This window comes from Sedimenticola hydrogenitrophicus, from assembly GCF_025175675.1.
GTDB lineage: Bacteria > Pseudomonadota > Gammaproteobacteria > Chromatiales > Chromatiaceae > Sedimenticola > Sedimenticola hydrogenitrophicus.
Genome location: NZ_JANIOA010000039.1, coordinates 1 through 42397 on the forward strand (window position 1 = coordinate 1; position 42397 = coordinate 42397).

Below are 42397 nucleotides of genomic sequence, written 5' to 3' on the forward strand. Positions count from 1 at the left end.
GGTACGGGTTCATTGTTGCTGCATCACCGTTGCGCGTTGCAGGTACTGCTGGTAGGCGGGTATGGCGATTGCCGCCAGGATGCCGACCACCATGACAACGGGGATCATCAGTCCGAGGATCTTTACCCCGATGGAATTGCCGCACGGCGCCGGACCATAACGGTTGGCGCCCCTGGTGCCCCTGCCGAACAGCAGGTAGAGGGCCAGCAGAATGTTTCCCACCGGCACGATAAGCAGCAGGCTGAGCAGGCCGGTGTGGTTCAGGTCATTGAGCCGTCGCTTGGCGTAGATGATGGCGATGGCGAACAGGAACAGATAGAGCAGGATCAGCAGCAGGCCGTAGCCCCCGGTGACGGACGCTATACCCACCGAGCCGCTGATACCGGACAGGGTGCCGAGAAAAACGAAGAGCAGGTTGGACAGCAGCATGAGGCCGGTGCCGTAGGCGATGTAGCGCAGGCGCCCGATACGCCCGCTGACGGCGATAATACGCGGTTGGTAAGTCTGGATATCGGCCGGCTCGACCGTCGCCGCCGGGGTCTGGTAGGGATTGGTAGTGTCCATGTATCGGGCTCCGTGAATCAAATCCTGGGATATTAAGTCGCTTCACCCTGGAACGCAACGGCCGATTCCCCGGCTCACAGACTCTTGCCGTCAAACACCTTGCTCGCCATGTTGAGTGGATCGAGCCCTTCGATACAGCCCAGGTTGAGCCGGAAGTGGCCGGGCATGCGCAGGGTTTCGTGGAACGGGTAGATGCCGCACTGTTTGCAGAAGTAGTGTTTGGCCACGCCGTTGCCGAACCGGTAGAGGGCCAGGGCGCCCGGCTTGGCGTCGATATGCAGCTGGTCGGCCGGGAGTATGAAGTCGGACATCAGGGCGCCCTTGCGGATACAGATGGAGCAGTTACAGTGCAGGCCGCTGCTGATTGCGTCGTGCTCAAAGGTGAAGCGGACGTCGCCGCAGTGGCAGCTGCCGTGATAGGTGGTCATGGGCGAACCCCTCTCCTGTGGTCTGTTGCCGATCGATTGGCGAAGCGGATGCATAGGGGAAACCCCTATGCTCCGGTACCTGTGCTAGGATTCACTTCGGGAGTGCCGGTTTCCGGCACAGTCGGAAGTATAGTCGGCAAGTCGAACAGGTTCAGCGGGCGATGGGTCCGGTCCTGGCTGGGCAGGGGTCGACAGATGGGTTTTGGAGAGTGGTACCATGTCAGAGATTGTCCAGGAGAGGCGTGAGCAGATTATCGCGGCGCTCGGTTTTCCCCGCCTGCTGATGGAGCAGGAGATCAAACGGCAAGTCTGTCCCGAACACTACCGGTTCAACGATCAGGCGCAGGAGTGTAACGAGTGCCTCTATATCCTCGAGTGCCGGTGCTACGGCGAGTACCTGGCCGGTTCGGCGCTCAAGCAGGCCTCCACCACTGAACTGGTGCGGTTGCTGCAGTTTGGTTACGAGTACGTCACCCAGCAATTGAAACGGCAGGACCACGAGACCGCCAGTTGCTCTTGCGAACTGTGCGGCTGGATCCGTTCCGTCACCCCGCTGCTCGCCACCGCCTGAATTCCCCGGGCTGCGAACCCGATGCCCGGGAATGATGCTGTAGTGTGGGTTTGACTCCGCCCCTGCGGACTTAGGGCTCGCGCAAGAGTAATTTCGCAGTACCGAGGGCGTAACGCCGCCAGCGGGGTCCAGTTGCGACCGAATACCGAAACTTATTTTTGCGCGAGCCCTTACTCGCGATTGAACAGCCGCCTGCCCCAGCGCTCCGGCTGACCGCTCTCCAGGCGGTCGGCGGCGTGGCGTTTCCATCCCAGCGACAGTGTCTTGTGTTCCGCCAGCATTTCCAGGTCTTCACGGCAGAATGGCCGGTTGTAGAGGATGTCCAGGCAGGTGCGTACCGACAGATTCGAGTTGGAGAGTTCGTGCATTTTCAGGATGTCATCCGCGCCGACCGTGCCCTCCTGCAGCACCCGGTACAGCCAGCCGGTGCGGCCCGAGGTCTGCATCATGAGAGACATCTGGGGATAGCCAAAGCGGAGATTCAGCTTGTAGCAGGGCGAGCGGGGCTGACTGACCTGCAGCACCGCCTCGCCCAGGGTGAAGATGTCACCGATATTGATCTGCTCCTCGGTAAACCCGGTGTCGGACAGATTCTCGCCGAAGGCGCCGGGAAGCAGGCGGCTGGCCGGCGGCGGTAGCGCCATAGCCTGCCAGAACTCCTCCCAGTAGACGTAATGTTCCCGGGGATAATAGTGCAGGGCGCGCTCCACGCCACCGTGATGGCGCCGGTCCTGCTGCTGGTCCCCCTCCAGGCCCTCCCGGCCGCAGTGCCGTGGGCCGGTGATCGGCTGCTTGTCGATGGCACTGCTGGTGTCGCTGTCCAGCGGGGCCGTGGTGCCGATGAATATCAATGTGCTCATATTACGTGTAAACCGTGAATCTGTGGTTGGGCGAGATGCCGCGCCGGTCGCATTGGCCGGAGCAGCGTTCGCGGCGGCGGTTGGGTTACAGGACCCGTCTGGATGTCCAGTACACCGATTGCCAGTAGGGGCTGTCCAGCGCGGAGATCATCACGCCTCGGCTTTTCGAGGCGTGTAGAAAGCGGTTCTGTTCCAGGTAGATGCCGACATGCTGCGTGTTGCCGTCGATCCTGAAAAACACCAGGTCACCGGTACTCAACTCGGACAGGCGCACCGGCTGGCCGCTGCCCGCCTGCTGCCCGGTGGTGCGTGGCAGTGCCACCCCCAGTCGGGAGCGGTAGGTCAGCTGCACGAAGCCGGAACAGTCGATACCGTCGCGGTCCTGGCCGCCGATGCGGTACGGCGTCCCCCGCCACGCCTCATGTTGCCGGTAGAGACTGGCCAGCAGCGCCTGCTCCAGTTCCCCCGACCGGACGGTCGCCGGTGCCGGCACGGCGGCTCCTTGTTGCGGCGCTGGTGCCATGCCGCCGCAGGCGGTGAGCAGCATCAGCAGGGGGATTAAAAGCAATCTGTGCATGGGCCTCCGTCGTTGTCCTTTCCGCCAGCCAGGTCGCCTGCTGCCGGAATGGTCGCCGTATGGTGAAATAATAGCAGTGAAACGCCCCGGCCAGCAGTTCCCGGTACAGCCGCTGATCAATCGGTCGTGGCATCGTCCGGGGTGGCGAGCGACTTCTCGACCCGTCCCTTGATCGCCCAGGCGCGCGCGCGCAGGCGGATGGAGCCGTCGCTGGCGGTGGGCAGGTGCTCCCGCAGCAGCTCGCGCAGGGCCGCCTGGTCGCTCTCCGGTTGTTGCAGCAGATAGGTCGGCGCGGTGCCCTGGCCGGCCTGAAACGGTCCCCAGAACTGCTCGAAGTCGGGGAACTCCTGGGTGATCTCGAACGAGGTGAGGGTGATATCGGCAAGGCCGGCGTCACTGAACAGCTGGCGCAGCGCCGGTTTGTTGCAGTCGGCAAAGCGCTTGCCCTCGTGCATCACCTCGGCCATCAGGTTGAGCTCCACCGCCGCATCCCAGAAGTAATTCAGCATCTCCATGCTGCCGGCGTAGTCCCAGACATAGGCGGCGACACTGCCGCTATCCGCGGTAACCCGCACCATCTCCCGCAGCACCCGGTCGGGGTCCGGCGGGATGTTGAGCAGCAGGCCGGAGACGGTGATGTCGACGGCAGCGTCCTCCACCGGCAGGGCCGTGGCCTCGCCGACCCGCAGCTGGATGCCCTGGCGCAGGCGCAGCTGCGCGGACTTGATGAAGCTCTCGGATTGGTCCACGGCATACAGCTCGGCCGGCTTGTAATGGTTGAGGATGATATCGCTCAGCGGGCCGGTTCCACAGCCGACATCCAGCCAGCGCAGCCCCGGCTCCGGGTCCAGCCAGTCGAGGAAGGGCTTGGCGACCAGCCGGCTCCAGCGGCCCATGTAGAGCTCATAGGCATCGCCCGATTCCCAGGTTACTTTCATATCCGTCCGCTCCGGAGTGATTTGGCTATTGGACTGAAGTGTGTACCAATCCGCCGGTTAATAAAAGGCATGAAATGATTACCGGGAGCTCCCCGGGTTGTCGGGGGGGTCCTCAGGGGTCGGAGTCAAGCCGCACAGGGGTTTCGGGAAATCATCTCTTGTTCGGGCGGCTTGACTCCGACCCCTTCCCAAGCAGTCTGGATTCCATCCTTAGGTCCGTAAACGGTACATCCCTGTACCACTCCTCCTGCACCACTCCTCCGGCCTGCGCCGGGATGACGATCTACTTACTTTCACGGGAATAGACTGCCTAATTGAGTGCCATTCGACTCCGACCCCTAAATACGGCTCAGGTGGTTTCGCTCTCCATCGCAGCCAGCTCCTTGGCGGTGGTGGCGATGCCCAGGTCGTGCAGGATGCTGAACAGGGCGGGCACCACCAGCAGTACCAGCAGGGTGGTGGTCAGCAGACCGAAGATGATGCTGGTGGCCAGTGGTACCAGCACCTGGGCCTGCATGCTCTTCTCCAGCAGCAGCGGGGTCAGCCCGGCGATGGTGGTGATGGAGGTGAGCAGCACGGCGCGGAAGCGGTCGCGACTGGCCATCTTGGCCGCCTCGATGATGTGGTGTCCCTCCTTGACCCGCAGCTTGAGAAACTCCACCAGCAGGATCGAGTCGTTGACCACGATGCCGGCCAGGGAGGCGAAGCCGATAATGCCGGGCATGGTGAAGCTGAGCCCCATCAGCAGGTGGCCCCAGATGACGCCGATCAGGGCCAGCGGGATGATCGCCATCACCACCAGCGGCTCCACATAGCTGCGGAACTGGAAGCTGAGCAGGATGAAGATGCCCACCAGGCCGATGGCGAAGCTGCGCAGCATGGAGCCACCGGTCTTGGCGGTGTCCTTGGACTCCCCCTCGATCATCGCCTGCATGCCGGGATAGCGGTTCAGCAGTTCCGGGATGAAGTTGGCAAGGGTGTGATTGATCACCTCCCGCGCGTTGGCCACGCGGGTATCGAGATCGCCGCTGATGGTGACGGTGCGTACCCCGTCGACCCGCAGGATACGCGAGAAACCGCGTGCCTCCTCGATCCGGACCACCGCACTCAGGGGTACCTGATCGCCCGCGGCGGTGGTGATGCGGAAGCCCTCCACGTCGGTCAGGTTGGCACGGTCGTCCGCGGCCAGCCGCACGTCGATCTCGTAGGCCTCGGGGCCGATCTGGATCTCGCTGGCGGTGGTGCCGTAGAAGGCGGCCCGCAGCTGGGTGGCGATGGTGGAGGCGTCCAGGCCCAGGACCAGGGCGCCGTCGCGCAGGCGCAGCCGCAGTTCCGGTTTGCCGGGTCGCAGGTTGTCCGACAGGTCAAAGGTGCCGCGATAGCTGGCGAGCCACCCCTGCAGCTCCAGCGAGGCCTGCTTGAGCTGGTCCAGATCGGGGCCGGTGAGGCGGATTTCCAGCGGGATTCCGCCCGGGCCGATGGTCGGCTCCTTGAAGTTCAGTGCCACCAGGTCGGGGATCTCGCCGGTGGTTTCGCGCCACAGATTGATGTAATCGTCCAGATGGCCGCTGCGCGCCTCGGCGGTGAGCAGATCCACCGTGACCGTGGCCAGGTGGGGCCCGCTTTCATTGGCGTCCAGGTTGTTGTTGAAGCGCACCTGCACGTTGCGCACCAGCCGCTGCCCGTCCGGCTGCAGCGGGGCGAAGTGGTCGTCCACCACGCGGATGGCATCGGTCACCTGTCGGACCACCGCTTTGGTGCGCGCCAGCGGCGTGCCCTGGGGCAGCAGGATGCGCGCCTCGATAATGTCCCCCTCGATGTCCGGGAAGGACTGGAATTTCAGTTTACCGCCCACCAGCATGCCGATGCTGAGCAGGAACAGTGCGATGATCATGCCGATGAACCAGTAACGCTGATGGATGGCCCAGTCCACCAGATGGCCCACCGTGTGGTCGCGGAAATGGATCAGGCGGCTGTCGAAGGCCTGGCGGAAGCGACTCGCTTCCTGCTCGTGGTTTTTCAGGGAGTGGGCCAGGTGATGGGGCAGGATCAGGAACGCCTCGATCAGGCTGATCGCCAGCACCAGCAGCAGCACCATGGGGATGAACTGCAGCACCTTGCCCATGTGCCCGGAGAGAAACGCCAGCGGGCCGAACACCGAGACGGTGGTGAGAAACGAGGAGATAACCCCGGGAGAGACCTGGCGGGTGCCGTCGATGGCCGCCCGCATGGCGCCGTTGCCGCGGCGCAGCCGGGTGGCGATGTTCTCGGCGATGACGATGGCGTCATCCATCAGCAGACCGATGGCGATCAGTAGCGCCACCATGGTGATCATGTTGATGGTCAGGCCGAGGATGCTCATGAAAAACAGGGCGCCAAGGAAGGAGACCGGCAGCCCCATCGCAACCCAGAAGGCGAAGCGCCCCTGGAAGAACAGCCACATCACCAGGAACACCAGCACCAGCCCCTGGCCGCCATTCTTCAGCAGCAGGCCGAGACGGTCCTTGACGATGGAGGAGCGGTCCTGGGTGATATGAAATTGCACTCCGCGGGGGGCGCCGGGGCGCAGCTCCCGCTCCAGGAAACGACTCACCGCGTCCATCACCTTGATGGTGTCCTGCTGCTTGGTCTTGATCACCTGCAGCAGGGCGGCGCGCTGGCCGTTGAACAGCACCTGCTCCTCGTCCAGCTCGAAGCGGTCACTGATGCGGGCGATGTCGCCGAGCCGGATCTCGGCGCCGGAGTTGGCACTCACTACGGTCAGGTCCGCCAGCTCATCGGGGCTGCGCCGCAGATCGGTGAAGCGGATCAGCAGGTCGCGGTCGGCCGTCTCCAGGGAGCCGGCGGGCAGGTCGATGCCCTGGCGGCGCACGCTGTCGGCCACGTCCGCCATGCTGATACCATACTGCAGCAGGGCCCGGGCCGGCACCTCGATGCGCAGCTGGTGGTCGGAAAAGCCGTTGATCTCGACCTGCGAGATCTCCGCCAGCCGCTGCATCCGCTCCTTGACCTGCTCGGCGTAGGCCTTCAGGTCGCTCACCGACATGGGGCCGGTGATGGCGATGGCCACCACGTTGTCGGTGCGCCCCAGCTCCTTGATCACCGGCAGCTCGGTCTCCGCGGGGAAGGTGTTGATCGCCTCCACCTCGCTCTTGATATCATCCATGAAGCGGGCCATGTCGCCCCCCTCCACCATCTCCGCCACCGCGATGGCGACCCCCTCGCGCGCCTCGCAGCGCAGCTCTTCCACTTCACTGACGCCATCGATGGCGTCCTCCAGACGCTGGCAGATCGCCTCCTCCACGTCCTCGGCGCTGGCCCCGGGGTAGGCGACGGTGATCTGCAGCTGCTCGGCGGCGAAATCGGGAAAGGTCTCGCGCTGCAGGCCGGGCAGGGTGGAGAGCCCCAGTACCGCCAGAAACAGCATCAGCAGGTTTCCTGCCGTCGGGTGACGGGCAAAGAAGGCGATCATGGCGTCTGCTCCCCGGCCGCCAGGCGTGCCAGGCGCTGTTCAGTCGCCGGGTCCTGGACCGGTTTGAGCAGCATCTCCTGGATGGCCGGCACCAGGTCCGAGATTACCACCTGTTCCCCCGGCTGCAGTCCGGCGGTGATGGTGGCGAAGCCGGGTTGCAGCATCTCCACCTCCACCTCACGGATCTCCAGCCGCTGCTGCCCGTTCACCACGTAGAGGCGCCCGGCATGCAGGGCGGAGCGCGGCACCACCAGGCTGTCGGGGCGGGCCTTGCCGGCCAGGGTGACCTGGACAAACAGCCCCTTCACCAGTGGTGGCCGGCGGCCCGGCATCACGTTGGCATAGGGCTCGTCCACCTCGACAATCACCCCGACGGTGCGCGTTTTCGGGTCCAGGGTATCGCTCAATCGGGCGAAGCGGGCCTCCCAGGAGGCACTCAACCCGTTCTCCCGCAGCGTGGCCGTAGCGCTCAGCCCGATCTGCTGCAGGGCATCGCCCGGGTCCAGGTTGAGCACATCGATGGGGCGGCCGGCGTGCACCAGGTGGCTCATCTGGGTGATGGGGATCTGGATCTCGATCTCGGCCTTGTCCAGGGCGTCGGCGGCCACCAGCAGTTCACCCTCGCGCACATACTGCCCCTGTTCCACGTTCACCTCGGCAATCCGGCTGGTGAAGGGGAGGCGGATCTCGGTATTGGCGAGGCTGCGGCGCGCGCTCGCCAGGGTGGCCATGTGGCGTGCCTGCTGTGCCTCCAGCAGTGCCTTCTGGCTGGGGAACAGGTTAAGGGTGTTGACCTGCGCCTGCACGCTCTGTTGCTGGGCCAGCAGGCTGCGTTCCTGGCTCTCCAGGTCGGAGCGGCTGATGCCCCCCTTGCCCACCAGTTGGCGCTTGCGCTCCAGCTCTTTCCGGTTTAACCCCAGGGCGGACTGCTCGATCTTCAGCGATGCCTCGGTATTGCTGGCCTTGGCGGCCAGTTCGTCGAGCTGCGCCCGGGTGGCCTGGATATCCGCCTCGGCCTGGGCGATGGCCAGCTCGTAATCCGCCGGGTCGATGCGCAGGATCAGGCTCTCCGCCTCCAGGATGGCCCCCTTCTGCAGCGCCGGCAGTTTCTCCACGATCTTGCCCTTGACCTGGGCCACCGCCTCCCAGGTGCGGCTGGGCCTGACGGTGCCGTGTCCCTGGGCGGTCGGTATTACGTCGAGGCTGGGCGCGCGGATCACGCGCACCAGGCGGGCCTGCTCCTGGCGCGCCTCCTGTAGCGGTGGATTACTGCTCTGTTTGAGCGCCATCAGGGCGGCGACACCGGCGACGACCGGGATCAGGATGACCCACTTTTTGCTGATGGGCATGGTTTCAGTACTCCGAGGGTTGGCTGTTTCTTATTCGGCTGGGTATGACGGGCAGGTCACGGCAGGGTGCCGGATAGTCTAGATTGATATTAAGTGTTGTGCCGATTCTACGCGATGCGAAATATCAAGCCAGGTGATTTTTTAGGCATCACGGCGTTAACCAGGATTCCGCTGAGATATGTCAGCACTGGAGGCCGCTAAAAGTCACACCTATTTCCCGCATTCATCGCACAGAACCGACCTGCCCGGAGTCTGGCGTGCGATCTGCTGAATTCTGTTGACCCTGCAGTGGGTTTAGGCTTTAGAGTCGACCTTGTATTCACTTGATATAAAAGTGATTTAAGGAGGTTTATGGATGAAGTGTTGACTATCGGGCAGCTTGCCCAGCGTGCGGGGATCAGTGTATCGGCGATACGTTTTTATGAACAGAAGGGGTTGATCGACGGCCCGCCCCGGAACAAATCCGGTTACCGGACCTACCCCCTGAAGATGATTGAGCGGGTCCGTTTCATCAAGAACTGCCGGGGCCTGGGTTTCCCGCTGCGCAGCGTGACGGAATTGCTGAAGCTCTGTTATCCGGAAAACGACGAAATCGAGTGCTCCCGGGTTCAGGAACGGATCCAGCGGCAGCATGAACTGGTGTTGAATCAGTTTGAGGAGCTGAACCGGCGGCGGGCAAAGCTGGAAAGGCTGCTGGAGGCCTGTCCTTGTGAGGATGGCTGGCAGGAGTGCGACTTTATCCAGGTCATGCTGGATTAGACCGCGTGTTCCGGGCAACTCTTGCAAGAATGCCAGGCGCGCTGGGGAAAGCAGGCGCTCTATTTTAAACTCCGCGCTCTTGGTGCCTTGGCGGGAGCTCATCTGGCATTCAGTGGATGTTTGTGGACGTAGGGTGCGGTGAGCTTGCGAACCGCACCAAGCCTCGCTGGAAACGGCAGCACCCCTTTGATGCGGTTCGCTTCACTCACCGCATCCTACAAGTTTTCCGGGGCTCTGTTCCGATCAATTCAACCCCGACGAGGGGTGGCTTCCCCCCGTTCTTCATGAGCAATTTTTGAAATGAGCGGGCGGGACCGCTGACCGCTCAGGACTCCTCGACCGGCTCTGAAAAGGAGCACTCCTTCTGCGGGCAGACCTTCTCGGTGCCATTGCGCTTGGTGGTCTTGATGGTGAGGATGGGCCAGCCGCAGCTGGGGCAGGGCTCGGCAATCGGCTCGTTCCAGGTGGCGTAATCACAACCCGGGTAGGTGGAGCAGGAGTAAAATATCTTGCCGCGGCGCGATTTGCGCTTCATCAGCGTGCCCTTGGCGCATTTCGGACAGGTGACACCGGTATCTTCAGGTTTCTCCAGCGGCTCGATGTGACGACAGGCGGGATAGTTGCTGCAGCCGATGAACTTGCCGTACTTGCCCCGTTTGATCACCAGGTCGGACTGGCATTCGGGACACTGCCTGCCCTCGACGATGGTCGGCTCTTCCTGCTCCCGCTTGTCGCCGTTCAGATCGCGGGTGTAGTCGCACTCGGGGTAGTTGGTGCAGCCGATGAAGCGGCCGTGCCGTCCCAGGCGGATGGAGAGCGGCTTGCCACAACTGGGGCAGGCCTCATCCAGGGCTTCGTGGGTCACATCGCTACGCTTGACGTTCTCTTCGGTATGGTCGATGCGCTCCTTGAAGGGCGCCCAGAACTGGCGCAGCAGCGGCACCCACTCCTGTTCGCCGCGCGCGATGGCGTCCAGTTCGTCTTCCAGCCGCGCGGTAAAGTCGTAGTCCACGTAGCGGGTGAAGTACTGGGTCAGGAACCTGTTAACCACCCGGCCGACGTCGCTGGGGTGGAAGCGTTTCTTCTCCAACTGCACGTATTCGCGATCCTGCAGGGTGGAGATGATCGCGGCGTAGGTGGAGGGGCGGCCGATGCCGTGCTCCTCCAGGGCCTTGACCAGACTCGCCTCGCTGTAGCGTGGTGGCGGCTCGGTGAAGTGCTGTTCCGGACGGATCCCGTTCAGGGTGATCAGTTCGCCCTCTTGCAGCGGCGGCAGCAGTTTCTCGTCGCCATCGCCCTTCTTGGCGTCATCGACGCTCTCCATGTAGACGGTCATGAAGCCCGCGTTGGCTACGGTGGAGCCGTTGGCGCGGAAGTTGTTGCCCGCTCCGCAGGAGAGATCCGCCGCCACGGTGTCGATGGTGGCGTGGATCATCTGGCAGGCGACGGTGCGCTTCCAGATCAGTTCGTAGAGCCGGTACTGGTCCTTGGTCAGGTGGCTGAGCAGCGACTCCGGGGTGCGCTGCACCGAGGTGATGCGGATCGCCTCGTGCGCCTCCTGGGCGTTTTTTGACTTGGTCTTGAAGCTGCGCGGCTGCGCGGGCAGTTGCTCGGCACCGTACTGGCCGGCGATGAATTCGCGCAGTTCGCCGACGGCGTCGTCGGAGAGATTGACCGAATCGGTACGCATGTAGGTGATCAGGCCGATAGCGCCGCCGCCGGTGTCGATGCCCTCGTACAGCTGTTGCGCGGTGCGCATGGTTCGCTGCGCGGTGAAGCCGAGCTTGCGCGCGGCCTCCTGCTGCAGGGTCGAGGTGGTGAAGGGAGCGGCCGGGTTGCGCTTGCGCTGCTTCTTCTGGACCTGCTCCACCTTCAGCCGGCCGCCGGCGGCCGCCAGCAGCTGCTGTTCGGCGGCCGTGGCCGCCTCGCCGTTGTCGATGTCGAACTGATCGAGCTTGTTACCCTGGTAGTGGGTCAGCTTGGCGCTGAACGGCTGCGCCTGTTTGCTCAGGTCCGCCTCGATGGTCCAGTATTCCCGGCTGACGAAGGCCTCGATCTCCTCCTCGCGCTCGACGATCATGCGCAGGGCCGGGCTCTGCACCCGTCCCGCCGAGAGGCCGCGGCGGATCTTTTTCCACAGCAGCGGCGACAGATTGAAGCCCACCAGATAATCCAGGGCACGCCGTGCCTGCTGGGCGTTGACCAGGTCCATGGAGAGGGTGCGGGGTTTCGCCACCGCCTCCCGGATCGCCTTCTGGGTGATCTCATTGAACACCACGCGCTGTACTTCCTTGTCCTTCAGCAGCTTGCGGTTATTCAGCAGCTCATAGAGATGCCAGGAGATCGCCTCGCCTTCGCGATCCGGGTCAGTTGCCAGCAGCAGGGTGTCCGACTTCTTCAGCGCCTTGGCGATCGCCTGCACATGCCGGTCGTTACGTTCGATGACCTGGTACTTCATGCTGAAATCGTTGTCGGGATCCACCGCCCCCTCTTTCGGCACCAGGTCCCGGACATGGCCGTAGGAGGCCAGCACCTCGTAGTCCGGACCCAGGTATTTCTTGATGGTTTTACATTTGGCGGGTGATTCTACAATTACCAGCTTCATCGGATCGGATCGGTTCGGTTGTTTAAAGTTGTCAGCTAAATTTATCAATGCAGACAGAGGATGGTCTGTCCGCGAGCATTCAGCAGTAAGAAAATTGTCAGTCTGACGGACCCAAACGGGTTATTAGGCGATTGCCGGATATGAACATCCTGGATTGCGTAGGATTTTCGTTTCCCTGCAAGGCGCCCCAGGCGAGCATAGTCGGACTATGTGATGCCTGGGGCAACGCCGCAGGGGGACGAAAAGACCAGCAAGCCGGGATGTTCATTGACAGAAATCGCCTTAGTGCAGATAGGCAGGGATGTCGTTGTACACCAACTCTTCCATCTGTGCAAAAGCGCTCTCCTGGCCCGGTTGGTTGATCAACACCATCAGTACGACCCACTTGATCTCTTCGACCCCGATGGTAGGGGTGCCCAGGGCGATGGCCCGGTCGATCACCAGCTCACGCCCTGCCGGTTCAAGGATGGCGTTCTGTTCCAGGAACATCAGCAGGCCGCGTGAATCGGTATCGATGCGGCGCTGCTCATCCGCGGTGTAGATGCGCATGGCGCCCTGGGGCTGGTGGTGGAAGTTATCCGGCGTCTGCCGTTCGGCCAGTTCGTCCATCCATTGGAAGGCCTTATCGACCTCCTGCTCGGGAAAGCCGGCCTGGATCAGTTCATCATGGATCTGGCCCTGGTCGGAAATAGAGTCCTGATCACTGTCCATGTAGTTCTCATAGAGGTAGATCAGGATATCGACTACGTTTTCGTTCATGCTGCGTCCTTCACTGGGAGCCTGTCGGTCAAGCCGACAGACTCCTGGCAATGCCAATAAATGCCGGTAAAATCTGGGAAAATCTGCAAACTATTGGGGTTCGGTGCCCATCTTTCCGGTTCGACTATAACGTCCGCCGGGCGCAGCTGAGACAAAACCTTCAAGCTCAAGTAGCAGAAGCATGGAGGAAACCGCGTCCGCGGTCAATCCGCTGCGCTGAATCAGCAGATCCACCGGTGCTGGATCAAAATCCAGGGCCGCCATCAGTTGTTGGTACTCCTGGTCCCATTTCCTCGGCTCGGGTTCGACCGGATCCGCCGCTTGCGTGGCTGCCGCGACCAGGCTGCCGAGCAGTGGTCCCAGCTCCTCCAGGATGTCTTCCGCCGTCTCCACCAGTTTGGCCCCCTGGCGGATCAGCGCATGGCAACCGCGGGCCAGCGGGTTGTGGATGGAGCCCGGTATGGCGAATACCTCCCGCCCCTGGTCCGTGGCCAGCCGTGCGGTGATCAGTGAGCCGCTCTTCTGCGCCGCCTCTACCACCAGGGTGCCGATACTGAGGCCACTGATGATGCGGTTGCGGCGCGGGAAATTGGCCGGCAGCGGCGGGGTGCCGGGCGGCAGTTCCGAGATCAGCGCGCCTTGTTCGGCAATTCGGTGGGCGAGGTCGCGGTGGCTGGCGGGATAGACCCGGTCCAGGCCGGTGCCGGTGACCGCCAGGGTGGGCGTGTCGGTCCGCAACGCGCCGCGGTGGGCCGCGCCATCGATACCCGCGGCCAGCCCGCTGGTGATCACCAGGCCGGCTTGGGCCAGAAAGCGGGCGAAATCCATGGCGGTCTGCTGGCCGCTCGGGGTCGGGTTCCTGGAGCCGACGATTGCCAGTTGTGCCATCTCCAGGATTGACGGGTCGCCCTGAACGAACAGCAGGGGAGGCGGGTCTTCGATCTCCTTGAGCAGTGCCGGATAGCGGGCGTCCCGCAGGGTGAGGAGGGTGCGGTCGTCCCCCTCCAGCCAGCGCAGGTCCCGTTCCACCCGATCCCAGTCCGGGGCGCGCAACCAGGCGATGCTCTCCGGCCGAAGTCCGTTGTGGGCGGGATGCTGGGCGCCGAACAGGGGGTAGGGATCCCCGCCGCTGAAGCCCAGCAAGCGGTTGATACCGCGGCTGCCGAGTCCCGGGGTGTGCAGCAGCGCCAGCCAGTAAGCGGGGTCGGCCGCCGGATGTTCGCAGTTCCCTTCCCTGGTCTGCCGAGTGACCGGGTCACTCTTCTCCTGAATGGACATCGGCGCGTGAAAATCCTCGGTAAGTCCTGAGTATGGCTTTCAATAGTCGTTTAGTTATCCAGGCCCGGTCAAGAAGAAACCACGGATGGACACGGATTCACACAGATCAGGAGATGAAGATTCCGAATCCGTGTTATCTGTGTGAATCCGTGGTTCTCCAGGCTCCTGGAGACACTGATGCTGAGCCCCGCCAAATTCAGTATTGCTGAATCATCCCCTTAGGGGTTATGCACCCGGTCCAGCACGTGAATGGCGCGGCTGGCCTTCATGATCAGGGCGAAACTGACCCGGTCGAAGGTGCGGAACACCATCAGGGTGCCGGCCGGCTCGTCCGGCAGGGTCACGGTCTCCCCGGCGGTCTTGGAGACGACGTCCCGAATGGTCTCGCCCCGGTGGTCGATGGTCAGGACGCTGCCGGGCTCAAGGCCGTCACTGGCGCCACGGTCCAGGACCACCACATTGAACTGGCCGATCTGGGTGACCCCGTTGAGCACCGAGATGATGCTGCCGTTGACCTCCTGCTTGGGCGCGGCAGGGAAGAAGGTGTTCAGCGGGGTGTCCGCTACCACCGGCAACAGGCGGTCGCCCTTGACGGTCTCCAGCTCCATGTTGCTGAGCATCAGGGTGGCCGGGTCGCCGGGCTGCAGCAGATCGCTGCTGCTGATGTAGAGCGCCTCGTAACCGAGGATTTCACCGGTCTCGGCGTCCTTGTAGGCGTCGCCTGGCCGAACCACATCAAATTTTCTGTTGTCTGTAGTGTCGATGGCGCGGACATAGGCCTTGACGTCATTGCTGCCGAGAATGTGCTCTTCGGCGAAGGCGACCACGTACGGGGCACTGTCCAGCTGATCCTGATCCATGACATAGGGACGGGTGAGGAACTGGTGGATGGCATCGATCGGGATGGCCGGGATGGCGCCATCCAGCGGCGTGGAACGGATCTGGGGCGAGAGCTGCACCAGCGAACCACGTTCCAGACCCAGACGCAGCTGCCCGTTTACATAGGTCATTGTGATAATATCACCGGGGTAGATCAGGTGCGGGTTGGCGATCTGCGGATTGACATACCAGACATCGGGCCAGAGCCAGGGATCCCGCAGGAAGCGTCCGGCGATATCCCACAGGGTGTCCCCCTTGACCACCACGTACCGGTCGGGGTGGTCGGGATTGACGGCGACCGGTTCGGCAGCCAGTGCGCCCCAGGAGATGAGCAGGCCAAATACCAGGCAGGCGAGCTTGTTGCTAGACGTAGACATGGCGATCCCTTTGCGTTGACTGTTGGTTCCGGATGACCAGTAAATCCGGCCGGATGGGTGGCCCAGAATCCTGTATCATCATAATGTTAGCGAATTATTCTAGCTTTGTACTATAGATTGACGGAAAACCCAATGGCAATTCTGAACATACTCCATTTTCCCGACCCCAGATTGCGTAATAAAGCACAGGTTGTGAAAACTTTTGACGCTGATTTGCGCAAACTGGCCGCCGATATGCTGGAAACCATGTACCAGGCCCCCGGTATCGGCCTGGCGTCGATTCAGGTGAACGACCCGCGCCGGCTGGTGGTGATCGATGTCTCGGAAAATCATGATGACCCGCTCTGCCTGGTCAATCCGGTGATCCTGGAGAAGCACGGCGAACACAAGATGGACGAGGGCTGTCTGTCGGTGCCCGGGGTGTTTGAACCGGTCGTCAGGGCGACCGATATCAAGGTGCGGGCGCAGAATCTGGACGGCGAGGCCATCGAATTTGAGGCGGACGACCTGCTGGCGGTCTGTATCCAGCATGAACTGGACCACCTGGAGGGTAAGCTGTTCATCGACAACCTGTCCAATCTGAAGAGGCAGCGGATCCGCAAGAAGCTGGAAAAAGAGAGCCGGCAGGAGCATCCGGATGCGGTCGGCCAAGCGCTTTGAGCCGCTTTGAATGGAGCCGCCACGGTTTCCGTACGCTCCGTGATTCCCGTCGTGACGGCCTGAGCGGCCACGAGAATCGAGAATAATAATGAGTGACGCGCTGAAGATCATATTTGCCGGAACCCCCGAGTTCTCGGTCCCCCCGCTACATGCACTGATCCGCTCTCCCCACCAGGTGGTGGCGGTCTACAGCCAGCCCGACCGGCCGGCCGGGCGCGGCCGCAAACTGACTGCCAGTCCGGTCAAGCGGCTGGCACTGGAACATGCCATCCCGGTGTATCAGCCGAATAACTTCCGTGCGGCGGAGGACCTGGCCGCCCTGGAGGCGCTGCAGGCCGATCTGATGGTAGTGGTGGCCTACGGCCTGATCCTGCCGCAGCGGGTGCTGGATGCACCACGGCTGGGCTGCATCAACATCCACGCCTCGCTGCTGCCGCGCTGGCGCGGCGCGGCACCGATCCAGCGCGCGGTGCTGGCCGGCGACGAACGCACCGGGATCACCATCATGGAGATGGAGGCCGGGCTGGATACCGGGCCGATGCTGCTGAAGCGGGAACTGGCGATCGGCGTGGACGAGACCGGCGGCGCCCTGCACGACCGGCTCTCCGAGCTGGGGGCCGAGGCGCTGATGGCGGCGCTGCCGGGTATTGCCGAGGGCACCCTGGAGGCGGAGCCCCAGGACGAGGCGCTGGCCAACTACGCCGGCAAGCTGGAGAAGGCGGAGTCCACCCTGGAGTGGAGCCGGGATGCGCGGGCGCTGGACCGTCAGGTGCGCGCCTTCAACCCCTGGCCGGTGGCGCAGACCCGGATGGCGGGCGAGGTGCTGCGTATCTGGGAGAGTACGCCGCTGCCCGGCCCGGTGGCGGCCGCGCCGGGGACCGTGGTGGCCTGTGGCCGCGACGGCATCGATGTAGCTACCGGGGAGGGGCTGTTGCGCATCCGTTCGCTGCAGTTGCCGGGCAAGCGGGCCATGAGTGCCGCCGACTTCCTCAATGCCCATGATCCGCAAGGGGTGATACTTGGTTAATCCGCCACCAGTACAGTCAAGCTTATGAAAGCCGCCGCCCTAGGCAACCCGCGCGTGGTGGCGGCGCAGCTGTTGCGCCAACTGGCCGCCGGCCGCTCGATCTCCGATCTGCTCGAACCGGGACTGGATGCGGTCGCGCCGCGCGACCGCGGGCTGGTGCAGGAGTTCTGCTTCGGAGTGGCGCGCTGGCGCCCGCGGCTGGAGCGGATCGCCGGGCAACTGCTGAGCAAACCGATCAAGCCCAGGGAGGGGGAGGTGCAGGCGCTGATCCTGCTCGGTCTCTACCAACTGATCTATATGCGGGTGGCGCCCCACGCCGCGGTGGCGGAGACGGTGGAGGCGGCCCGGCTGCTGGGCAAAACCTGGGCGGTGGGGCTGATCAACGCCCTGCTGCGCCGCTTCCAGCGCGAGCGCGAGGCGCTGCTGGCGGCCGCGGATGCCGACCCCCTCAGCCGCTACGCCGTGCCCGGCTGGCTGTACCAGCGTATCCGCCGCGATTGGCCCGACCACTGGGAGGCGATCCTGCAGGCGACCAACGAACATCCGCCCATGAGCCTGCGGGTCAATCTGGCGGCCAACAGCCGGGAACAGTACCTGGCGCTGCTGGCGGCGTCGAATATCGAGGCGACCCCCATTCCCCGGGTGCCCTCCGGCCTGATCCTGGGGAAACCGATGGATGCGACGGAACTGCCCGGGTTTGCCGAGGGCCGGGTCTCGGTGCAGGACGGCGGGGCGCAACTGGCGGCGCCGCTGCTGGATCTGCGGCCCGGCCAGCTGGTGCTGGACGCCTGCGCCGCGCCGGGCGGCAAGTCGGGGCATATCCTGGAATCGGCGCCGGTCCGGCTCACCGCCATGGACCTGGAGCCGCGCCGCCTGGAGCGGGTGCGCCAGAACCTGGCGCGGCTGGGGGTGACGGCCGAGATCGTGCCGGGGGATGCGGCCGATCCGCGGGGTGACTGGGGCGCCCGGCAATACGACCGCATCCTGCTGGACGTACCCTGTTCGGCCACCGGGGTGATGCGTCGCCATCCCGATATCAAGCTGTTACGCCGGGAAGGGGACATTGCCGCCCTGGTGCGGACCCAGGGGCATATCCTGCAGGCCGTCTGGCCGCTGCTGAAGCCGGGTGGCCGGCTGCTGTATGCCACCTGTTCGCTGTTGGCGGAAGAGAATGAGGGTCAGGTGGCGCGTTTCCTCGCCCAGACCGCGGACGCCCGTGAACGGCCGATCGAGGCGGAGTTGGGGCACCCCCGTGCGCCGGGCCGGCAGACCCTGCCTGGTGAAGCGACCATGGATGGTTTCTACTATGCCTGTCTGGAGAAAATCTAGGAGCGTATGCATTACTCTCAATCACATGTCGGGTCACAAGCCGGACCCGTGCGGACCGTCGTCAGGCTGCTCCTGCTGTGTGCCGCCCTGACCCTCAGTCTGCCGGCGCTGGCGGAGGCGTTCGAGGTGGAGGGGCTGACGGCGCATGAGGTGGAAGGGGTCTACCTGATGGAGGCCAGCATCCGTTACCGGTTCAGCGACGAGCCGCTGGAGGCGCTGGAGAGCGGGGTACCGCTGACCCTGGAGGTGCATATCCAGCTGCGCCGCGAGGGCGCCTGGATCTGGGAGGCGGATCTGGTGGACGCCCGGCTGCGCTACCGGATCCTGTACCAGGCGTTGCACGGCCTCTATCAGGTGACCGATCTCGCCAGCGGCACCCAGCAGTACTTCGCCACCCGCGAGGCGGCCTTCACCGCCCTGGGCCGGGTGCGGGATGTGCAGCTGATACGGGTGGAGAAACTGCAGCGGGGCGAGACCTACCGGCTGTCCCTCAGGTCCAGCCTGGACATCGAGGCGCTGCCCTTGCCGCTGCGGCCCCTGGCCTACCTGAGCCCGGCGTGGAATCTGTCCAGTGAGTGGAGCCTATGGCGCCTGCAGCCCTGAAACGACTGACCAGCGGGGCGCTGCCGGTGGTCTTGCTGCTGGCGGTAGTGCTGGTCTCGCTGCACCTGATGAGCGGCGCCCTGCAGAACACCGAGGAGCTGAGCCGGCTGTTCATCCCGCTGCTGGTCACCAGCGTACTCGGCCTGTTTGCCATGGTGATCGTGGTCAGCTTCAATATTGTCCGGCTGATCACCCGCTACCGCCGCCAGGCGGCCGGCTCGCGGCTGGCGCTGCGCCTGGTGGTGGTATTCGTGGCGCTGTCGCTGGCCCCGGTGACGGTGGTCTATTACTACTCCCAGCAGTTTCTGCTCAAGGGCATCGACAGCTGGTTCGATGTGCATATCGACCAGTCCATGGAGGATGCCCTCAGCCTGGGCCGGGCCTCCCTGGATCTGCACAAACTGGAGCGCCTGAAGGTGGCTCAACTGCTGCTGGAAGAGCTGTCCGGCTCCTCGGTGGCCGGCCTCAGTCTTAGCCTGGAGGATCTGCGCGAGCAGTTCGGCGCCAGCGAGCTGGTGCTGATGGATGCCAACGGCAGGCCGATCGCCAGCGTCAACGCCGACCCCAGTATCCTGCTCACCAGCCGGTTGGATGGGGCGATGCTGCAGCAGATCCGCTCCGGCGAGGACTACGTCGGGGTGGAGCCGAACCCGAACGTGGAGGGGCAGCTGGAGGTGCGTGCCGTGGTCGCGGATCAGATCCGCGGCCGGCTGCTGCTGGCGCGTTTTCCCATCTCCCGTTCCATCGCCGATCTTACCGTCAAGGTGGAGGGGAGCTACAGCCGTTACAAGGAGCTGGCGTTCCTGCGCAAGAGCCTGAAGAGCACCTTCACCCTGGCGCTGGTGATGGTGCTGCTGTTCAGCCTGCTGGCGGCGATCTGGGCCGCCTTCTTCACCGCCCGGCGTCTGGTCAGGCCGGTGGCCGGTATTGCCGAGGGCACCCGCGAGGTGGCGGAGGGTAACTATGGCCTGCAGCTGCCGCTGCCGAAGGCGCGCGACGAACTCGGTTTCCTGGTGGATTCGTTCAACTCGATGTCGCGGCGCATCGCCCACTCCCGCGACGAGACGGCGCGCACCCAGCGCCAGGTGGAGGCGCAGCGCACCTACCTGGAGACGGTGCTGGGGCGCCTCTCCTCGGGAGTGATGTCCCTCGATGCGGCCGGTCACCTGCGCACCGCCAACCAGGCGGCGGGGGAGATCCTGAAAGTGGATCTGTCGCGGATGCTGGGCGAGGATGCCGACGCCCTGGCCGAGGTGTCTCCGCGCCTGCGCCAGTTCATTGAGGCGGTACGCGGGCCGGTGGAGCAGGAGCAGCGCGACTGGCGCGGCCAGATCACCCTGATCGGCGGTGAAGGGCGCCAGGTGCTGCTGTGCCGCGGCACCCCGCTGGCCCAGCCGGACGACGAGTCGATGGGCTATGGCCTGGTGTTCGACGACATCACCAACCTGCTCAAGGCGCAGCGCGATGCCGCCTGGGGCGAGGTGGCGCGGCGTCTGGCCCACGAGATCAAGAACCCGCTGACGCCGATCCAGCTCTCGGCGGAGCGGTTGCGGCACAAATACCTGAAGAAGATGCAGGGCAAGGATGCCGATGTGCTGGACCGGGCCACCCACACCATTGTCTCCCAGGTCGAGGCGATGAAGGAGATGGTCAACGCCTTCTCCGACTATGCCCGGCCCTCGCGCATCGATCCGCAGCCGGTACACCTGGACGGCCTGGTTCAGGAGGTGCTGGACCTGTACCGCAGCGCCGGCCTGAGCTCCGGCCTGGTGATCCACCTGGGGGCGGGCGAGACCCGGGTCGAGGCGGACCCGGTGCGGCTGCGCCAGGTGGTGCACAACCTGGTGAAAAATGCCCAGGAAGCGGTCAGCGGGGAAAAAAATCCGCGGATCAAGGTCAGCACAGCATTGAAAATGGTCAATGATTGTGGCTTTGTCCAGTTGGAAGTGGTGGACAACGGCCCCGGGTTCGATGCCGAGATCCTGGCCCACCTGTTTGAACCCTATGTCACCACCAAGGCCCGGGGGACCGGGCTGGGCCTGGCGGTGGTGAAGAAGATCGCCGAAGAGCATGGTGGTACCATCTGGGCGGAAAACCGCCCGCAGGGGGGCGCCAGCGTGATCCTGAGACTTCCCACTATCGGCGCGGAACCGCCCCATGCAGACCGTATCGAGCGGTATGCCGGACCCAATGCGAGGAGCAGAACCCCATGAGCAGCGCACCCCATATCCTGGTGGTGGACGACGAACCGGATATCCGCAGCCTGGTCAAGGAGATCCTCGAGGACGAGGCCTACGACGTGGTGATGGCCGAGGACGGCGCCAGCGCGCGCAAGGCGCTACGTGACCGGCGTCCCGACCTGGTGCTGCTGGATATCTGGATGCCGGACGTGGACGGCATCTCGCTGCTCAAGGAGTGGTCGGACGGGGACGACGGCCTGCCCTGTCCGGTGATCATGATGTCCGGTCACGGCACGGTGGAGACGGCGGTGGAGGCGACCCGCCTGGGCGCCTACGATTTCCTGGAGAAACCGCTCTCGCTGGCCAAGCTGCTGCTCACCGTGGAGCGGGCACTGGAGGTGGACAAGCTGCAGCAGGAGAACATCGGGCTGCGCCGCCACACCCAGCATGTGGTGGAACCCACCGGGCGCAGCGCGGTGATCCAGCGGCTGCGGGAACAGGTGAAGCGGATCGCCCAGCACGACACCTGGGTGCTGATCAGCGGCGAGCCCGGCTCCGGGCGCGAGACCTTCGCCCGCTATCTGCACTCGCAGAGCGTGCGCCGCGACCGGCCGTTCATCGATGTCGGTGTCTCCTCCATCGCCCGCGGCAACTCCGCGCGCGAGCTGTTCGGCAGTGAACAGGGCGGGCAGATCCATTACGGGGCGCTGGAGCAGGCGCGTGGCGGCACCCTGTTCCTGGACGAGGTGGCGGACATGGATATCGAGGCCCAGACCCAGCTCCTCGGGGCGCTGGACGGCGGCGCCTTTCTCCGCGTCGGCGGTTCCGAGCCGGTGCAGATCGACGTGCGTATCGTCGCCGCCACGCAGAAGAACCTGCAGGACGAGGTGCAGGCCGGCCGCTTCCGCGAGGACCTGTTCTACCACCTCAACGTGGTGCCGCTGCACATCCCGCCGCTGCGCGAGCACCGCGAGGATGTGCCGGAGCTGCTCGCCTACTACGTGGACAGCTACGTGGCCCACGAGAAGCTGCCGTACCGCCGCTTCGACGTGCGCGCGCAGAACTTCCTGCGTAATCACAGCTGGCATGGCAATATCCGTGAACTGAAGAACCTGGTGCAGCGCCTGCTGATCCTCGGCGCCGGTGACGAGATCACCCAGGATGAGGTGGAGGCGGCGTTGGGCAGTGTCGGCCTGGCGCTGGAGAGCGGGGCGCGCTTCCCGGTCTCCTTCGACCAGCCGCTGCGCCAGGCGCGGGAGGCGTTCGAGAAGGCTTACCTGGAATATCAGTTGGAGAAACACGCCGGCAATGTGAGCCAGATCGCCCAGGCGTCGGGTATGGAGCGCACCCACCTCTACCGGAAACTGAAGACGCTGGGCATTGATGTGAAGGACAAACGGTAATAAGCTCGCCGCTTTGTGCCGGACAGTGTGCAGACTGGCCGCGGCGGCGAATCGACTCAACCCGGACAGAATCAGAACAGAAACAATGAAAATAATCATCCTAGGCGCCGGGCAGGTGGGGACATCGGTGGCCAACAACCTGGCCTCCGAGGCCAACGACATCACGGTGGTCGACCAGAACCCCGAGCTGCTGCGGGAACTGCAGGACCGGCTCGATCTGGGGACCGTGCAGGGACACGCGGCGCACCCGGAGGTGCTGATGCGTGCCGGCGCCGAGGATGCCGACCTGATCCTCGCCGTGACCAACAGCGACGAGACCAACATGGTCGCCTGCCAGGTGGCCTACAGCCTGTTCCGCACCCCCACCAAGATCGCCCGGGTACGCGCCCTCGGCTATACCAAATACCCCCAGCTGTTCTCCCCCGAGGCGATGCCGATCGACGTGCTGATCAGCCCCGAGCAGCTGGTCACCGACTACATCATGCGCCTGATCGAGAACCCCGGTGCCCTGCAGGTACTGGACTTCGCCGGTGGCCGGGTGCGCCTGGTGGCGGTGCGCGCCTATTACGGCGGCCCACTGGTGGGCCACGAGCTGCGCACCCTGTATGACCACATGCCCAATATCGAGGCGCGGGTGGCCGCCATCTACCGCCAGGGGCGGGCGATCCAGCCGGAGGGCGACACCGTCATCGAGGCCGATGACGAGGTCTTCTTCGTCGCCGCCAAGGAGAACATCCGCGCGGTGATGAGCGAACTGCGGCGCCTGGACAAGCCGTTCAAGCGCCTGATCTTCGCCGGCGGCGGCAATATCGGCATGCGCCTGGCCCACGCCCTGGAGCGCGACTACCAGGTCAAGCTGATCGAACGCGACCGGCGGCGCGCCCAGAAGGTGGCCGAGGAGCTGCCCAAGACCATCGTGCTGCACGGCGACGTGGCCGACGAGGATCTGCTCCTGGAGGAGAATATCGAGGGCACCGACGTGTTCTGCGCCGTCACCAACGACGACGAGGCCAACATCCTCTCCGCCATGCTGGCCAAACGCCTGGGGGCGCGCAAGGTGATGGCCCTGATCAACCGCGCCGCCTACGTGGACATGGTGCAGAGCGGGCCGATCGACATCGCCATCTCGCCCCAGCAGGCCACCATCGGCAGCCTGCTGACCCATGTGCGGCGCGGCGATGTGGTGATGGTGCACTCGTTGCGGCGCGGCGCGGCCGAGGCGATCGAGGCGGTGGCCCACGGTGATCCCAGCTCCTCCAAGGTGGTGGGCCGGGCGATCGAGGAGATCAAGCTGCCGCGCGGTACCAACATCGGCGCCGTGGTGCGCGGCGACGAGGTGCTGATCGCCCACCACGACACGGTGATCGAGTCCGAGGATCACGTCATCCTGTTCCTGGTGGACAAGCGCCAGATCCCTGAGGTCGAGCGGCTGTTCCAGGTGGGTATCACATTCCTATGAAGGGGGTGCCCCGGGACGATTCGCAGGCCACCGGCGGCGGCGCCGGCCGGCGGGGTGACTGAGCGCCATGCAGTTCAGCGCCATTCAACGCATCCTCGGGATCCTGCTGATGGTGTTCAGCGCCACCATGCTGCCGCCGCTGCTGGTGTCGCTCTGGTACGACGACGGCGCCTACACCTCGTTTCTTATCGCCTTCATCATCATTCTCATGGTCGGCGCCGTCTCCTGGGTCACGGTACCGGACCAGAAGCGCGAGTTGCGGCTGCGCGACGGGTTCATGGTGGTGGTGCTGTTCTGGAGCGTGCTCGGCATCGCCGGTTCGCTCCCCTTCACCCTCACGGTCGATCCCCAGATGTCCCTCACCGACGCTGTATTCGAGTCGATCTCCGGTCTCACCACCACCGGATCCACGGTGATCATCGGCCTCGACGAGCTGCCACCGTCGATCCTCTATTACCGGCAGCAGCTGCAGTGGCTGGGCGGCATGGGCATCGTCGTGCTGGCGGTGGCGGTACTGCCGATGCTCGGCATCGGCGGTATGCAGCTGTATCGCGCCGAGACCCCGGGGCCGATGAAGGATACCAAGCTGACGCCGCGCATCACCGAGACCGCAAAGGCGCTCTGGTACATCTACCTCGGGCTGACCCTCGCCTGCACCCTGGCCTACTGGGCCGCGGGCATGAGCCTGTTCGATGCCATCGGTCACTCCTTCTCCACCATCGCCATCGGCGGCTTCTCCACCCATGACGCCAGCATAGGCTATTTCGACAGTACCCTGATCGAGATGGTGGCGGTGCTGTTCATGCTGCTCTCCGGGGCCAACTTCGCCCTGCACTTCATCGCCGTCAACCGGCGTAGTCCGCGTATCTACCTGCTGGACAGCGAGTTCCGCTTCTATCTGCAGGTACTGCTGTTCGTGGCCCTGGTGGTGATGTTGGCCCTGTACAGCACCGGCACCTATCCGGACTGGGGCGAGGCCTTCACCAAGGGGCTGTTTCAGGCGGTCTCCATCGGCACCACCGCCGGCTTCACCACCGCCGACTACTCGCTCTGGCCCGGATTCATCGCCATCGTGCTATTGTTCACCAGCTTCATCGGCGGCTGCGCCGGCTCCACCGGCGGCGGCATCAAGGTGATCCGCTTCCTGCTGCTGATCAAGCAGGGGCTGCGCGAGATCACCCGGCTGGTCCATCCCAGTGCCCAGATCCCGATCCGGGTTGGCGCCAAGACCATCACCCCGCGGGTGGTGGAGGCGGTGTGGGGCTTCTTCGCCCTCTACGTGGCCAGCTTTACCCTCATGTACCTGGCACTGGCGCTCACCGGCCTGGACCTGATGACCGCCTTCTCGGCGGTCGCCGCCTCGATCAACAATCTGGGACCGGGACTGGCCGCGGTGGGGACCAGCTACACCGACCTCAACGATCCGGCCAAATGGATCCTCTGCTTTGCTATGCTGTTAGGGCGACTGGAGATCTTCACCCTGCTGGTGCTGTTGTCACCGGCCTACTGGCGAAAGTAGTGACCCCCATGGACCATACCCCCAGAGTCAACCCAAGCGTCGACAAGCCGGGCCTGATCAGGGCGCTACGGCAGATCCTGCCGGCGCAGCGGATCCTGCATGAGCGGGAGGCGCTGCGCCCCTACGAGTGCGACGGGCTCTCCGCCTACCGTCAAGTGCCCCTGCTGGTGGTGCTGCCCGACGATGCCGAACAGGTGCGGCAGGTGATGCAGTGCTGCCACGAGCGCGGCGTGCCGGTGGTGGCGCGGGGGGCGGCGACCGGGCTCTCCGGGGGCGCCCTGCCGCTGGCCGACGGCGTGCTGCTGAGCCTGGCCCGGCTCAACCGGACCCTGCATATCGACCCGCTCAACCGCACCGCCCGGGTGCAGCCCGGGGTGCGCAACCTGGCCATCTCCCAGGCGGTGGAGGGCCTGGGGCTCTATTATGCCCCCGATCCCTCGTCGCAGATCGCCTGCACCATCGGCGGCAACGTGGCGGAGAACTCCGGCGGGGTGCACTGCCTCAAGTACGGCCTCACGGTGCATAATGTGCTGCAACTGAAGCTGGTGACCGCCACGGGCGAGCTGGTTACCCTGGGGGCCGAGGCGTTGGACGCCCCGGGCTTCGACTTGCCGGCGCTGCTGATCGGCTCCGAGGGGATGCTCGGTATTGTGGTCGAGGTGCTGGTGAAACTGTTGCCGACACCCGAACGCGCCCAGGTGCTGCTGGCCGCCTTCGATGATGTCAGCAAGGCGGCCAACGCGGTGGGGGACGTGATCGCCGCCGGCATCATCCCGGCCGGCCTGGAGATGATGGACGGCCTGGCGATCCGCGCCGCCGAGGATTTCGTGCATGCCGGCTATCCGGTGGATGCCGCGGCGATTTTGCTATGCGAGTTGGACGGCGCCAACGAGGAGGTCTCCGCCCACCTGGCCCGGGTGCGCCAGCAGCTGCTCGACTCCGGGGCCACCGAGGTGCGCACGGCCGAGAATGAGGAGCAGCGGGCGCTGTTCTGGAAGGGGCGCAAGTCGGCCTTTCCGGCGGTGGGACGCATCTCGCCCGATTACTACTGCATGGACGGCACGGTGCCGCGCAAGCGTCTGGCCGAGGTACTGCTGGAGACCAGCCGCTTGTCGGAACACTACCAGCTGCCGGTGGCCAATGTGTTCCACGCCGGCGATGGCAACCTGCATCCGCTGATCCTGTACGATGCCAACCGCCCGGGCGAACTGAAGCGGGCCGAGGATCTCGGTGCCGAGATTCTCGAGCTGTGCGTGCGGGTCGGCGGCACCATTACCGGCGAACACGGGGTGGGGCATGAGAAGATCCACCAGATGTGCGTGCAGTTCAGCGCCGCCGAACTGGCCCAGTTCCATGCGGTGAAACGGGCCTTCGATCCGCACGGCCTGCTCAACCCCGGCAAGGCGGTCCCCCAGCCGCGCCACTGTTCCGAGTACAAGGCGCTGGGCAGCGATACCCTGACCCCGCCCAGTGCTCGGGATCAGCGCGCGCGGGATCAGGACGAGCAGGATCAGGACGTCAGGGATCACGGGGCATAGCATGGAAATCGCAGCCAACGACATCAGTCAGACCCTGTGTCAGAGCGTGGCCGAGGCGGCCGGACTCGGGCGGCCGCTGCAGCTGTGCGGTTCCGGCAGCAAGGGGTTTTTCGGGCGCCGGGCGACCGGTACGCCGCTGGAGCTGACCGCCCACCGGGGGGTGATCAATTACGAACCGCGCGAGCTGGTCATCACGGTCCGCGCCGGCACCCGGCTGGCCGAGCTGGAGGCGCTGCTGGCTGCCGAGGGGCAGATGCTGGCGTTCGAGCCGCCCCATTTCGGGCCGTCCGCCACTCTGGGCGGCAGCGCCGCCTGCGGCCTGTCGGGGCCGCGCCGACCCTATGCCGGCGCGCTACGGGACTTTGTCCTCGGGGTTACCCTGATCAACGGCCGCGGCGAACGGTTGCGTTTCGGCGGCGAGGTGATGAAGAATGTGGCCGGCTACGATCTCTCCCGGCTGATGGTGGGGGCCATGGGTAGCCTCGGGCTGTTGCTGGATGTCAGCCTGAAGGTGCTGCCGCTGCCGGAGACGGAGCGCACCCTGGTGCAGGCGTGCACGGAAGCGCAGGCCATCGAACGGATGAACCGGCTGGCCGGGACGCCGCTGCCGCTGAGCGGCGCGGTCTATGACGGCCTGCAACTCTATCTGCGGCTGTCCGGTTCCGCGCCGGGCGTCAGGGCCGCGCAAACCCAACTGGGTGGCGAGGTGCTGGCGGATGGGGCGGGCTTCTGGCGGCGGGTGCGCGAGCTGGAGCATCCCTTTTTCGACAACGATCGGCCGCTCTGGCGGCTTTCGATCGCCCCCGGTGCGCCCCCCCTGGGCCTGCCGGGCAAGCAGTTCATCGACTGGGGCGGCGCCCAGCGCTGGCTGCTTGTCGAGCAGCCGACCGAGCAATTGGCCGAGCGGCTGCGTGAGGTCGCCGTTCAGCACGGCGGTCATGCCCAGCTGTTTCGTGGTGGCGATAGAAACGGGGCGGTCAACCACCCGTTACCCGGACCGCTGATGCAGCTGCATCAACAGTTAAAGCTGGCCTTCGATCCCCAGGGGATCTTCAACCCGGGCCGGCTCTATCCGGAGTTCTGATGCAGACCAACCTGCTGCCAAGCTATCTCGACACGCCCCACGGCCGGGAGGCGGATGCCATCCTCAGGAGCTGCGTGCACTGCGGTTTCTGCACCGCCACCTGCCCCACCTATCAGCTGCTGGGCGATGAGCTGGACAGTCCCCGGGGACGCATCTACCTGATCAAACAGGTGCTGGAAGGGGAGCCGGTGAGCGAACGGACCCAGCGCCATCTGGATCGCTGTCTCACCTGCCGCTCCTGCGAGACCACCTGCCCCTCCGGGGTGCGTTATGGGCGTCTGCTGGATATCGGCCGCGGCGTGGTGGAGCGGCAGGTCGGGCGCTCCGCGTTCGCCGGTGCCGTGCGCTGGGGTCTGCGCCAGGTGCTGCCTTACCCGCAACGCTTCGCCCTGCTGCTCGGGCTGGGGCAACGGCTGCGGCCGCTGCTGCCGGCGAAACTGCGCCGGAAGCTGCCAGCCCGGGTCGCGCCGTCGTCCCGACCCCCGACGCGGCACGCCCGGACCCTGCTGGTGCTGGAGGGGTGCGCCCAGTCCGTGGCCACACCCAATACCAACGCGGCCGCGGCCCGGGTGCTGGACCGGCTCGGCATCTCCCTGATCGCCCCCGCCGCCCAGGGCTGTTGCGGTGCGGTCAGCCAACACCTGGCGGCGGAGCACGAGGCGGCCGGCTTCATGCGGCGCAATATCGACGCCTGGTGGCCGCATATCGAGGCCGGGGCCGAGGCGATCCTGATCAGCGCCAGCGGTTGCGGCACCCAGGTCAAGGAGTACGGCGCGCTGCTGCGCCACGATCCGGCCTACGCCGGGAAGGCGCAACGGGTCTCCGAACTGGCCCGGGACCTGTGCGAGGTGCTGGAGGCGGAACCGCTGGAGGATCTGTTCCTCCCCCGGCGCGGCCGGCGGATCGCCTATCACTCCCCCTGCTCGCTGCAGCACGGCCAGCAGCTGGCCGAGCGGGTGGAGGCGATCCTGACCCGCCTCGGTTTCGAGCTGACCCCGGTGGCCGACAGCCACCTCTGCTGCGGCTCCGCCGGGACCTATTCGATCCTGCAGTCCGAGCTCTCGCAACAGCTGCTGAACAACAAGCTGGCGGCGCTGCAGGCGGGGAAGCCGGAGTTGATCGTCTCGGCCAATGTGGGGTGTCAGCTGCACCTGCAGAGCGGCACGAGTCGGTCCGTGCGGCACTGGATCGAACTGCTGGACGAGGCGATCGACTGAGGCCGACACCTGGCAGCCTAGGGCTACCCTTTACCCACAAATGCCGATGAACACGTGTGTAGGATGGGTGGAGGCGCGCGCCACCGTTGTTGGAGGCTGTCCGTGGCGGCTGGGCGGCGCCGTAACCCTTCTTCGGATGCGGATGCAGGTGCGCGATGGGTTGCGCGCCGGAGAGGGAGCCAGCGGAGAGTTCATGGGGGCGCTCCACCCATCCTACGCCCGAATGCAGTCCGGCCCACTTATGGGTAAAGGGCAGGCCCTATAGCCGGGATTTACCCTGGTCTTTTAGGACGGGACGCCACCGCCAGGATGCGGGGTGCAACTTGCCGGCCACTCGGCATCGGACTGGAACAGCCGGTGCAGCCGCTGGGCGCTGACCGGCTTGGCTTGGAAGCGGCAGCACGGCTGGTCGCATTCCAGGGCGGTGACAAAGCCGCTGCAGAGGATGATGCGCATGGCCGGATTGAGGGCCCGCAGCCGCTCCACCAGCTCCATGCCGCAACCGTCCGGCAGGTTGTAATCCAGCAGCCCCAGGTCCACCTGGCCCGTCTCGGCAGCGGCGATCGCGGCCGTGCAGCAGTCGGTCGCGGTGACCCGGTAGCCCAGGTCTTCAAACTCCCAGGTGAGCATCTGCCGCAGGGAGCGGTTGTCTTCCACGATGAGCAGATGTTGTGCGGGGTTCATCCGATTCAGGCGACCAAGGCTTGTTTTAGTTTATTGCGTGCCCGGAACAGCCGGGTGCCGACGCCCGCCGAGCTGAGGCCCAGTTTCTCGGCGATCTCCTTCTGAGAATAGCCTCCTATGACCTGATGCACCAGGGGTTCGCGATACTCTGCCGGCAGCTCCTCTATCGCCCGGCGCAGTACGAAGGCCTCGGTGGAGGTGTCATAGTAGTTGTCGTTCGACTCCAGGGTCTCCAGCGGGATATCCGACTCCTGCAGCTGCTTGCGTTCGAAGCGACGGGCATTTTCGCGTCGCAGGATAGTGAACAACCAGCCCTTGGCCGCTTGCGGATTCTGCAGGTGGTGGAGCGATTTCCAGGCCCGCAGCAGGGTCTCCTGGACCAGATCCTCGGCGGTATGTTTGTCACCGGCCAGCCAGTGGGCGTAACGCTGCAGGTCCTGGGCGTAGCGGCGGGCCAGTGCGTTGAACTGGCGGTGGTCGTCGCGGCCGGTCTGGGCAGTGGTGTCATTCCAGGTTTGTAGCAGGGCGAGATTGCTCATTGTGATTCCTTGCATGGGTTGTAAATGGTTGCTTGCAAGGAGTAGAGCAGGAGTCGTGCCATGTTTGTAACATATTGAAATGTAAGTAATTATACCTATTTTCCAGGAGAATTTTTGTAACGAAGTGTTGTAACGAAACGTTAAACGTAACGATTTGATTTGGCCCGGTCCCGGGTCCCTGTTCCCTAACGTTTTTGGTAGGGGCAACCCCCTGTGGTTGCCCTTGTGGTCATGGGGCATCGGCCCGGGCAGACACGGGGGCCTGGCCCTACGATCGAATTCCGCGAGTCCTTAGGGAAGGGTCAGGTCGTACTTTTTGATCTTGCGGTCCAGGGCGGGACGGGAGATGCCCAGTATCTCGCAGCTGTTGCCTTTGTGGCCCCGGGTATACTCCAGCACGCGCTGGATATGCTCCGCTTCCACCTGATCCAGGGTCCGCTCCACCGGGGTGCCGGCGCCGGTGTTGGCGGAGGTGGCCTGGGGGCCGGGTTGATTCGACTGCGGGAACAGCAGCAGATCGGGTGTGAGGACATCGGTCCTGGCATGCACCAGCGCCTGGGTCAGCAGGTTTTCCAATTCGCGCACGTTACCCGGCCAGTCGTAGGCCTTGAGCGCGGCCAGGGTGGCGTCGGTGAGTTGCGCGACCGGTTTGTGGATTTTGCGGGCGATCCGTTCCACCAGCGCCTCGGCCAGCAGCTGGATATCCTCCAACCGCTCGCGCAACGGTGGCAAGTGAATGGAGATTACCTTCAGCCGGTAGGCCAGATCCTCGCGGAAGCGCCGAGCCGCCACCTCGGCGAACAGATCGCGGTGGGTGGCGGCGATGATGCGTGCATTGGTGCGGAGCTGCTGACTGCCGCCGACCCGCTCGAAGGTCTGCTCCTGCAGTACCCGTAACAGTTTCGCCTGTAGTGCGGGAGCCAGTTCGCCGATCTCGTCCAGAAACAGGGTACCGTCCTGGGCCAGCTCGAACCTGCCCTGCTTGCGCTCGCTGGCGCCGGTAAAGGCCCCCTTCTCGTGGCCGAACAGCTCGCTCTCCAGCAGGGTGTCGACGATGGCGGCGCAGTTGATGGCAACAAAGGGACCCGGCACCCCGGAGTGGTTGTGGATCAGCCGGGCCACCACCTCCTTGCCGGTGCCGGATTCGCCGGTGATCAGCACGGTGGCGTTGCTGCCGGCGCTGAGGGCGATCTCCTTGCTCACCTGCAGCATCGCCTCACCGCGGCCGATCAGCTCCTGGTGGCTCTTCGGTTCCGGACGTTCGGACTGCAGCGCCTTCACCTCGCGCGCCAGGCGCTGGTTCTCCAGCACCCGCTCCACCACATGCCGCAGCTCGCCGAGTTTGATCGGCTTGTGGATGAAATCCACCGCCCCCAGCTTGATCGCCTCGATGGCCAGCTCCAGGTCGTGCTGGCCGGTAATCATGATCACGCACTGGTTCAGTGACTCCTCGCCGATCTGGCGCAACAGGTCGATGCCCTGTCCGTCCGGCAACTTCTGATCCAGCAGCAGCAGATCGTAGGCGGCCGCCCTGATCCGCTCGAGTCCCTCGTCACAGCGCGCGGTTCCCTCCACCACGAAGCCCTGCTCCTCGAAATGGAGCTGCAGCATCTGGTTCAGGGAGGCGTCGTCTTCAATGATCAGCAATCGGGTGGTCATGGCGCTTAGCATAACCCAAAGTAACGGAGGCGTGTCGTCTGTGGGGTGTCAGGAGGGCAGCCGGTAGATGGCGTAAGCCAGGGTGGCCCAGCCGGCCAGCAGACAGAGCCCGCCAAACGGGGTGACCAGACCCAGCACCCGGATGCCGCTCAGGGCCATCAGGTAGAGGCTGCCGGAGAACAGCAGGATGCCCGCCAGCATCAGCCAGCCGCTCCGTGTGATCCATCGGTCAGCGGGGAAGCGGAGTGCCAGCAGTCCGACGGCCAGCAGCGCCAGCGTGTGCAGCCCCTGATACTGCACCCCGGTCTGCCAGACGGTCAGCATCCGGCCCGACAGGGTGTCGCCCAGGGCATGGGCGCCGAACGCCCCCAGGGCCACGGTGACAAATCCGCTGACGGCGGCGCACAGCAGCAGCGGCCGGGTCCGGGTCATGGCGTTCAATGGGACTGGTTCCGGCCCAGTTCGGCAAGGATATCCAGGGTCAGCTGGCGGGTCTGCTCATTCATCCCCTTGCACAGTTTGTCGGCATCGCGCTCGCCGTTGATCAGCGGGCGGATCACCGCCGCCAGCCGCGCCATCGGGCCGCCGGCGCGGCGCATCTGCTCTGCCATCTCGGAGATCAGGGTCAGGGCCTCCACATTGCCGCTACCGGCGGCCTGGATCATCCCGGCCAGCCCGGGGGCGGCGAGGGCGGGTTCCGGGCGGGCGCTGGGGTCTGGCAGGGTGGCGGGATCCTGCAGGCCGCGCAGGATCGCCTCGGCGATCACCTGGTCCTCCTCGTCCAGTCCCCTGAGGGCACCGAGTTCCCGTTGACCGTCTGTGAATTGTCTGATCACCCGGGTCAAAGTGTGCCAGCCGCTCGCCTCGGCCTGCTGCAACAACTGCTCCAGTGCGGCCCGGTTGTGGGGCTGCTGGGCCAGCTGCACCACCTGGCAGATAAAGGGGGCGTGCAGGGTAATGATCTGCTGATGTTTGGGGGGTAGATTTTTCATGACCGACAGGGTGTTAAATGACTTTGACCCACCATAACCGAGGTGCCGCGGCGGGTCCATCATCAAATGCTTATCCTGCGAATAAACAGGGTTTATGCCCCGCCCAAAACTATTGTTTGGCACTTTTATTAGCAAATCTTTATGTTGTCCCTCCTGATGTCTGGAATGCACTGACGCCGAAGTGGCGTTTATGTCCCGAATGGCTGGACCGAAAGGTCGCCATGAGATCAAGTCGCTGGTTTACGGACCCTGCAGGTCGTGGATCAACCAGAGAAAAATACCGAATTGAGCATCTTCCCGCGAGCCGGGTATCGACTCGAGAAAACGCCACTGATGTCAGGTGGTGATTTTAACACTGCAGTGAAACTAGGAGAATAAGTACCATGCCTACATTTGTGCGTACTGATAAGTGTGATGGCTGCAAGGGTCAGGACAAGACCGCTTGTATGTACATCTGCCCGCATAACCTGATGAAACTGGACATGGACGGCTCATTGACCGGTCATGCCATGAAGTCCTTCAACCAGGAGCCGGACCAGTGCTGGGAGTGTTACTCCTGCATCAAGATCTGCCCGCAGCAGGCCATTGAAGCGCGTCCCTATGCCGATATCGTACCGCTGGGCGCGTCCGTGCAGCCACTGCGTGGTACCGACTCGATCATGTGGACCATCAAGTTCCGCAACGGCACCATGAAGCGTTTCAAGTTCCCCATCCGCACCACCCCGGAAGGCTCTATCGATCCTTATGGTGGCAAGCCAGAGGCTGATATTTCCAAGATCGCCGAATCCGGCTTCTTCGTACAGTGCAACGGTTACCGCGCTGGCGATGCCAGCGAACTGATCAAGAAGTAAGCTGCGGCATAGCCGAACTGTATTTGTAAAGTTTTTAGAATAAAGAGGAAATTCAAATGGCTGGTGAATTCGGAAATCCTGAAGTCATCGAGGAAGAGGTAGACATCCTCATTATCGGTGGTGGTATGGGCGCCTGTGGTGCAGCTTATGAGATCGGCCCCTGGGTCGACGCTGCCAAGAAGCAGGGCGTGGATATCAAAGTCAAACTGGTCGACAAGGCCGCCATGGACCGTTCCGGTGCCGTGGCCCAGGGTCTGTCCGCCATCAACACCTACATCGGTTCCGAGCAGGATCCGGCGGACTACGCCCGTATGGTCTCCAACGACCTGATGGGTATCACCCGTGACGATCTGACCTACGACCTGGGCCGTCACGTGGACGAGTCTGTGCACCTGTTCGAGGAGTGGGGCCTGCCGATCTGGAAGACCGACGAGAACGGTGAGCGTTTCGACGGTTCCAAGGGCATGACCCCGCTGAAGGACGGCGGCAAGCCGGTCCGCTCCGGCAAGTGGCAGATCATGATCAACGGCGAATCCTACAAGTGGATCGTTGCCGAGGCCGCCAAGAAGGCCCTGGGTATCGAAAACATCCAGGAGCGCGTGTTCATCGTCAAGTTGGTCAACGACAAGAACGACAAGAACCGCGTTGCCGGTGCCGTCGGTTTCTCGGTGCGTGACCACAAGCTGTTCGTCTACAAGTTCAAGGCCTGCCTGCTGGTGGCCGGTGGTTGTGTCAACATCTTCCGTCCCCGTTCAGTCGGTGAGGGTCAGGGCCGTGCCTGGTATCCCGTATGGAATGCCGGTTCCACCTACTCCATGGCGGCCGAGGCCGGCGCTGAGCTGACCCTGATGGAAAACCGCTTCGTACCGACCCGTTTCAAAGACGGTTACGGTCCGGTCGGTGCCTGGTTCCTGCTGTTCAAATCCAAGGCCACCAACGCCTTCGGTGAAGTCTACATGGACCGCAACAAGGAGATGCTGGACGACTATCCTCCTTACGGTCAGGCCGCTGTACCGGCTTCCTGCCTGCGTAACCACCTGATGCTCAAAGAGATGCGTGAAGGTCGTGGTCCGATCTGGATGGACACCGTCACCGCTCTGGCCAACCTGCGTGAGACCCTGACCCCCCGTGAGGTCAAGCATCTCGAGGCAGAGGCCTGGGAAGACTTCCTGGATATGTGTATCGGCCAGTGCGGTATCTGGGCGGGTGAGAACGTCGAGCCGGAGAAGAAAAACTCCGAGCTGATGCCGACCGAACCGTACCTGCTGGGTTCACACTCCGGCTGCTGCGGCATCTGGGTCTCCGGTCCGACCGACGTGGGCGCGCCGACTGACGAGACCATGGACGGTGTGCCTGCACACCTGCCCAAGGGCTGGAACTGGGGCTACCGTGGCATGACCACCGTACAGGGTCTGTTCACCGCCGCCGACGGCGTGGGCGCCTCCGGCCACAAGTTCTCCTCCGGTTCACACGCCGAGGGTCGTATGTGCGCCAAGTCCATGGTGCAGTTTGTCATGGACAACCAGGGCTACACCCCCGAGCTGGAGACCAGCGTTGAGGATCTGGTGACGGAAATCTATCGTCCGGTACGTAACTTCCTGGAGTTCAAGGATTACACCACCGCGATTGACGTCAACCCCAACTACATCACTCCGCGTATGCTGCAGTTCCGTCTGCAGAAGATCATGGATGAGTACGTTGCCGGTGTTGCCACCTACTACACCACCAACGAGCACATGCTGGCGATTGCGGAAGAGAAGTTGGGCATGCTGAAGGAAGACTCCCTGAAGATGCGTGCGAAAGACCTGCACGAACTGCTTCGCGCCTGGGAGAACTACCACCGCATACTGACTGCCGAAGCGCACATGAAACACATTCAGTTCCGTCAGGAATCCCGTTATCCCGGTTTCTACTACCGCATGGATAAGAACTTCGTGGACGAGGAGAACTGGAAGTGCTTCGTGAACTCCATCTATGACAAGGAGACCAAGACCTGGACCTGCTTCAAGCGCGCCCATGTCGATCTGGTCGACAAGTCCAAGCTGTTCAAATAAGCCTTATTTGACAGCCTGATGGCAAGGAAGTCCGGGTGTCGCAAGGCGCCCGGACTTTTTTTATTTACAGGATCTTTCCATGGAAGGCCGGGAAAGGGGTTACTATAGCGAACAGGTCCGTAGGTTGGGGTGAGGAACGAACCCCAACATCGTAGCTGAAAAGAGTTGCGTTGGGGTTCCCCGGCTCAGCCCATCGAGTTCCCCGGTCTTTCCCGAATAGCTGAATAGCTGGCAAATAGTTTAGTATTGGCAGAGAAGTCAGGACGCACCGGCCCGTATCTCCGCCAGTGGATTTCTTGTCCCTATTGATTTACACGCTGCAATCCGAGGCTCCCATGAGCGAAAAATTCGACATCCCGTTTCAAAGCAATGTAGTGCCCAACATGCTGGATCTGGGCTCCACCCTCAAGTTCAAGTGCCACAAGGGGATCTCCTGCTTCAACGCCTGTTGCAGCAACGCCGACATCACCCTGACCCCCTACGACATTATCCGCCTGAAACAGCACCTCGGAAAAAGCAGTACCGAGTTTCTCAAGGAACACACCGTGCCGTTCCAGATGGACCAGGACGGCCTGCCCGGCGTCAAGTTGCGCACCACCAATGAAGGCGCCTGCCTGTTCATGACCGACGGGGGTTGCAGCGTCTACCAGGACCGCCCCACCGCCTGCCGCTACTACCCGCTGGGTAACATGATCCGTCTCGATACCGGCGCCAAGCAAGAGCATGTCGACTATGTGCTGGTGAAGGAGGAGCACTGCAAGGGCCATGATGAGGAGCGCGAGCTGACCGTGCAGGAGTACCTGATCGAGCAGGAGACCGCCCAGTACGACGAAATGAATCGCGAGTGGCAGCAGCTGATGCTGATGAAACGCTCCGGCGGCCCCAGCGTCGGCAAACCGCCCGAGGCGACCCTGCAGATGTACTTCATGTGCTCATTCGACATGGACCGCTTCCGCCGTTTTGTCATGAGCGACAACTTCAAGGCCACCTACGACCTGGAGGATTCGCTCTACGAAGTGCTGGAAAAAGAGGACGTCTCCCTGATGCAGTTCGGTACCCGGCTGATGAAACAGGTGTTCTTCGGCCTGCGCACCATCCCGGAAAAGGGCGGTGTCTGGGAGAAGCGTATGGACGAACGCCAGGAAGTGTGGGAAGCGCGCCGCCAGGCCGAGATCGCCCGCCAGCAGCAGGCGGAGGATCAGCGTTACAGCGGGGACAATGACTGAATCCCCGTTGTGACAAATCGTAGGGGCAGGCCCCGTGCCTGCCCTGATCCCGCACAACCCAGTCACTCCGGCAACTGAGAGCTGTCCCTATAGTGCCCACTTGGCAAATATAATAAGGGTCCTCAGCGGAGAGAATCCGGTACACCCGCGATTTGTTCCCGTGGTGTTTGGCCCTGTTGACCGGATCGAACGAATGGCACTCGAAGCGGGTCGTAATATTAGCAAGGGAATGGGTGAGGTCAGGCGAAGGCGGCTCATTACGATGGATGAGTGGCTTGACGAAACCAGCAAAAAACATGATTTGCCTTTGGTACGATGGCGACGCCGAGGACCCGACCCGCTTCATCCGGAGCGTTTAATGGGTCAAAGTCTAATGCTACTTAGTTAAGCCCAGAACCACCGTCATCCTGGCGAATGCCGGGATCCAGGCGACTCGATGGAGGCAGTTTCCCTGGATTCCGGCCTGCGCCGGAATGACGGAAGCAGGTGTATACCGGCTTAACTAAGTAGAATTCGGGTCAAAGTCCTTTAGCTGCTACATCACCGCGGCAAGCCATTCCCCAGGTAATCCGGTAATCCGTACGAAAAGTAGTGGCGGTGGATTCAACGGCTCAGCGGCACAGTTCGAATCCCCCCGGAAACCATCACCGACATGGATACCCTCTACTGTGGTGCCCCGGCCAGGATTCCTGGGCTGAATCGCCGGAGTTGTCATCAGACTGGGGCGGTCTGGTGGATGGGACCAGGTTGACGATGCGGATTGCCGGGGCGCTGTGGAATAGAAGGACTGCGGGAACTTTGCGATTTGCGTTGTGTCCGATCTTGCTGTGTATGACGCATGCGCCGCGAACTTTCGAATGGCCTCTGGATTGTAAAGGAGTACACGATTATGTCTATTCTTTCCAGTCGTTCTCTCTTGTTTCCTTTTGTCTTGCTGTTGAGCCTGTTGGTTGGCGGATGCGTGGGTACCGAGACGCAGCGCAGCACCGGCGAATTCATCGACGACGCTACCATCACCACCAAGGTGAACGCCAAACTGGCCGATGACCCCAGCACCAGCGTCTTACGGATCAACGTCGACACCTATCGTGGGAACGTCCAGCTTAGCGGCTTCGTAGAGAGTCGGGACGAGAAGGCGCGAGCCGAAGAGCTGACTCGCGAGGTGGAAGGCGTGCGTGACGTGGCGAATAATCTGGAGGTCAAGCCCAAGGGTGAATGAAACGAGTTGCCGGGCTCACGGTGTTGCTGCCCGGATTCGGATTGCAGGCTGTCGTCCATCGGGGTAGCAGCTCCCCTGCGGGGTGTGCCGCGGGACCCTGAGCGTGGCCTTATGAACGGTCCGTCTGTCTGTACTGAAACGTGTGGACGCGGCCGTGTGTTTGACTCGAATAGGGAGGTTATACATGAAAACTCATGATCAACAGCGACGAATAGTCTTGCGGAATGCAGTCGCCACAGGCTGTGCGCTCCTACTGCCTGCGTTGTTGGTAGGATGCGGCGACGATGAAAGCCCGCAAACGCCGAAGCAGTCTGGGGGCGATTCCAGCGCGCCCGCGACCACGCCGACCACCCCGGGCGCGACCAGTGAAAGCCAGGGCGGGTCGTCCGGTGCCAAGGTGAGCAAAGAGCAAGCGCAGTACCAGGACCAGCCAAAAGACGAGCAGTCCTGCCAGAAGTGTCTCCATTTCATTGCCGAATCTAATACCTGTAAGCTCGTCGATGGCCAAATCAGTCCGAGCGGCTGGTGTACGTTTTGGGTGCAGAAGGGATAAGGAATGCTCGTTCGTTCCGTGCGTGCCGATATTCGGCGCGCACGGGAATTCAGAATTAAAGGGGCCAGCGACCGTTAACCGCTACATCACCCCGGCGAGCCATTCCCCCATTTTCATATCGACAATCAGGATGTGCTCGGTCAGCCAGTGCTCCAGGTACTCGAAGTCCGCGTCGCTCATCTTTCCACCATCCTGCAGGTACTTCTGCTGAAATGCGGTCGCACTTTTGATCAGTTCCTGGTGTTCGGCCTTGTGCGCGGCGATATCCGGGTACTGGTATTTCAGCATCAGGCGTTCCTCGTGCCGGAAGTGCCAGACGGTGCAGGCGATCAGTTCCTCAAGCAGGGCCTCACGATACTCTGGAGATTCAGCCTCCGCCACGGAATGGCTGAAGAGGTTGAGCAACTCCACCAGGCGTCTATGGTCTTCGTCTATCTCATCGACCGTGACGCTCAGGGTTTTGTCCCATACCAGTTCTTTCATGGACGCACCTCAATACCGGTCAGTATGTTAAACAGGTCACTGCTGGACCATGCTACTCTCCAAATTCATGGGGTGGAAGGGGGCGGAATTTTCTCTGGGGTCACGCGCAGCGCCGGATCAGGTGGTTCACGAGTTGTCCGGTGCCACCGGAATCATGCCGCGCGGACATCGCTTCTGTACGCAGAAAAATGCTGTGTGGGTTAACTTTCCGGGCAATCCCAAAGCTGCTGGTACAGTTTTGGGGTATATTCCCGAGCAAGCGATAAGATAGCTGTTTTTAAACTGACCGAATCCATCCACGCGGAATGCGATCATTGGAAATTTAATGTTGAACTCGAAGAGAGGGAGAGATGAAAAAGCTCATAATCGCTTCCGGCTTTCTGGCCATGGCGGCTTTTGCCGCCCCACAGCTGCCTGCCAATTGGGCAAACCTCAATATCACGGATCGGGGCATGGTGCAGGTTGAAAAGGAGACCGACGAGAACGGGTTGTATGTCGAGTACAAGGGTCTGTCACGGGAAGAGCTGCTTGGGAGCGTGGTCCAGGCGCTGAATAGGGCTGGATATGTACTGGTGGGTACGGCACTGGACGGGGTGGTGGCAGGATTCGCGAACGGCAAGGAGAGGCTGGCGTTGAAAATCGACCAGTTTGGTGACAGCCTGTTTCTCGCCATCTTTAACGAGAAAGGAAAAGAGCCGCTCTTGCACGGCATGGTATTCGGGCAGTACACCGCCAAACGAGCTGCCTCCGGCGACCAAGCCAGGGAACTGCTGCTTAAGGGGCTGGAGAAGGAGTAAGCCTGCCGATGTTTGATCGCAAGGCCTCCCTGATCAATGCTGGGCGCTTCGATCTTATAGGCCATGGCCCTGTGGACCGTCCTTTCGGGCAGGCGTCTGACCGCGCGGTCTTCGAAACGTCATAACCGCCAGGGCGAGTAGACAGAAGAGGGCGCCGACATGGAAGGTAAAAGACGCTCCAAGGCGATCCCACAGCAGGCCGGCCAGGGCGCTGGTTGTCCAAATGCTTTGCTAACCTTTTAATGATTGGAGGAGTGTTCGCTTTGCAGGGCGTCAGAACCCTCAGGCCAGCAACTTGCTCAAGTTCGTTCGATCAGGGAGGGTAAGATAATGCGCGAACATCCGGTTTCAAAATATGAGCGAAATGGATGCCTGGTTTCCAGACGCATCAACTGCTCCTATGGCGACCACATATTGACGGTTCGTGAGGTCCGTGCCGGCTTTTCCCGTCGTACAGCACTCGCCATAATTGCGGCCCTCGGGCTTGGCATACTTGCGCCAGGGATTGCCTGCGCCGAACAGCAATTCCCGGATGTTCTGTCGACGAAGGTCCGCGCGACATCAAGTGGAATGTTCAACTTCGATGTAACGATTTCTTCGCCATACGATACTCCAAGCCGCTACGCGGATGGGTTCCGTGTAACTACCAAAGATGGTGAGGTCCTTGGCGAGCGCAAGCTCTGGCACGATCATCAGAGCGAGCAGCCTTTCACTCGGGATCTCTACTCGGTGAAGATCCCGTCCAACGTCAAAACGGTCCTGGTTCAGGCTCGCGATCAGAAGTACGGATACGGTAGGCAGATTGTTGAGGTAGGGCTGCCTGGGCGATAACTGTCAATGGCCATCCAGTTTGAGCCACTTATTTTCGCCAAGCGCGTAATTGCGGGGGAATGCAACAAACCATTCGGGCAGGTGTGGGATTGGCAGGCTTATTCTGTCTCCACGGGACCCCGTCGGCAGTGTCAGGCGTTATGGCAATGGAGCGCCATTGCCTGCAAAGTGTGCCGTGGCGACATGGCGCCCAAAGTAACTCCGCGACACCCTCGATACTGCGGTATGCCTGCGCGAGCCCTTAATTAAGCGCACTTCGAGTTTGATCCTATCGGGTCGAAGTGGAACTGGGCAAAGGCCCCGGTCGTCTCAACCAGGCGGTTGAGTCTGGCCTTGCGTTCGGTCCCCTCCGCATTGACGATCATCACCAGATCACCGGTTTTGAACGGCAGGGTGGGCAATATCAGGCAGGCGTGCTGCTTCGAAGCCGCCAGTTCCGGCAACAGCAGGCCCTTGTGCGGGTGGCTGGCCGGGTCATCGCCTGCCAGGTAATGGATCAGGACCGCGGCGGCGCTCGGGGCGATCATTTGCAGGCCAAGCTGGAGTCCCTGGCCGGGCAGGTTTCTCGCCCAGCGGCTGATGCCGATCGCAAGCTGGTGCTTGTTGGTGGCCGATTGTACGCCGATGACTTCGCCGATCTTGATCTTCGGGGCATGCATGCCCTGCCAGTTGATACAGTAGCCACCGGCACTTTCGTTAGCGGTCTTGCAGGCGTAGGCCTCATGCTGCTGCGCGGATTGCCGGGAAGCCCAGAGGGGCGCGCCACCCTGTCCGGAACCCGGCACATTGGCACTGCTCGCGATGACGGTCTCCTGGATCGATTCATCAAATCCCTCCAGGCTCAGCTTGTGTCCCGCCAGCGTGTGAGATGAGCGGTAACGCCGGTTGCCGGTCGGCTGATCCATCCAGTCCGGTCCTCTGTCCGGTCGTTGCGGGGCCGCCGGCTCCTCCGTAGTGTCGTCACTGGTCAGCAGACAGTGGGTCGAGGTCACCCCCACGGCTACATTCAATTCAAAACCGAGCCGGGTGCGGATGAACTCCCGTTTTGGCGCGGAACTCAGGATCTGGATCAGC

37 protein-coding genes and 1 pseudogene are annotated in these 42397 nt (G+C 63.2%); 20 read left to right on the forward strand and 18 right to left on the reverse strand.

The features are described 5' to 3' along the window. Positions 1-162 precede the first annotated feature (162 nt). Positions 163-564, reverse strand: a pseudogene (locus NPX02_RS17070) (DUF805 domain-containing protein); the annotation flags it as partial. Positions 565-638: 74 nt separating this feature from the next. Then, positions 639-992, reverse strand: coding sequence for a GFA family protein (locus NPX02_RS17075; protein WP_260295023.1), 354 nt, complete (start codon positions 990-992; stop codon positions 639-641). Between the two features lie 217 nt (positions 993-1209). Between NPX02_RS17075 and NPX02_RS17080 the strand changes: the two genes are divergently transcribed. Then, positions 1210-1563, forward strand: coding sequence for a hypothetical protein (locus NPX02_RS17080; protein WP_260295024.1), 354 nt, complete (start codon positions 1210-1212; stop codon positions 1561-1563). 170 nt (positions 1564-1733) lie between these two features. On the opposite strand, the gene NPX02_RS17085 is transcribed toward NPX02_RS17080, so the two are convergent. The 5 genes from NPX02_RS17085 to NPX02_RS17105 all read right to left on the reverse strand — a co-directional run bounded on the left by NPX02_RS17085 (position 1734) and on the right by NPX02_RS17105 (position 8759). Next, positions 1734-2423, reverse strand: coding sequence for an MOSC domain-containing protein (locus NPX02_RS17085; protein WP_260295025.1), 690 nt, complete (start codon positions 2421-2423; stop codon positions 1734-1736). Positions 2424-2508: 85 nt separating this feature from the next. Further along, a complete protein-coding gene (locus NPX02_RS17090; RefSeq protein WP_260295026.1) occupies positions 2509-3000 on the reverse strand; it encodes an NlpC/P60 family protein in 492 nt (163 codons plus the stop codon). A 116-nt stretch (positions 3001-3116) separates the two neighbouring features. Continuing rightward, complete coding sequence (locus tag NPX02_RS17095; RefSeq protein ID WP_260295028.1) at positions 3117-3938, reverse strand: class I SAM-dependent methyltransferase; 822 nt, start codon at positions 3936-3938, stop codon at positions 3117-3119. 349 nt (positions 3939-4287) lie between these two features. Beyond that, entirely contained in the window at positions 4288-7410 is a 3123-nt protein-coding gene (locus tag NPX02_RS17100) for an efflux RND transporter permease subunit (RefSeq protein WP_260295029.1), read from the reverse strand. After that, the gene (locus tag NPX02_RS17105; protein ID WP_260295031.1) at positions 7407-8759 is read right to left on the reverse strand and encodes an efflux RND transporter periplasmic adaptor subunit; all 1353 of its coding nucleotides are present in this window, start codon (positions 8757-8759) and stop codon (positions 7407-7409) included. Before NPX02_RS17105 ends, NPX02_RS17100 begins: the two co-directional genes overlap by 4 nt. A 351-nt stretch (positions 8760-9110) precedes the next feature. Here NPX02_RS17105 and NPX02_RS17110 point away from each other — a divergent pair, with 351 nt between their 5' ends. Then, complete coding sequence (locus NPX02_RS17110; RefSeq protein WP_260295033.1) at positions 9111-9518, forward strand: MerR family transcriptional regulator; 408 nt, start codon at positions 9111-9113, stop codon at positions 9516-9518. Between the two features lie 325 nt (positions 9519-9843). Here the strand turns inward: NPX02_RS17110 and topA are convergent, their stop codons facing one another. The 4 genes from topA to NPX02_RS17130 all read right to left on the reverse strand — a co-directional run bounded on the left by topA (position 9844) and on the right by NPX02_RS17130 (position 15416). After that, entirely contained in the window at positions 9844-12123 is a 2280-nt protein-coding gene (gene topA / locus NPX02_RS17115) for a type I DNA topoisomerase (protein WP_260295034.1), read from the reverse strand. A gap of 282 nt (positions 12124-12405) precedes the next feature. Continuing rightward, entirely contained in the window at positions 12406-12882 is a 477-nt protein-coding gene (locus NPX02_RS17120; protein ID WP_260295035.1) for a Smg family protein, read from the reverse strand. Between the two features lie 90 nt (positions 12883-12972). Beyond that, the gene (gene dprA / locus NPX02_RS17125; protein ID WP_260295036.1) at positions 12973-14160 is read right to left on the reverse strand and encodes a DNA-processing protein DprA; all 1188 of its coding nucleotides are present in this window, start codon (positions 14158-14160) and stop codon (positions 12973-12975) included. A 218-nt stretch (positions 14161-14378) separates the two neighbouring features. Continuing rightward, positions 14379-15416 carry a LysM peptidoglycan-binding domain-containing protein gene (locus tag NPX02_RS17130; RefSeq protein WP_260295037.1) on the reverse strand — a complete coding sequence of 346 codons (1038 nt, stop codon included), beginning with the start codon at positions 15414-15416 and terminating at the stop codon, positions 14379-14381. A 132-nt stretch (positions 15417-15548) separates the two neighbouring features. Between NPX02_RS17130 and def the strand changes: the two genes are divergently transcribed. The 11 genes from def (at position 15549) to glcF (ending at position 29435) form a co-directional block, all read left to right on the forward strand. Then, a complete protein-coding gene (gene def, locus NPX02_RS17135; protein WP_260295038.1) occupies positions 15549-16076 on the forward strand; it encodes a peptide deformylase in 528 nt (175 codons plus the stop codon). 88 nt (positions 16077-16164) lie between these two features. After that, the gene (gene fmt, locus NPX02_RS17140; RefSeq protein ID WP_335342596.1) at positions 16165-17103 is read left to right on the forward strand and encodes a methionyl-tRNA formyltransferase; all 939 of its coding nucleotides are present in this window, start codon (positions 16165-16167) and stop codon (positions 17101-17103) included. 24 nt (positions 17104-17127) lie between these two features. Further along, on the forward strand, positions 17128-18432 hold the full coding sequence (rsmB, locus tag NPX02_RS17145; protein WP_260295039.1) for a 16S rRNA (cytosine(967)-C(5))-methyltransferase RsmB: 1305 nt from the start codon (positions 17128-17130) through the stop codon (positions 18430-18432). Between the two features lie 48 nt (positions 18433-18480). Continuing rightward, positions 18481-19035 carry a DUF4390 domain-containing protein gene (locus NPX02_RS17150; RefSeq protein ID WP_260295040.1) on the forward strand — a complete coding sequence of 185 codons (555 nt, stop codon included), beginning with the start codon at positions 18481-18483 and terminating at the stop codon, positions 19033-19035. Beyond that, positions 19017-21248 carry a sensor histidine kinase gene (locus NPX02_RS17155; protein ID WP_260295041.1) on the forward strand — a complete coding sequence of 744 codons (2232 nt, stop codon included), beginning with the start codon at positions 19017-19019 and terminating at the stop codon, positions 21246-21248. The genes NPX02_RS17150 and NPX02_RS17155 overlap by 19 nt, the downstream gene beginning before the upstream one ends. Continuing rightward, positions 21245-22618, forward strand: coding sequence for a sigma-54-dependent transcriptional regulator (locus NPX02_RS17160; RefSeq protein WP_260295042.1), 1374 nt, complete (start codon positions 21245-21247; stop codon positions 22616-22618). Before NPX02_RS17155 ends, NPX02_RS17160 begins: the two co-directional genes overlap by 4 nt. An 85-nt stretch (positions 22619-22703) precedes the next feature. Beyond that, a complete protein-coding gene (trkA, locus tag NPX02_RS17165; protein ID WP_260295043.1) occupies positions 22704-24077 on the forward strand; it encodes a Trk system potassium transporter TrkA in 1374 nt (457 codons plus the stop codon). Positions 24078-24144: 67 nt separating this feature from the next. Further along, complete coding sequence (locus tag NPX02_RS17170; RefSeq protein ID WP_260295044.1) at positions 24145-25596, forward strand: TrkH family potassium uptake protein; 1452 nt, start codon at positions 24145-24147, stop codon at positions 25594-25596. An 8-nt stretch (positions 25597-25604) separates the two neighbouring features. Then, complete coding sequence (locus tag NPX02_RS17175; protein ID WP_260295045.1) at positions 25605-27134, forward strand: FAD-linked oxidase C-terminal domain-containing protein; 1530 nt, start codon at positions 25605-25607, stop codon at positions 27132-27134. A gap of 1 nt (position 27135) precedes the next feature. Beyond that, positions 27136-28218: a glycolate oxidase subunit GlcE gene (glcE, locus tag NPX02_RS17180; protein WP_260295046.1), complete on the forward strand. Its 1083-nt coding sequence runs from the start codon at positions 27136-27138 to the stop codon at positions 28216-28218. Next, positions 28218-29435 carry a glycolate oxidase subunit GlcF gene (gene glcF / locus NPX02_RS17185; protein WP_260295047.1) on the forward strand — a complete coding sequence of 406 codons (1218 nt, stop codon included), beginning with the start codon at positions 28218-28220 and terminating at the stop codon, positions 29433-29435. Before glcE ends, glcF begins: the two co-directional genes overlap by 1 nt. 285 nt (positions 29436-29720) lie before the next feature. Here glcF and NPX02_RS17190 read toward each other — a convergent pair whose 3' ends face one another. The 5 genes from NPX02_RS17190 to NPX02_RS17210 all read right to left on the reverse strand — a co-directional run bounded on the left by NPX02_RS17190 (position 29721) and on the right by NPX02_RS17210 (position 33309). After that, complete coding sequence (locus NPX02_RS17190) at positions 29721-30119, reverse strand: response regulator (protein WP_260295048.1); 399 nt, start codon at positions 30117-30119, stop codon at positions 29721-29723. A 5-nt stretch (positions 30120-30124) separates the two neighbouring features. Continuing rightward, complete coding sequence (locus tag NPX02_RS17195; RefSeq protein ID WP_260295049.1) at positions 30125-30658, reverse strand: sigma-70 family RNA polymerase sigma factor; 534 nt, start codon at positions 30656-30658, stop codon at positions 30125-30127. 291 nt (positions 30659-30949) lie between these two features. Beyond that, on the reverse strand, positions 30950-32317 hold the full coding sequence (locus tag NPX02_RS17200; protein WP_260295050.1) for a sigma-54-dependent transcriptional regulator: 1368 nt from the start codon (positions 32315-32317) through the stop codon (positions 30950-30952). 48 nt (positions 32318-32365) lie between these two features. Further along, on the reverse strand, positions 32366-32749 hold the full coding sequence (locus NPX02_RS17205; RefSeq protein ID WP_260295063.1) for a DUF423 domain-containing protein: 384 nt from the start codon (positions 32747-32749) through the stop codon (positions 32366-32368). Between the two features lie 5 nt (positions 32750-32754). Next, a complete protein-coding gene (locus NPX02_RS17210; RefSeq protein WP_418067348.1) occupies positions 32755-33309 on the reverse strand; it encodes a hypothetical protein in 555 nt (184 codons plus the stop codon). A 383-nt stretch (positions 33310-33692) separates the two neighbouring features. Here NPX02_RS17210 and aprB point away from each other — a divergent pair, with 383 nt between their 5' ends. The 5 genes from aprB to NPX02_RS17235 all read left to right on the forward strand — a co-directional run bounded on the left by aprB (position 33693) and on the right by NPX02_RS17235 (position 39212). After that, entirely contained in the window at positions 33693-34160 is a 468-nt protein-coding gene (aprB, locus tag NPX02_RS17215; RefSeq protein ID WP_260295052.1) for an adenylyl-sulfate reductase subunit beta, read from the forward strand. A 56-nt stretch (positions 34161-34216) separates the two neighbouring features. After that, a complete protein-coding gene (gene aprA / locus NPX02_RS17220) occupies positions 34217-36214 on the forward strand; it encodes an adenylyl-sulfate reductase subunit alpha (RefSeq protein ID WP_260295053.1) in 1998 nt (665 codons plus the stop codon). Between the two features lie 335 nt (positions 36215-36549). Beyond that, the gene (locus NPX02_RS17225) at positions 36550-37440 is read left to right on the forward strand and encodes a YkgJ family cysteine cluster protein (RefSeq protein ID WP_260295054.1); all 891 of its coding nucleotides are present in this window, start codon (positions 36550-36552) and stop codon (positions 37438-37440) included. An 889-nt stretch (positions 37441-38329) separates the two neighbouring features. Then, entirely contained in the window at positions 38330-38659 is a 330-nt protein-coding gene (locus NPX02_RS17230; RefSeq protein ID WP_260295055.1) for a BON domain-containing protein, read from the forward strand. 184 nt (positions 38660-38843) lie between these two features. Continuing rightward, positions 38844-39212 (forward strand): hypothetical protein, encoded by a 369-nt coding sequence (locus tag NPX02_RS17235; protein ID WP_260295056.1) that lies wholly within the window; start codon positions 38844-38846, stop codon positions 39210-39212. 81 nt (positions 39213-39293) lie between these two features. On the opposite strand, the gene NPX02_RS17240 is transcribed toward NPX02_RS17235, so the two are convergent. Next, positions 39294-39695, reverse strand: coding sequence for a bacteriohemerythrin (locus NPX02_RS17240; RefSeq protein ID WP_260295058.1), 402 nt, complete (start codon positions 39693-39695; stop codon positions 39294-39296). A 350-nt stretch (positions 39696-40045) separates the two neighbouring features. Between NPX02_RS17240 and NPX02_RS17245 the strand changes: the two genes are divergently transcribed. Further along, complete coding sequence (locus NPX02_RS17245) at positions 40046-40492, forward strand: hypothetical protein (protein WP_260295059.1); 447 nt, start codon at positions 40046-40048, stop codon at positions 40490-40492. A 330-nt stretch (positions 40493-40822) separates the two neighbouring features. After that, positions 40823-41323 (forward strand): hypothetical protein, encoded by a 501-nt coding sequence (locus tag NPX02_RS17250; RefSeq protein WP_260295060.1) that lies wholly within the window; start codon positions 40823-40825, stop codon positions 41321-41323. 245 nt (positions 41324-41568) lie between these two features. On the opposite strand, the gene NPX02_RS17255 is transcribed toward NPX02_RS17250, so the two are convergent. Continuing rightward, positions 41569-42397: hypothetical protein (locus NPX02_RS17255; RefSeq protein WP_335342597.1), on the reverse strand; the 829-nt coding region annotated here is incomplete at its 5' end.

Coding starts and splice junctions, on each gene's coding strand:
- NPX02_RS17245 (WP_260295059.1), top strand. CDS start 40,046: ATGAAAAAGCTCATAATCGCTTCCGGCTTTCTGGCCATGGCGGCTTTT.
- trkA (WP_260295043.1), top strand. CDS start 22,704: ATGAAAATAATCATCCTAGGCGCCGGGCAGGTGGGGACATCGGTGGCC.
- def (WP_260295038.1), top strand. CDS start 15,549: ATGGCAATTCTGAACATACTCCATTTTCCCGACCCCAGATTGCGTAAT.
- NPX02_RS17210 (WP_418067348.1), bottom strand. CDS start 33,309: ATGAAAAATCTACCCCCCAAACATCAGCAGATCATTACCCTGCACGCC.
- glcF (WP_260295047.1), top strand. CDS start 28,218: ATGCAGACCAACCTGCTGCCAAGCTATCTCGACACGCCCCACGGCCGG.
- rsmB (WP_260295039.1), top strand. CDS start 17,128: ATGAAAGCCGCCGCCCTAGGCAACCCGCGCGTGGTGGCGGCGCAGCTG.
- NPX02_RS17155 (WP_260295041.1), top strand. CDS start 19,017: ATGGCGCCTGCAGCCCTGAAACGACTGACCAGCGGGGCGCTGCCGGTG.
- NPX02_RS17170 (WP_260295044.1), top strand. CDS start 24,145: ATGCAGTTCAGCGCCATTCAACGCATCCTCGGGATCCTGCTGATGGTG.
- NPX02_RS17090 (WP_260295026.1), bottom strand. CDS start 3,000: ATGCACAGATTGCTTTTAATCCCCCTGCTGATGCTGCTCACCGCCTGC.
- NPX02_RS17100 (WP_260295029.1), bottom strand. CDS start 7,410: ATGATCGCCTTCTTTGCCCGTCACCCGACGGCAGGAAACCTGCTGATG.
- NPX02_RS17105 (WP_260295031.1), bottom strand. CDS start 8,759: ATGCCCATCAGCAAAAAGTGGGTCATCCTGATCCCGGTCGTCGCCGGT.
- NPX02_RS17110 (WP_260295033.1), top strand. CDS start 9,111: ATGGATGAAGTGTTGACTATCGGGCAGCTTGCCCAGCGTGCGGGGATC.
- NPX02_RS17120 (WP_260295035.1), bottom strand. CDS start 12,882: ATGAACGAAAACGTAGTCGATATCCTGATCTACCTCTATGAGAACTAC.
- NPX02_RS17095 (WP_260295028.1), bottom strand. CDS start 3,938: ATGAAAGTAACCTGGGAATCGGGCGATGCCTATGAGCTCTACATGGGC.
- NPX02_RS17175 (WP_260295045.1), top strand. CDS start 25,605: ATGGACCATACCCCCAGAGTCAACCCAAGCGTCGACAAGCCGGGCCTG.
- NPX02_RS17160 (WP_260295042.1), top strand. CDS start 21,245: ATGAGCAGCGCACCCCATATCCTGGTGGTGGACGACGAACCGGATATC.
- NPX02_RS17190 (WP_260295048.1), bottom strand. CDS start 30,119: ATGAACCCCGCACAACATCTGCTCATCGTGGAAGACAACCGCTCCCTG.
- NPX02_RS17195 (WP_260295049.1), bottom strand. CDS start 30,658: ATGAGCAATCTCGCCCTGCTACAAACCTGGAATGACACCACTGCCCAG.
- NPX02_RS17240 (WP_260295058.1), bottom strand. CDS start 39,695: ATGAAAGAACTGGTATGGGACAAAACCCTGAGCGTCACGGTCGATGAG.
- NPX02_RS17075 (WP_260295023.1), bottom strand. CDS start 992: ATGACCACCTATCACGGCAGCTGCCACTGCGGCGACGTCCGCTTCACC.
- NPX02_RS17230 (WP_260295055.1), top strand. CDS start 38,330: ATGTCTATTCTTTCCAGTCGTTCTCTCTTGTTTCCTTTTGTCTTGCTG.
- aprB (WP_260295052.1), top strand. CDS start 33,693: ATGCCTACATTTGTGCGTACTGATAAGTGTGATGGCTGCAAGGGTCAG.
- dprA (WP_260295036.1), bottom strand. CDS start 14,160: ATGTCCATTCAGGAGAAGAGTGACCCGGTCACTCGGCAGACCAGGGAA.
- NPX02_RS17080 (WP_260295024.1), top strand. CDS start 1,210: ATGTCAGAGATTGTCCAGGAGAGGCGTGAGCAGATTATCGCGGCGCTC.
- NPX02_RS17250 (WP_260295060.1), top strand. CDS start 40,823: ATGCGCGAACATCCGGTTTCAAAATATGAGCGAAATGGATGCCTGGTT.
- glcE (WP_260295046.1), top strand. CDS start 27,136: ATGGAAATCGCAGCCAACGACATCAGTCAGACCCTGTGTCAGAGCGTG.
- NPX02_RS17205 (WP_260295063.1), bottom strand. CDS start 32,749: ATGACCCGGACCCGGCCGCTGCTGCTGTGCGCCGCCGTCAGCGGATTT.
- fmt (WP_335342596.1), top strand. CDS start 16,165: ATGAGTGACGCGCTGAAGATCATATTTGCCGGAACCCCCGAGTTCTCG.
- NPX02_RS17225 (WP_260295054.1), top strand. CDS start 36,550: ATGAGCGAAAAATTCGACATCCCGTTTCAAAGCAATGTAGTGCCCAAC.
- aprA (WP_260295053.1), top strand. CDS start 34,217: ATGGCTGGTGAATTCGGAAATCCTGAAGTCATCGAGGAAGAGGTAGAC.
- NPX02_RS17085 (WP_260295025.1), bottom strand. CDS start 2,423: ATGAGCACATTGATATTCATCGGCACCACGGCCCCGCTGGACAGCGAC.
- NPX02_RS17130 (WP_260295037.1), bottom strand. CDS start 15,416: ATGTCTACGTCTAGCAACAAGCTCGCCTGCCTGGTATTTGGCCTGCTC.
- topA (WP_260295034.1), bottom strand. CDS start 12,123: ATGAAGCTGGTAATTGTAGAATCACCCGCCAAATGTAAAACCATCAAG.
- NPX02_RS17235 (WP_260295056.1), top strand. CDS start 38,844: ATGAAAACTCATGATCAACAGCGACGAATAGTCTTGCGGAATGCAGTC.
- NPX02_RS17200 (WP_260295050.1), bottom strand. CDS start 32,317: ATGACCACCCGATTGCTGATCATTGAAGACGACGCCTCCCTGAACCAG.